The organism is Sphingomonas soli NBRC 100801 (genome assembly GCF_001591025.1).
Taxonomy (GTDB): domain Bacteria; phylum Pseudomonadota; class Alphaproteobacteria; order Sphingomonadales; family Sphingomonadaceae; genus Sphingomonas; species Sphingomonas soli.
In genome coordinates, this window is record NZ_BCTZ01000003.1 from 55054 (window position 1) to 112724 (window position 57671).

At 64.2% G+C, this 57671-nt stretch carries 43 protein-coding genes, 1 tRNA gene and 1 pseudogene (1 of these 45 running past the window's edge); 24 read left to right on the plus strand and 21 right to left on the minus strand.

Annotated elements, in window-relative coordinates:
* The 6 genes from SSO01S_RS02055 to SSO01S_RS02080 all read left to right on the plus strand — a co-directional run.
* On the plus strand, positions 1 to 1233 hold the 3' portion of the coding sequence (locus tag SSO01S_RS02055) for a coniferyl aldehyde dehydrogenase (protein ID WP_083942786.1). It extends 174 nt beyond the left edge of the window; only the last 1233 of its 1407 coding nucleotides appear in the window; its start codon lies beyond the left edge, outside the window; its stop codon occupies positions 1231 to 1233.
* A 1037-nt stretch (positions 1234 to 2270) separates the two neighbouring features.
* Positions 2271 to 2720: a MarR family winged helix-turn-helix transcriptional regulator gene (locus tag SSO01S_RS02060; RefSeq protein WP_066794439.1), complete on the plus strand. Its 450-nt coding sequence runs from the start codon at positions 2271 to 2273 to the stop codon at positions 2718 to 2720.
* A 77-nt stretch (positions 2721 to 2797) separates the two neighbouring features.
* Positions 2798 to 4849: a malate synthase G gene (locus SSO01S_RS02065; RefSeq protein WP_066794442.1), complete on the plus strand. Its 2052-nt coding sequence runs from the start codon at positions 2798 to 2800 to the stop codon at positions 4847 to 4849.
* A 50-nt stretch (positions 4850 to 4899) separates the two neighbouring features.
* On the plus strand, positions 4900 to 7047 hold the full coding sequence (locus SSO01S_RS02070) for an autotransporter assembly complex protein TamA (RefSeq protein WP_157073591.1): 2148 nt from the start codon (positions 4900 to 4902) through the stop codon (positions 7045 to 7047).
* On the plus strand, positions 7047 to 11252 hold the full coding sequence (locus tag SSO01S_RS02075; protein ID WP_066794448.1) for a translocation/assembly module TamB domain-containing protein: 4206 nt from the start codon (positions 7047 to 7049) through the stop codon (positions 11250 to 11252). The genes SSO01S_RS02070 and SSO01S_RS02075 overlap by 1 nt, the downstream gene beginning before the upstream one ends.
* 51 nt (positions 11253 to 11303) lie before the next feature.
* Positions 11304 to 12767, plus strand: a complete 1464-nt coding sequence (locus SSO01S_RS02080) for a flavin-containing monooxygenase (protein ID WP_169798300.1) — start codon at positions 11304 to 11306, stop codon at positions 12765 to 12767.
* A 112-nt stretch (positions 12768 to 12879) separates the two neighbouring features.
* Here SSO01S_RS02080 and SSO01S_RS02085 read toward each other — a convergent pair whose 3' ends face one another.
* The 7 genes from SSO01S_RS02085 to SSO01S_RS02115 form a co-directional block, all read right to left on the minus strand.
* The gene (locus SSO01S_RS02085) at positions 12880 to 13332 is read right to left on the minus strand and encodes a MaoC family dehydratase (RefSeq protein WP_066794452.1); all 453 of its coding nucleotides are present in this window, start codon (positions 13330 to 13332) and stop codon (positions 12880 to 12882) included.
* Between the two features lie 114 nt (positions 13333 to 13446).
* Positions 13447 to 15315, minus strand: coding sequence for an acetyl/propionyl/methylcrotonyl-CoA carboxylase subunit alpha (locus SSO01S_RS02090; protein ID WP_066794454.1), 1869 nt, complete (start codon positions 15313 to 15315; stop codon positions 13447 to 13449).
* Entirely contained in the window at positions 15312 to 15617 is a 306-nt protein-coding gene (locus tag SSO01S_RS02095) for a DUF3088 family protein (protein ID WP_066794459.1), read from the minus strand. The genes SSO01S_RS02090 and SSO01S_RS02095 overlap by 4 nt, the downstream gene beginning before the upstream one ends.
* A 2-nt stretch (positions 15618 to 15619) precedes the next feature.
* Positions 15620 to 16123, minus strand: coding sequence for a nuclear transport factor 2 family protein (locus SSO01S_RS02100; RefSeq protein WP_066794461.1), 504 nt, complete (start codon positions 16121 to 16123; stop codon positions 15620 to 15622).
* 25 nt (positions 16124 to 16148) lie between these two features.
* Positions 16149 to 16634, minus strand: a complete 486-nt coding sequence (locus SSO01S_RS02105; protein WP_066794465.1) for a nuclear transport factor 2 family protein — start codon at positions 16632 to 16634, stop codon at positions 16149 to 16151.
* 10 nt (positions 16635 to 16644) lie between these two features.
* Positions 16645 to 17034, minus strand: coding sequence for an endonuclease domain-containing protein (locus SSO01S_RS02110; RefSeq protein WP_066794468.1), 390 nt, complete (start codon positions 17032 to 17034; stop codon positions 16645 to 16647).
* A gap of 98 nt (positions 17035 to 17132) precedes the next feature.
* Positions 17133 to 18734, minus strand: coding sequence for a carboxyl transferase domain-containing protein (locus SSO01S_RS02115; protein WP_066794471.1), 1602 nt, complete (start codon positions 18732 to 18734; stop codon positions 17133 to 17135).
* Positions 18735 to 18858: 124 nt separating this feature from the next.
* Between SSO01S_RS02115 and SSO01S_RS02120 the strand changes: the two genes are divergently transcribed.
* Entirely contained in the window at positions 18859 to 20931 is a 2073-nt protein-coding gene (locus SSO01S_RS02120) for a M13 family metallopeptidase (protein WP_083942788.1), read from the plus strand.
* A gap of 133 nt (positions 20932 to 21064) precedes the next feature.
* Here SSO01S_RS02120 and SSO01S_RS02125 read toward each other — a convergent pair whose 3' ends face one another.
* The 6 genes from SSO01S_RS02125 to SSO01S_RS02150 all read right to left on the minus strand — a co-directional run bounded on the left by SSO01S_RS02125 (position 21065) and on the right by SSO01S_RS02150 (position 26979).
* A complete protein-coding gene (locus tag SSO01S_RS02125; protein WP_157073620.1) occupies positions 21065 to 22213 on the minus strand; it encodes an isovaleryl-CoA dehydrogenase in 1149 nt (382 codons plus the stop codon).
* Positions 22214 to 22224: 11 nt separating this feature from the next.
* On the minus strand, positions 22225 to 22581 hold the full coding sequence (locus SSO01S_RS02130; RefSeq protein WP_066794476.1) for a Rieske (2Fe-2S) protein: 357 nt from the start codon (positions 22579 to 22581) through the stop codon (positions 22225 to 22227).
* A gap of 142 nt (positions 22582 to 22723) precedes the next feature.
* The gene (gene hmgA, locus SSO01S_RS02135) at positions 22724 to 24001 is read right to left on the minus strand and encodes a homogentisate 1,2-dioxygenase (protein WP_066794478.1); all 1278 of its coding nucleotides are present in this window, start codon (positions 23999 to 24001) and stop codon (positions 22724 to 22726) included.
* 219 nt (positions 24002 to 24220) lie between these two features.
* Positions 24221 to 25258 carry a 4-hydroxyphenylpyruvate dioxygenase gene (gene hppD / locus SSO01S_RS02140; RefSeq protein WP_066794480.1) on the minus strand — a complete coding sequence of 346 codons (1038 nt, stop codon included), beginning with the start codon at positions 25256 to 25258 and terminating at the stop codon, positions 24221 to 24223.
* Between the two features lie 103 nt (positions 25259 to 25361).
* A complete protein-coding gene (locus SSO01S_RS02145) occupies positions 25362 to 26708 on the minus strand; it encodes an FAD/NAD(P)-binding protein (RefSeq protein ID WP_066794482.1) in 1347 nt (448 codons plus the stop codon).
* Positions 26709 to 26712: 4 nt separating this feature from the next.
* On the minus strand, positions 26713 to 26979 hold the full coding sequence (locus tag SSO01S_RS02150; protein ID WP_066794486.1) for a DUF6356 family protein: 267 nt from the start codon (positions 26977 to 26979) through the stop codon (positions 26713 to 26715).
* Between the two features lie 105 nt (positions 26980 to 27084).
* On the opposite strand from SSO01S_RS02150, the gene SSO01S_RS02155 reads away from it, so the two are divergent.
* The 6 genes from SSO01S_RS02155 (at position 27085) to SSO01S_RS17435 (ending at position 34516) form a co-directional block, all read left to right on the plus strand.
* Positions 27085 to 28743 carry an MFS transporter gene (locus SSO01S_RS02155; RefSeq protein ID WP_066794489.1) on the plus strand — a complete coding sequence of 553 codons (1659 nt, stop codon included), beginning with the start codon at positions 27085 to 27087 and terminating at the stop codon, positions 28741 to 28743.
* The gene (locus tag SSO01S_RS02160) at positions 28743 to 29210 is read left to right on the plus strand and encodes a YbaK/EbsC family protein (RefSeq protein ID WP_066794491.1); all 468 of its coding nucleotides are present in this window, start codon (positions 28743 to 28745) and stop codon (positions 29208 to 29210) included. Before SSO01S_RS02155 ends, SSO01S_RS02160 begins: the two co-directional genes overlap by 1 nt.
* A gap of 67 nt (positions 29211 to 29277) precedes the next feature.
* Positions 29278 to 29352 (plus strand) — tRNA-Glu (locus SSO01S_RS02165).
* A gap of 199 nt (positions 29353 to 29551) precedes the next feature.
* On the plus strand, positions 29552 to 30583 hold the full coding sequence (locus tag SSO01S_RS02170) for a pentapeptide repeat-containing protein (protein ID WP_083942789.1): 1032 nt from the start codon (positions 29552 to 29554) through the stop codon (positions 30581 to 30583).
* A 12-nt stretch (positions 30584 to 30595) separates the two neighbouring features.
* Positions 30596 to 33634: an NACHT domain-containing protein gene (locus tag SSO01S_RS02180; RefSeq protein ID WP_083942790.1), complete on the plus strand. Its 3039-nt coding sequence runs from the start codon at positions 30596 to 30598 to the stop codon at positions 33632 to 33634.
* A 705-nt stretch (positions 33635 to 34339) separates the two neighbouring features.
* A complete protein-coding gene (locus tag SSO01S_RS17435) occupies positions 34340 to 34516 on the plus strand; it encodes a hypothetical protein (RefSeq protein ID WP_157073592.1) in 177 nt (58 codons plus the stop codon).
* 54 nt (positions 34517 to 34570) lie between these two features.
* Here the strand turns inward: SSO01S_RS17435 and SSO01S_RS02185 are convergent, their stop codons facing one another.
* Together SSO01S_RS02185 and SSO01S_RS17850 are read right to left on the minus strand one after the other, a co-directional pair.
* Positions 34571 to 35464, minus strand: coding sequence for a HEPN domain-containing protein (locus SSO01S_RS02185; protein WP_066795168.1), 894 nt, complete (start codon positions 35462 to 35464; stop codon positions 34571 to 34573).
* A gap of 63 nt (positions 35465 to 35527) precedes the next feature.
* Complete coding sequence (locus SSO01S_RS17850) at positions 35528 to 35758, minus strand: sigma factor-like helix-turn-helix DNA-binding protein (RefSeq protein WP_245646551.1); 231 nt, start codon at positions 35756 to 35758, stop codon at positions 35528 to 35530.
* Positions 35759 to 36232: 474 nt separating this feature from the next.
* On the opposite strand from SSO01S_RS17850, the gene SSO01S_RS02190 reads away from it, so the two are divergent.
* From SSO01S_RS02190 to SSO01S_RS02215, 6 genes are all read left to right on the plus strand, one after another.
* Positions 36233 to 36442 (plus strand): helix-turn-helix transcriptional regulator, encoded by a 210-nt coding sequence (locus tag SSO01S_RS02190; protein WP_066794501.1) that lies wholly within the window; start codon positions 36233 to 36235, stop codon positions 36440 to 36442.
* Positions 36443 to 36743: 301 nt separating this feature from the next.
* A complete protein-coding gene (locus SSO01S_RS02195; RefSeq protein ID WP_245646552.1) occupies positions 36744 to 39101 on the plus strand; it encodes an ATP-dependent nuclease in 2358 nt (785 codons plus the stop codon).
* An 83-nt stretch (positions 39102 to 39184) separates the two neighbouring features.
* Complete coding sequence (locus tag SSO01S_RS02200; protein ID WP_281178668.1) at positions 39185 to 40975, plus strand: UvrD-helicase domain-containing protein; 1791 nt, start codon at positions 39185 to 39187, stop codon at positions 40973 to 40975.
* A 448-nt stretch (positions 40976 to 41423) separates the two neighbouring features.
* On the plus strand, positions 41424 to 41906 hold the full coding sequence (locus tag SSO01S_RS02205; RefSeq protein WP_157073593.1) for a hypothetical protein: 483 nt from the start codon (positions 41424 to 41426) through the stop codon (positions 41904 to 41906).
* A gap of 27 nt (positions 41907 to 41933) precedes the next feature.
* A complete protein-coding gene (locus SSO01S_RS02210) occupies positions 41934 to 43337 on the plus strand; it encodes a toll/interleukin-1 receptor domain-containing protein (RefSeq protein WP_066794511.1) in 1404 nt (467 codons plus the stop codon).
* The gene (locus tag SSO01S_RS02215) at positions 43312 to 43767 is read left to right on the plus strand and encodes an NUDIX hydrolase (RefSeq protein ID WP_066794514.1); all 456 of its coding nucleotides are present in this window, start codon (positions 43312 to 43314) and stop codon (positions 43765 to 43767) included. Before SSO01S_RS02210 ends, SSO01S_RS02215 begins: the two co-directional genes overlap by 26 nt.
* Before the next feature lie 83 nt (positions 43768 to 43850).
* Here SSO01S_RS02215 and SSO01S_RS02220 read toward each other — a convergent pair whose 3' ends face one another.
* Both SSO01S_RS02220 and SSO01S_RS02225 read right to left on the minus strand, forming a co-directional pair.
* Entirely contained in the window at positions 43851 to 45035 is a 1185-nt protein-coding gene (locus SSO01S_RS02220; protein WP_369404236.1) for a tyrosine-type recombinase/integrase, read from the minus strand.
* Between the two features lie 291 nt (positions 45036 to 45326).
* A complete protein-coding gene (locus SSO01S_RS02225) occupies positions 45327 to 47978 on the minus strand; it encodes a DUF4118 domain-containing protein (protein WP_066795173.1) in 2652 nt (883 codons plus the stop codon).
* A gap of 235 nt (positions 47979 to 48213) precedes the next feature.
* Between SSO01S_RS02225 and kdpF the strand changes: the two genes are divergently transcribed.
* From kdpF to SSO01S_RS02250, 5 genes and pseudogenes are all read left to right on the plus strand, one after another.
* The gene (gene kdpF, locus SSO01S_RS17440) at positions 48214 to 48303 is read left to right on the plus strand and encodes a K(+)-transporting ATPase subunit F (protein ID WP_066794523.1); all 90 of its coding nucleotides are present in this window, start codon (positions 48214 to 48216) and stop codon (positions 48301 to 48303) included.
* 135 nt (positions 48304 to 48438) lie between these two features.
* Positions 48439 to 50021: pseudogene (gene kdpA, locus SSO01S_RS02235) on the plus strand (potassium-transporting ATPase subunit KdpA).
* Between the two features lie 11 nt (positions 50022 to 50032).
* Positions 50033 to 52060: a potassium-transporting ATPase subunit KdpB gene (gene kdpB / locus SSO01S_RS02240; protein WP_066794526.1), complete on the plus strand. Its 2028-nt coding sequence runs from the start codon at positions 50033 to 50035 to the stop codon at positions 52058 to 52060.
* Positions 52061 to 52070: 10 nt separating this feature from the next.
* Positions 52071 to 52640: a potassium-transporting ATPase subunit KdpC gene (gene kdpC, locus SSO01S_RS02245; protein WP_066794529.1), complete on the plus strand. Its 570-nt coding sequence runs from the start codon at positions 52071 to 52073 to the stop codon at positions 52638 to 52640.
* Between the two features lie 8 nt (positions 52641 to 52648).
* On the plus strand, positions 52649 to 53338 hold the full coding sequence (locus tag SSO01S_RS02250) for a response regulator (RefSeq protein ID WP_066794532.1): 690 nt from the start codon (positions 52649 to 52651) through the stop codon (positions 53336 to 53338).
* A 45-nt stretch (positions 53339 to 53383) separates the two neighbouring features.
* On the opposite strand, the gene recJ is transcribed toward SSO01S_RS02250, so the two are convergent.
* The 4 genes from recJ to SSO01S_RS02270 form a co-directional block, all read right to left on the minus strand.
* Positions 53384 to 55147, minus strand: a complete 1764-nt coding sequence (gene recJ, locus SSO01S_RS02255) for a single-stranded-DNA-specific exonuclease RecJ (protein ID WP_066794534.1) — start codon at positions 55145 to 55147, stop codon at positions 53384 to 53386.
* A 40-nt stretch (positions 55148 to 55187) separates the two neighbouring features.
* Positions 55188 to 55904, minus strand: a complete 717-nt coding sequence (locus SSO01S_RS02260; RefSeq protein WP_066794537.1) for a prolyl hydroxylase family protein — start codon at positions 55902 to 55904, stop codon at positions 55188 to 55190.
* 31 nt (positions 55905 to 55935) lie between these two features.
* Entirely contained in the window at positions 55936 to 56610 is a 675-nt protein-coding gene (locus tag SSO01S_RS02265) for a prolyl hydroxylase family protein (RefSeq protein ID WP_066794541.1), read from the minus strand.
* Between the two features lie 91 nt (positions 56611 to 56701).
* The gene (locus SSO01S_RS02270; RefSeq protein ID WP_066794545.1) at positions 56702 to 57619 is read right to left on the minus strand and encodes an RcnB family protein; all 918 of its coding nucleotides are present in this window, start codon (positions 57617 to 57619) and stop codon (positions 56702 to 56704) included.
* Positions 57620 to 57671 lie beyond the last annotated feature (52 nt).

Here is a 57671-nt window from a genome sequence, read left to right on the forward strand (position 1 = left end):
CTCACCGATATCGCCGCCTCGGTTTCCCCGCTCAGGCATGCGCTGAAGCACGTCAAAAGCTGGATGAGGCCCGAGCGCAAGCCGGTGCTCTTCCCGCTTGGGTTGCTCGGCGGGCGCGGCTGGATCGAAACCCAGCCAAAGGGCGTGGTCGGCATCATCGCGCCCTGGAATTTCCCCGTGCAGCTCGTGATGAGCCCGCTTGCCGGCGTGCTCGCCGCGGGCAATCGCGCGATGGTCAAGACGAGCGAATACACCCCTGTCGTCGCAGCTTTGTTCGACGAACTCGGTGCCAAATATTTCGCGCCTGAGGAACTGGCCTTTGTCAGCGGCGGCCCGGAAGTGGGCAAGGCGTTCGCCGCGCTTCCCTTCGATCATCTGCTCTTCACTGGCGCCACCTCGATCGGCCGCCACATCCTCCACGCCGCCGCCGATAATCTCACCCCGGTCACGCTGGAACTGGGCGGCAAATCCCCCGTCATCCTCGGCCGCTCCGCCGATGTGGCGCGCGCCACCGAACGCGTCGCGCTGGGCAAGATGATGAATGCGGGCCAGATCTGCCTCGCCCCCGATTACATGCTGGTGCCCGAGGAGAAGGAAGCCGAAGTCGTCGCCGGGCTCACCGCGGCCGCCTCGGCCATGTATCCCAGCCTGCTGGACAATCCCGATTACACCGCGATCATCAACGATCGCCATTTCCAGCGCCTCACCACATGGCTCGACGACGCCCGCGCGCGCGGCGCCGAAGTCATCCAGGTCAATCCGGCGAACGAGGATTTCACCGCGACCAATTCGCGCAAGCTCCCGCTCCACATCGTCCGCAACCCCACCGACGACATGACCGTGATGCAGGAGGAGATTTTCGGCCCGATCCTCCCCGTGCGCACCTACAAGACACTCGATCGCGCGATCGACGAGGTAAACCGCCGCGAGCGCCCGCTCGGCCTCTATTATTTTGGCAGCGACGAAGCCGAAAAGCGCCGCGTCCTCGATCGCACCATCTCCGGCGGCGTCACGCTCGATGATGTCGTCTTCCACGTCAGCCAGGAAGAACTCCCCTTCGGCGGAGTCGGCCCGTCGGGCATGGGGGCTTATCACGGCGAAACCGGCTACCGCACCTTCAGCCACGCCAAGAGCGTGTACAAGCAACCCAGGATCGACGTGGCCGGCCTCGCGGGCATCAAGCCGCCATACGGCAAGAAGACGCGCGCGAGTGTAGCGCGCCAGATGAAATAACGTCCCGGCGCAAAGCAACAAAACGTCATCCCCGCGAAAGCGGGGACCCAGAGCCAAGCAGGGCATCGCTCCACAACCCTGGCGCCCCGCTTTCGCGGGGATGACGGCAAGAGGGCATGCTCCCAATCCCCCCCCGGAGGGAAAGCGGGACCCCGGGTCAAGCCCGGGGAGACGGCTGTTTCGAAGGCGAGCGCCCACCCAATTCCTCCCCCGGAGGGGGAGGGGGACCGCGCCCGCAGGGCGTGGTGGAGGGGTAGTCGCCCAAAGCGATCCCCCGCGACGCGCCCGCCCGCCACCCGCACTCCCCTCGTCACCCCGGACTTGCTCCGGGGTCCCGCTGCACCTTCCCCGGTACATCGGCCGAGGCCCTAGCCGCGCGAAGGAAGCGGGACCCCGGGTCAAGCCCGGGGTGACGGACATCTCGAAAGCGAGCGCCCACTCAAATCCTCCCCCGGAGGGGGAGGGGGACCGCGCCCGCAGGGCGTGGTGGAGGGGTATTCGCCAAAAGCGAACCGCCGCGATCCACCCGCGCCCCAACCATCCTCCCTCTGTCACCCCGGACTTGCTCCGGGGTCCCGCTACACCTTCCCCGGTACATACACCGAGGCCGTCCGATCCGCAGAAGAAGCGGGATCCCGGGGCAAGCCCGGGATGACGGTTGCTTCGAAAGTGGGCCCCGACCCCACCCGTCATCCCCGCGAAAGCGGGGACCCAGGGTCACGACGGGAATCGCTGCGTGACGCGCACTCCGCACCCTCGCCGCAACCACCCAAGCCCCATCGGCGAATCGATCCCCCCCCCGTGGCGAAGCCACGCCGTCGGTCGGCGCTCGCAGCGCCGCCGGTCGCGCGCAAAAAAAAGACCGCCCCGGAAGGCGGCCTATGAAAGTTTTAGGAGAGGATGCCTGAAAGGCCCGATCTTTGTGCAGCGCAGCGTATTATTGTGCAAGTGCGAAATGATCATTCACTCGTTGCAGAATTTGCAACTATCCGGCGTTCACGCTTGCAAGCGGCGGCATCGCAACGCACGGAGGCGGCATGTCCAGCCTGCGCCTCGATGAATTCCTTGCCTACCGCCTGTCGATCGCGTCCAATGCCGTTTCGGATATCGTGGCTCGCGCGTATCGCTCGCTGTTCGGGCTGCGCATCCCCGAATGGCGGCTGATCGCGGTGCTGGCCGAGGGGGGCAATATGAGCCAGCAGGCTCTGTGCGGGCGCACCCGGATGGACAAGGTGACGGTGAGCCGCGCGGCGATCGCGCTTGCCGATCGTGGGCTGATCGCGCGGGCGAGCAATCCCGATGACCAGCGCTCGCATCTCCTCACGCTGAGCAAGGAGGGCTGGGCGCTTTACGAGCAGATCGCGCCCAAGGCGCTGGAGATGGAGCGGCGGATCTTCGCCGGGTTCAGCGATGCCGAGCGCATCCAGCTCAAGGCGATGCTCGACCGGATCGACTCCGCGGTGGAAGCGTTCGACGCGCGGGGTTGATCCCGGCGGCCGCCTTGGCCTAAGGCCGTCGCGCCCTCCCCAGGCTTTGCTGTACAAGTGCCTGTGAGGAGGATTCCATGTCTGTTAACCGTTCCGGACTGACCGTCGCCGAGCCGCTTGCGCGTTTCGTCGAGGATCGCGTGCTGCCGGGGCTTGGCATTGACGCCGGTGGATTCTGGGCCGGCGCGGCCGCCATTTTCGAGAAGTTTGCGCCGGAGAATCGTGCGCTGCTGGCGCGCCGGGACGAACTCCAGGCGCTGATCGATGCGCGCTATCAGGCGGGTGGCCCGGTGGACGAGGCGTATCTGCGCGAGATCGGCTATCTCGTTCCCGAGCCCGCGCCCTTCACGATCGACACGGCGAATGTCGATGTCGAGGTTGCGACGATGGCGGGGCCGCAGCTCGTCGTGCCGGTGCTCAACGCGCGTTTTGTGCTCAACGCCGCCAATGCGCGCTGGGGCAGCCTCTACGATGCGCTCTACGGCACCGATGTGCTGCCGGGCGTGGCGAAGCCGGGCGGCTATGATGCCGAACGCGGCGCGCAGGTGATCGCCTATGCCAGGGCGTTTCTGGATCGCGCGGTGCCGCTGGCTGAGGGCAGCTGGGCCGATCTGGCGGGCGAGCCGGTGCTTGCCGATCCTTCGCAGCAGGTCGCGCCGTGGCTGTTCCGTCATCATGGGCTGCATATCGAGGTGGTGATCGATCGCGAGCACCCGATCGGGCGGAGCGATCCGGCGGGGATCGCCGATGTGGTGCTCGAAGCGGCGCTGAGCACGATCGTCGATCTCGAGGATTCGGTCGCGGCGGTGGACGCGGAGGACAAGGTTGCGGCCTATGCCAATTGGCTGGGGCTGATGCGCGGCGATCTGGAGGAGAGCTTCGAGAAGGGCGGGAAGACGCTTACGCGGCGGCTCAACCCCGATCGGCGCGGGTTGCGCGGGCGCTCGCTGCTGTTCGTGCGCAATGTCGGGCATCTGATGACCACGCCCGCAGTGCTGCTGGCGGACGGGAGCGAGGCGCCGGAGGGGATATTGGACGCGATCGTGACGAGCACGATCGCGCTCTACGATCTTCGCGGGCTGGGTCGGTATCGCAATTCGGAGGCGGGCAGCGTCTATATCGTCAAGCCGAAGATGCACGGTCCCGACGAATGCGCCTTTACCGACCGGTTGTTTGACGCGGTCGAGGATTTGCTCGCGCTGACCCGTCATACAATCAAGGTGGGCGTGATGGACGAAGAGCGCCGGACCTCCGCAAACCTGGCCGCCTGCATCTTCCAGGTCCGCCACCGCATCGCGTTCATCAACACGGGTTTCCTCGATCGCACCGGCGACGAGATCCACACTGCGATGCAGGCCGGGCCGTTCATTCCGAAGGGCGAGATCAAGGGGGCGGCCTGGATCAAGGCTTATGAAGATCGCAATGTTCGGATCGGACTGGCTGCCGGGCTGGGGGGAAGGGCGCAGATTGGAAAGGGGATGTGGGCGGCCCCGGATCTGATGGTCGGAATGATGGAGCAGAAGATCGCGCATCCAAAGAGCGGGGCTAGCACCGCGTGGGTGCCTTCACCGACCGCGGCGACGTTGCACGCGCTGCATTATCACCAAATCGACGTGTTCGCGCGCCAGCGCGAGATTGCGGGCGATGCGATACCCGGCCTGGCGCAGCTTCTCACCGTACCGGTCGCCGAGGGCCGGAACTGGAGCGCACAGGAGATCGCGCGCGAGCTCGACAACAACGCGCAGGGCATCCTGGGCTATGTCGTGCGCTGGATCGATCAGGGTGTCGGCTGCTCCAAGGTCCCCGACATCGACGATGTGGGGCTGATGGAGGATCGTGCGACGCTCCGCATTACCTCCCAGCATCTCGCGAACTGGCTGCTCCACGGCGTGGCCAGCGCGGCGGACATTGATGCGGCGCTCATGCGGATGGCGGCGAAGGTCGATGCCCAGAATGCCGGCGATCCGCTGTACCGGCCGATGGCGGGCAACCCCGACAGCCTGGCATTCCAGGCGGCTCGCGCCTTGATATTCGAGGGCCTGACGCAACCCAACGGCTATACCGAACCGCTGCTTCATCGTTTTCGCGCGGCGGCGAAGGCGAATATGGGGAGCCAAAGCGCCGCTTGATCGTTACGCTGGCGTGAGGGTCGGGAAGGTGCCGATCCGGAGGGATAGCGTTGCGTAAAGGGGTTAAGGCGGTTTGGCTCGCCGCACTCGCGGGAACGGCGTTCGTGCCGGGGACGGCATGGGCGCAGATCGCGGATCCCAAGCCCGGGCAGGGTGCGCCTGCCGACGCGCCCAGAGCGCCTCCGAACGCGACAGACGGCGAGATAAAGCCGATCGTGCCCGATGCCGAATTCGATGCGGGCATTCCCAAGCTGAGCGATGATATCAATGCGCCGCTCGAGCCGATCGAAGCGTTCAAACCCGCGCCCACACAAGGCCAGCAGGCGGCGGAGGTGCGCGCGGAGGTCGAGGACAGCTTCGCCGACGCTCCGGCCGAGGATCCTGAATTCGCCCAGCCGCTTCCCGCCCTGGCCGATTTCAAGGTCGAGCCACCAGCCGAGATCAAGACGGTCGACAGCAAGGCTGTGACGATCCGCTACAAGACTGTTCTGGAAGGGCTTGAAGAGATCGGTCTTGAAGACCGGTTCAAATCGCTCTCTGCGCTGGAGCAGGGTGGCGGGAAGGCAGCCAATTCGGCGATGGTCGCCGCGCGAGCCCGGGAGGATGAGAAACTCGCCGTGCGGCTGATGCAGTCGCTCGGCTATTATGACGGCACCGCAGTCTCATCCGTCGAGCAGGTCCCGAGAAATTCCGGCAATGTGCAGGCGAGTGTGATCGCCAGCCCCGGCGCGCTTTACCGGCTCGGCACCGTCACGGTGATCGCGGACCCGACCGTGCCGCCGGGGCTGATCGAGCGCGAGCTGAACCTCAATCCGGGCGACCCGATCGAGGCGGACCGGGTGCAGGGAGCCGAGGCGAATGTGAGCCTGAGGCTGCCGCAGCAGGGCTATCCGTTCGCCAAGGTGGGGGAACGCGACATCCTGCTCGATGAGGAACTGCACACCGGGGATTACACGCTACCGGTGAATATCGGGCCACGGGCGGTGTTTGGCGATGTGGTTACGCAAGGGCGACGGCAGGCCCTGAGCGCGGAGCACATCAATATGCTGCGCCGCTACAAATCAGGCGCCATTTATGACGTGCGCGCGACCGATGATCTACGCGACGCGCTGATCGCGACCAGCCTGTTCTCGACCGTTTCTGTCGAGCCGGTAAGGACCGGTGAGCCCGGACCCGACGGCACGGAGGTGGTCAACATTCTGGTCCGCCAGGCGGCCGGGCCTGCGCGCACCCTGGCGGGCGAAGCGGGCTATTCGACGGGGCAGGGCATCCGGCTGGAAGGAAGCTGGACCCACCGCAATCTCTTCCCGCCCGAAGGTGCCGTGATTCTGAGCGGCGTCGTGGGTACGCAGGAACAGCGCGCATCTGCCGCATTCCGCCGATCCAATGCCGGGCAACGCGATCGCACGTTCCAGACGAGCCTGTCACTCAACCACCAGAATTATGATGCATACGAGTCCTATACGGGCACGCTTGCCATCCGCTGGTCGCGCGATTCAACGCCGATCTGGCAGAAGCGCTGGACCTATTTCTATGGCGCAGAGATCGTCGGATCGAACGAGGACCGCTTCAATTATAGCCGCGCCAAGCGGGATCGTGGCACCTGGCTGATCGCAGCGCTGCCCGGATTTGTCGGCTATGACCGATCCGACAATCTGCTCAATCCCACGCGGGGATACCGGATCAAGTTCAACGGCAGCCCGGAAACGTCCGTGCGCGGCGCGGCGCGGCCCTATGCGCGGCTGATGCTGGAGGGAACCTATTACCAGCCGTTGTCGAGCAGCATCGTGCTCGCCGGGCGGGCGCGGGTTGGATCGATCATGGGCATCGCGCGAGACGATCTTCCCCCCTCGCGGCGTTATTACGCCGGGGGCGGCGGATCGGTGCGCGGCTTCGGCTATCAGGAGCTTGGACCGCGAAGTCCCGATGGCCGGCCGGTGGGCGGCAGAAGTTTCAACGAGTTCGCGATCGAGGCGCGCTATCGCTTTGGTGACCTCGGGATCGTGCCGTTTATCGATGCGGGACAGGTCTATGAGGGGATTTATCCGACGGGCCGCAATATGCGCTTCGGTGCGGGCATAGGCGGGCGACTCTATACCAATTTCGGTCCGATCCGCGTGGATGTGGCTACGCCGATCAAGCGGCAGCGGGGCGAATCCAAAATTTCGCTCTACATCTCGATCGGCCAGGCATTCTGATGGTGGAGGATGCACCGGAAACGGCGGTAGTCGTGCGAAAGCCGCTGGGGCGGCGGATCGCATTATGGGCCGCAGCCGGGCTGGGGGCGCTGGTGCTGTTGCTCGTGGCGGCGGTCTTGCTGCTCAACACTCAGCCCGGCCGTGACTTCGTAGTAAAGCAGGTCAATAATTTCACGCTCGCCTCCGGCCTCAATTTCCGGGTGCAGCGCATCGAAGGGTCGCTGTACGGCGCGATGGTGCTGCGCGGGGTAGAAGTGCGCGACACGCAGGGCGTTTTCGCGACGGCGCAGGAATTGCGCGTCGATTGGCGACCGTTCAGCTATCTGCGCAATCACCTGGATGTGCGCAGCCTGGCCAGCCCTGAGATCAAGCTCGCGCGGCTTCCGGCGCTCACCGCTTCGGGCGATCCCAACGCGCCGTTGCTTCCCGATATCGATATCGACATCGGCAAGATCGATGTGGCGCGGATCGACATTGCGCCTGCCGTTGCCGGCCGGCGACATCTCGCGCGGCTTTCCGGCAGCGCGCATATCGCAGGCGGGCTTGCGCAGATCGTGGCGGATGCAGGGACAATCGCGACACCGGGCATGGCGGGCGGAGACACGCTGACGCTGCGGCTGGAAGCGGTGCCGGACAAGAACCGGTTCGATCTGGGTCTGAAACTCGACGGCCCGGCCAACGGACTGATCGCTGGGTTGGCGGGCTTCGACGCTCCGCTGGCCGTGAATGTCGACGGGAAGGGCGATTGGGCGAGCTGGCAGGGCAAAGCGGTGGGAACGCTGGGCGGCCAGTCGCTGGCCGACCTGACGATCACCGCGAAGGAAGGACGCTTCCAGGTGCGTGGGCCGACCAATCCGGGGCTATATATGAAGGGGCCGGTAGAGCGGCTGGCTTCGCCCCGGCTCGACCTGGACCTTGATGCCAAATGGGCGAACCGCGCGGCGGACGGCGTGCTCAAGCTGCGCTCTTCGGCGCTGGCTGTCGAAGCCAAGGGCATCGTCGATCTGGGACAGAACCGGTTCGGCAATCTGAACGTCGACGCACTGCTGCTGACGCCCGGCGCGATCGCGCCCAATCTGCGCGGTCGATCAGTGCGGGTCGGCCTCGCGCTCAATGGCCCCTTCAATGCACCGGTAGTGGACTACAAGATTTCCGCCGCCTCGCTTGCATTTGGCGAGACCGGCGTGGAGCAGCTTTACGCCGAGGGTCGGGCACGTGTGGATGCAAATCGCATCCTGGTGCCGGTAAAGGCCAGGGCAGCCCGGGTGACGGGCCTGAACGCCGCTGCGGGCGGGCTAGTGACCAATTTGACCGTCAATGGCGACCTGGCGATTTCGGGGAGCCAGATCCTTTCCGACAATCTCAAGCTGCGCTCGGACCGGATCGATGCGACCGCGATCCTTGCCGCAGACATGAGCACCGGGCGCTATACCGGCGCGCTGAAAGGCCGGGTCAACGACTATCAGATTGACGGCGTTGGCGTGGTCAATCTGCGTACCGACGCGCAATTGTTCGCCGCGCCGGGCGGCGGCTGGGGAATTCGCGGGCAGATTGCGGGCGAGACGCGGCGGATATTCAACGACGGCGCGCGCGAGTTCCTGGGCGGCAATGCCGTGGCGTCGGCGCGCCTGTCGCTCGATCCCCGCGGCATCGTGACCATCACGGACGTGCGGATGAAGGCACCCGAATTGCGCATCACGCGCGGATCGGGGCGATATGATCCGGCGGGACCGATCCTGCTCGACATGGATGCGGTGTCCAACAGCTATGGCCCGCTGACGGCGCGGGTGACGGGTACGCTGGACGCGCCCGAGATATTGCTGAAGGCATCGCGGCCCGGGCTGGGCATCGGGCTGGCGGACCTGACGGCGAAGGTGCGCGGCGAGGGCGATGCCTATGCCGTGACCGCGACGGGCGGCACCGATTACGGACCGTTCAGCGCCGACGTGCTGGTGCAAACCGGCACGCAGATGGCGATCGACGTCCGGAAGGGGCGATTTGCCGGGATGGATGTGAGCGGTAAGCTGATTCAGACAGCGGCCGGCCCATTCGATGGAACGCTGAGGTTCGAGGGGTCGGGCGTGAACGGTACCGCGATCCTGTCGGCGCAGGGCAAGCTGCAACGCGCCGATCTGGATGCCAGGGCGCTGAACGCGGCGATCCCGGGGGAAGCGGGGCTGACCATCGGCCGGGCGCTCATCACGGCCAGCATCGTGCTGGCCGACACGCCCGAAATCACCGCCGACGCCCAGGTCGCGAACCTGCGCTATGGCACGGCCGTTACGGTCAAGGCCGGGCGGGTAAAAGTCGACTATCGCGGCGGCAGCGGCTCCGCCCAGATGTTTGCCAATGGCTCGTCGGGCGTGCCCTTCCAGATTGGTGCCAATGCGCGGCTTTCTCCGGAGCAATGGCTGGTGGCGCTGCAAGGGCGAGCGAGCGGCGTGAACTTCAAGACGGTCGATCCGGCGCGTATCGCGATCCGGGGGGATACCTACACCCTGCTCCCCGCCAAGCTGGATTTCGACAAGGGCAGCGTGCGGCTGGCGGGCAGCTATGGCGACGGGCTGGTCCTGCGCGCCCGGCTGGACAGCCTGGATCTGGCGCTGCTCAACCTTCTCATGCCGGGAATCGGCATCGATGGCGCGGCGACCGGCAGCCTCGATTTCGCGCAGGCGACGCCGAGCGCCTTCCCAAGCGCGGATGCGCGGCTGGAGCTCAAGAACTTCACCCGCACAGGGCTGGCCAGCGTCTCCACGCCGGTCGATATCAGCGTGGTCGGCAAGCTGCTGCCCGATGGCGGAGACCTGCGTGCGCTGATCAAGCGCGGCGGCGCTACGATCGGGCGCGTTGTCGCGACGCTGAGCCCGCTGGGGCCCGAGGCGGGGCCGTGGACCACGCGGATGCTGGCCGCTCCGCTCGCCGGTGGGATCCGCTACAATGGACCCGCCGCCGTGCCCTTCTCGCTGGCGGGCCTTTCGGACCAGCATCTGGACGGACCCATCGGCATCGCCGCAGACTTTTCCGGGCGGGTGCGCGAGCCGATGCTCAACGGCGTGGTCCGCGCCAATGCGCTCACTTACGAGAATGAGACATATGGCACGCGGTTGACCAACATGAAGATCGACGGCCGCTTCTCGAACGACGAGTTCATTCTCGATACGCTGACCGCAACGGCCGGCGAGGGGAGCGTGAGCGCCAGCGGCAAGGTGGGGCTGTCGCAAGCGGCGGACTATCCGATCTCGCTGAGCGCCGAGCTCAAGAATGCGCGGCTCGCCCGCAGCGATTCGCTGGGGGCGACTGCGACGGGCAACATCACACTGACCAAGGCCCCGGGCGTAGCCAAGATCGAGGGGCGCCTGACCATCCCCGAGGCGAAATATGAGATTATCCGCCAGGGCGCTGCCGAGGTGGCGGAGCTGACCGGCGTTCGCCGCAAGAGTGAGCAGAACCCCGACGGCACCCGTCCGCAGCCCAAGCCGGGCTTTGCCGGGATCTTCGATTTGTCGCTGAGAATCCGGGCCGACAACCAGCTCTTCGTATCCGGGATGGGGCTGGAATCGGAGTGGCGCGCGAACATCGTGATCGGGGGCACTTCTGCCGAGCCAGACGTGCGCGGGACGATGGAAATCGTGCGCGGCACCTATAGCTTTGCCAGCCGCCGCTTTGACATCAGCCGGGGCACGATCCGCTTTGCGGGTGGGAAATACTACAACCCGACGATCGATCTGGTGGCGGACACCACCGCCGAGGGCGTGACCGCGATCCTGAACGTGAGCGGCACCGCGCAGGCTCCGCGCATCATCTTCACCTCTACACCGAGCCTGCCGCAGGAAGAGGTGCTGTCGCGGCTGTTCTTCGGGACCAACGTGACCAACCTTTCCGCCACCGAGGCGATCCAGCTTGCCGCCGCGCTCAACTCGCTGCGCGGGACAGGCGGGGGGCTCAATCCGCTCGGCAAGCTAAAATCGGCGACGGGGATCGACCGGCTGCGGATCCTGGGCGCGGACGATGTGAGCGGGCGCGGCACCGCGCTGGCGGCGGGCAAGTACATCACCAACAACATCTATATCGAGATCATCACCGACGCGCGCGGCTTCACCGCGACCCAGCTGGAGATATCGCTCAGCCGTACGCTCTCGATCCTGTCGCAGACGGGCTCCTTTGGTGGTTCGAGCGCTTCCCTCCGCTATTCGAAGGACTATTGAGGGCTGGCGGCTTTACTTACCGCGATGTAAGTAAAGTGGAGGGAGGCCGTGATGACCGAGCATTTCGACGTGATCGTGGTGGGCGCCGGTATTTCCGGCGTGGGTGCGGCGTGGCACCTCCAGGACCGCTCGCCCGACCGCAGCTATCTCGTGCTTGAGGGACGCGAGCGGATGGGGGGAACCTGGGACCTGTTCCGCTATCCCGGCATCCGATCCGATAGCGACATGTACACGCTTGGCTTCTCGTTCAAGCCATGGACCGAGGCGAAGGCGATCGCGGATGGCCCCTCGATCCTGCGCTATCTGGAAGAGACGGTGCGTGAGTTCGGCATCGACAAGCATATCCGCTATTCGCACCGGCTGACCCGCGCCGAATGGTCGACCGCCGAGGCGCGCTGGACGATCACGGTGGACAAAGGCGGTGAGGAAGTGCGCTTCACCTGCGCGTTCCTGTTCATGTGTACCGGCTATTATAATTACGCGCAGGGGTTCGCGCCGGAATTCGCGGGCGCGGCCGATTTTGGGGGGCGGATCGTCCATCCGCAATTCTGGACGCCCGATATCGACTATGCGGGCAAGCGCGTGGTGGTGATCGGCAGCGGCGCGACGGCGGTGACTTTGGTGCCCGAAATGGCGAAGGCGGCGGCGCACGTGACGATGCTGCAGCGTTCGCCGACCTATATCGTCTCGCGGCCCGCCGAAGACCGCTTCGCAAACTGGCTGCGCAAGGTGCTGCCGGCCAAGGCGGCGTACGGCGTGGTGCGCTGGCGCAACGTGCTGCTCCAGCAATTCTTCTTCCGGATCGCGCGGAAGAAGCCGGAGAAGTTCAAGGAGCGGATCATCAACATGGTCCGCGAGGAGCTGCCCGATCACGATGTGGGCACCCATTTCACGCCGAGCTATAATCCGTGGGACCAAAGGCTGTGCCTGGTGCCCGATTCCGATCTGTTCGCGGCGCTGCGCAGCGGAAAGGCCGATGTGGAGACCGGCACGATCGAGCGTTTCACTCCGGCGGGGATCAAGCTGGCTTCGGGCAAGGAACTGGAAGCCGACATCATCGTCACCGCGACGGGGCTGGAGCTGCAACTGATGAGCGACGTGCCGTTCGCGGTGGATGGCAAGCCGATCATCTGGGCCGAGCACACCATGTACAAGGGCATGATGTTCTCCGACGTGCCGAATATGGCGATCTCGTTCGGATATACGAATGCAAGCTGGACGCTGAAATCGGACCTGACCGCAGCCTATGTGACCCGGCTACTCAACGCGATGGGCAAGCGTAGGCTGCGTCAGGTGACCCCGCGGGTGGCCGCACCGGTGGAGCCGATGCCGTTCCTCGATTTCACCTCTGGCTATGTCCAGCGCGCGATGGCGAAATTCCCGCGACAGGGGACGCGCAAGCCGTGGCGGCTCAACCAGAACTATACGCGCGACATCATGGCGCTGAAGTTTGGCGGGATCGACGAGGAGATGGAGTTCTCCAATCCCGAGCCGGGGGCTGTGCGGGCGGCGTGAGGGGTAGGTACCTCTGATCGCCATCCCCGCGAAAGCGGGGACCCAGAGTTTACTGGCGGTTCGCTGATTGGCTCTGGATCCCCGCTTTCGCGGGGATGACGGAAACGGGGGATCAGGCCGGGCCTGATTTTAGGAGGGCCGAGCGGAGGCATTCGCAGACCAGCTCGCCGCGCTGGTTGTGCATCTGATGGCGCCAGGTGACGATGCCCTGGCCGGGGCGCGACTTGCTGGGGCGCATGTCGAGCACTTCGGTCGAGGCGCGCAGCGTGTCGCCGATGAAGACCGGGTTGGGCATCACCAATTTGTCATAGCCGAGATTGGCGACGAGCGTGCCCGCAGTGGTGTCTCCCACGGTGATCCCGACCATCAGGCTGAAGGTGAAGGTGCCGTTGACGAGGATCTGGCCGAACTCGGACGCGCGGGCAGCTTCCGCGTCGATGTGAAGCGGCTGGGCATTGTGGGTCATGGTGCTGAACAGCAGATTGTCGGTCTCGGTGACCGTGCGGCGCAGGTCATGCTCGATGCGATCGCCGATCTGCCATTCGTCGTAGAATTTCCCGGGCATATTCTTGTCCTCATTACATCACCCTCACCCTTCCGGCGCTTCGCGCCTCCCTCCCTCTCCCGATGGGAGAGGGAAGGGGCCCGCCGCCGCAGGCGGTGGGAAGGGTGAGGGCGCTTAGGGTTCGCGCTTCTCGATCTTTACCAGCAGCGTGCCTTCGGTCACCTGGGTGTCGGCGGTGGCGTTCAGCTCCGCGACCACGCCGTCGAACGGGGCGGTCATGCCGTGTTCCATCTTCATCGCCTCCAGCGTGACGAGGCGCTGGCCCTTGGTCACCGTATCGCCCGCCGCGACATCGACGGCGGTGACGCGGCCGGGCATGGGGGCGAGGATCGCGCCGTCGCCGGCGGACGCGCCGGCCTTGCCATCGAAGCGGGCGAAACCGATCGAGAAGGTCTGGCCGTTTTCGGTGACGCGGACGCGACCGTCATGGACTTCCATGAACCAGCGCTCGCCATCCTCGGTGAAGTCGACGGGCGCACGGGTGCCATCGACATCGAGCACGGCGGTGCGGCGGACGGATGCGTTGAGGCGGAAGCCGGGCAGGTCGGGGCGGCGCTCCGGCGCTTCCTCCATCAGCCGCCATGCGGCACCGCGCAGCGTCTCCTCGGTGGGGATGCGCGGGGGCATCAGCGCGTCGCCGCGCCGATCGATCAGCCCGGTATCCATTTTCCCCGCGATGAAGTCCGGATCGGCGAGCAGCTTGACCAGGAAGGCGCCGTTGGTCTTTACCGGCCAGACCACGCTGCGCAGCAATGCGTCGCTAAGCCGTTCGATCACGGCGTCGCGCTCCGAACCATAGGCGATGAGCTTGGCAATCATCGGATCGTAAAAGGGCGAGACTTCGCCGCCTTCCTCGACGCCGGTATCGCAGCGGATCATCGAATCGTTGAGATCGAAGGCGGTGAGCGGGCCGATCGAGGGGAGGAAGCCGGCGGCGGGATCCTCGGCATAGAGGCGGGCCTCCATCGCCCAACCCTGAATGCTCAGTTCGTCCTGCGTGCAAGGAAGCGGCTCGCCCGACGCTACGCGGAGCTGCCATTCGACGAGATCCTGGCCGGTAATCTCTTCGGTGACCGGATGCTCGACCTGCAGCCGGGTGTTCATTTCCATGAACCAGATGCGATCTGCGCGCAGGCCTTCGCTGGCGTCCGCGATGAACTCGATCGTACCAGCGCCGACATAATCGACTGCCTTTGCTGCGCGAACCGCCGCAGCACAGATCGCCTCCCGGGTCGCTTCGTCCATGCCGGGGGCGGGGGCTTCCTCGATCACCTTCTGGTGGCGGCGCTGGAGTGAGCAGTCCCGCTCGAACAGGTGGACGACATTGCCGTGGGTGTCGCCGAAGACCTGCACTTCGATGTGGCGCGGGGAGAGGATGTATTTCTCCAGCAGCACGCGATCGTCGCCGAACGAGCTGGCGGCTTCGCGCTGGCAGGATTGCAGCATCTCGCCGAATTGCTGCGCAGCATCGACGCGGCGCATGCCCTTGCCGCCGCCGCCGGCCACCGCCTTGATCAGCACGGGATAGCCGATGGCATCGGCTTCGGCCTGGAGCCGTGCGGGCGACTGGTCTTCCCCCAGATAGCCGGGAGTGACGGGCACGCCCGCGGCGATCATCCGGGCTTTTGCTGCATCCTTGAGACCCATCGCGCGGATGCTCTCCGGCTTGGGGCCGACCCAGATCAGCCCGGCGTCCAGCACCGCCTGCGCGAAGTCGGCATTCTCCGAGAGGAAGCCGTAGCCGGGGTGGATTGCTGCCGCGCCGGTGGCTTTTGCTGCGGCGATGATGCGATCGCCGACAAGGTAAGATTCGCGCGCCGGAGAGGGGCCAATATGCACGGCCTCATCGGCCAGCCGGACGTGGAGCGCTTCTGCGTCGGCATCGGAGAAGACGGCGACCGTACGGACGCCCATCTCGCGCGCGGTGCGGATGATGCGACAGGCGATCTCGCCGCGATTGGCGATGAGCAGGGACTGGATCATGGATGGCGTTCCGGAAAGCCGTGGCGGGTGTGGAGCGCGGCAAGCAGCGCTTCGATCTCATTGGCGAACCCGCCTTCTGCGAAGACGAGGCAGGGCAGGTTCTGGTTCTCCTCACCCAGCAGCGCGACAATCTCGGCGCGGGGGCGGGGATAGGGCAGGCGGATCACCTCTAGATTGGCCGCGCGATCCGGGAAGGCCGCGAGCAGCCCCTCCACGGTGATGCAGTCCTTGCAATAGAAGGCGCGGCCCGGAAGCGCGGCGTCCGGGAATTCGGAGGCAAGCAGATAGAGGCGATCGCGCATGCTCACTGACCGGGGCAGCCGGTGTAGCGCATCGTGTAGGTGGTGTTCAGCACCTTCCACGTGCCGTTTTCGCGGACCAGATCGAAGTGATTGATCCCGCAATTGGTGACCTTGCCCGCGACCGAGACGGTATAGGGCGCCCAGACCATGGCGATATCGCCATCAACCTCGATCGCGGGGGTGGTGATCTTCTCGACGAAGACGTCCTCGGGCCGGATCGTCCTGGAATATTCGGCCCAGCTGAGATGGCGGACCTGCGAGGCCTGTCCGGCAGCGAGCGGGCCGACGCCGGTGGTGCGGCCATGTGGATAGACCACGCGCAGCATCGCCTCTGCATCGCCGACCGCGAAGGATGCGAGCAGCGCGTTGATCGGCGCAAGCACGGCGGCCGCATCGTCATCCTCATAGGGGAGGGGATTGGCGGGGGGCAGCTTCTGTGTGGTCGTGGCCTGCGCCACTGCGGGGAGCGGGGCGAAGAGAGCGAGCGGGAGGAGGAGGCGGCGCATCGGGGTTCCTTTCAATCGTGCGCGGTCATTGCGCGGTGCAGCCCGTGGTGCGCGACGAGAAGGTGACGTTCATGATCTTCCAACTGCCGCCTTCGCGGATCAGATCGAAATGATCGATGCCGCAATTGGCGATCTTGCCGGCGACATGCACGTCATAGGGTGCCCAGACCATCGCGATATCGCCGTCCACCTCGATCGCGGGGTTCCAGATGCGCTCCTTGAAGGCGCGTTCGGGGCGGACGCCCTCAGCGAACTGGGTAAAGCTGAACTGGCGTACCTTGCCATCGCCCACCGCCGTGACGCGGCCATCGGGATAGACCTGGGCGAGCAGGGCGGCTTTGTCGCCGGTTTCGAGCGCCGCGAAGATCGCGTTGATCGGGGCGAGCACTGCGGCGGCCTCCGCATCCTCATAGGGGAGCGGATTGGCGGGCGGGAGCCTCTGCGTCGTTGTGGTTTGCGCGAGCGCGGGGAGCGGGGCGAGCAGGGCGAGGGGGAGGAGGAGATGTCGCATGGGTGGCCTTTCATTCCTCCCCGGAACGGGGAGGGGGACCGTCCGGAGGACGGTGGAGGGGCTGGTGAGGCAAAGCGAAAGCCACTATTCCGGCAAGTGCGTTTGCCAGATCGTTCAGGATCGTGCGGGCCGGGATACGCAGTATATGTACATGGCGAGAGGCGAGCCATGCATCCCGGCGGCGATCATGATCCAGCTGGTCGGGCGAGGCATGCACCTCGCCGTCGACTTCGACTGCCAGGCGGACGGAGGCGCAATAGAAGTCGAGGATGTAAGGCCCGGCGGGGTGCTGGCGGCGGAACTTCAATCCCGTCTTGCCGCCTCGAAGTTCGCCCCAGAGCAGAACTTCGGGGAGCGTCATGTCCCGGCGGAGGTGGCGTGCGCGGGTGACGGTCTGCATTGGCCCGGTGAGGGTGCGACCAGCCCCTCCACCACCCGGCTTTGCCGGGCGGTCCCCCTCCCCGTTCCGGGGAGGATTAAGAGGCGCTTCGCCTCCCATCACATCCGGAACACGCCGAACGCCGGGCGTTCGGGGATGGGTGCGTTGAGGGTGGCGGCAAGCGCCAGGCCGAGAACATCTCGGGTCTGGGCGGGGTCGATGATGCCGTCGTCCCAGAGGCGGGCGGTGGCGTGCCAGGGATTGCCTTCGTCCTCGTATTTCTGGCGGATCGGGGCCTTGAAGGCTTCGGCTTCTTGCGCGCTCCATTTGTCGGCATCGCGGTGGACGGTGGCGAGGACGGAGGCGGCCTGTTCGCCGCCCATCACCGAGATGCGCGAGTTGGGCCAGCTGAACAGGAAGCGCGGGCTGTAGGCGCGGCCGCACATGCCATAATTGCCGGCGCCGAAGCTGCCGCCCACTAGCACGGTGATCTTGGGCACGGTGGCGGTGGCGACGGCGGTGACGAGCTTGGCGCCGTGCTTGGCGATGCCCTCTGCCTCATATTTGCCGCCGACCATGAAGCCCGAGATGTTCTGGAGGAACAGCAGGGGCACACGGCGCTGGCAGGCGAGCTCGATGAAATGCGCGCCTTTCTGGGCGCTTTCGCTGAACAGGATGCCGTTATTGGCGATGATGCCGACGGGCATGCCCCAGATGTGTGCGAAGCCGCACACGAGGCTGGTGCCGTAAAGCGCCTTGAACTCGTGAAACTCGCTGCCGTCCACCAGGCGCGCGATGACTTCGTGGACGTCATAGGGGGCGCGGACGTCCTGGGGGATGATGCCGTACAACTCCTCGGCGGCATATTTGGGGGCGCGGGGATCGAGCAGCTTTACGTCGGGCGTGGCGTCGGCGGGGAGGTGGCTGACGATGTCGCGGACGATCTGGAGCGCGTGCTCGTCATTCTCGGCGAGGTGATCGACGACGCCCGAGCGGCGGGCGTGGAGATCGCCGCCGCCCAGATCCTCGGCGCTGATCTCCTCACCGGTCGCGGCTTTGACGAGCGGCGGGCCGGCGAGGAAAATCGTGCCCTGTTCGCGGACGATCACGGTCTCGTCGGACATGGCGGGGACATAGGCGCCGCCCGCGGTGCAGCTACCCATGACGCAGGCGATCTGGGGGATGCCCTTGGCGGACATGTTCGCCTGATTGAAGAAGATGCGGCCGAAATGATCGCGATCGGGGAAGACTTCGGCCTGATGGGGCAAGTTCGCGCCCCCGCTGTCGACCAAATAGATGCAGGGCAGGCGATTGGCCTCGGCGATCTCCTGCGCGCGGAGATGCTTCTTGACCGTCATCGGGTAGTAAGTGCCGCCCTTCACCGTCGCATCGTTGCAGACGATCATCACCATGCGGCCCGAGACGCGGCCGATGCCGGCGATCAGCCCCGCGCCGGGGACTTCGCCGTCATACATATCGCAGGCGGCGAGCTGGCCGATTTCGAGGAAGGGGCTGCCGGGATCGAGCAGGCGCTCGACGCGATCGCGCGGGAGGAGCTTGCCGCGCGCTTCGTGGCGCTCGCGCGAGGCCTGCGAACCGCCCAGCGCTGCCTGTGCCACATCGGCGCGGAGGCGATCGGCCAGCGCGCGATTGTGCGCAGCATTGGCGCGGAAGACCTCGCTATCGGCGGAGACCTTGGTGTCGAGCACCGGGGCGCTCATAATAGGGCATCCTTCCTGACCTAGTTTTGCCTTGCCTACACGTGCAGATACACAATTGGAAGGTGCTGGCGCAGGCCAATTTCTGGGTGTAGCAGGGTGCTATCACAGCAAATCGGAGTTCCCGGTGAAGACGCATTCCATTCTGCTCGCGGCCCTGCTCGCGACCACTGCCTGCACACCCTCCGCGCCGGGTGGCGCAGGGACCACTGCCGCCGCCGGAACGGGGATCGGCGTCGATCTCGACGGGCTGAACAAGAGCGTGAAGCCGGGCGACGATTTCGATGAATATGCCAATGGCGGGTGGCGCTCGAAGACCGAGATTCCGGCGGACCGGTCGAGCGTCGGCGCGTTCCTGGAGATCTTCAACAAGGCAGAGGCGAACAATGCCGCGATCATCGACGCGGCGGTGAAGGCCAATGCGGCGGCCGGCACCGACACGCGCCGCATCGCCGACTGGTACACCGCCTTTGCCGACACGGCGGGGATCGAAGCGCGAGGGCTGACGCCGCTGGCCGAAGAGATGAGCCGCTACGCCGCGATTGCCGATGCGAAGGCGCTTTCGACCGTGCTTGGCGGGAATATCCGGGTGGATGTCGACCCGCTCAACGCCACCAACTACAATACCGAAAACCTGTTCGGCCTGTTCGTCAGCCAGTCGTTCGACAAGCCGGACACAAACGTTCCCTATGTGCTACAGGGCGGGCTGGGCCTGCCGGACCGAGATTATTACCTCTCGGGCGACGCGCAGATGGCCGGGCTGCGTACCAAGTATCAGGCCTATATCACCCAGATCTTCACGCTCGCGAAGCAGAGCGATCCGGGGGCGCGGGCGAAGCGCGTGTTCGACCTGGAGACCAAGATCGCGCAGGCGCACACCGACAATGTCACCACCCAGGACTCGCACAAGGCGAACAATCCCTGGACCAAGGCCGATTTCGCCAAAAAGGCGCCGGGCATCGATTGGGATGCGTTCTGGAGCGCGGCGGGGCTGGGCAACCAGCGGGACTTCATTGTCTGGCATCCCGCGACCACGGTGAAGCTGGCGCAGCTCGTGGCCAAGGAACCGATCGAGGCGTGGAAGGACTGGCTGGCGTTTCACAGCATCAACCAGGTGACCGCGGTGTTGCCCGCGGCATTCGATCAGGCACGGTTCGATTTCTTCTCGAAGGAACTGAGCGGTCAGCAAAAGGCACGTCCGCGCGACAAGCGGGCGATCGCCAACGTCAATGCCTGGCTGGGCGACGCAGTGGGCAAGCTTTACGTGAAGGACTATTTCCCGGCGACGTCCAAGACCGATGTGCAGAACATGGTGGCAGGCATCAGGGCGGCGTTCGACAAGCGCGTAGCGGCGCTCAGCTGGATGTCTGACGGGACGAAGGCCGAAGCGCGCAAGAAGATCGAGACGATGCAGGTTGGCGTCGGCTATCCCGAGAAATGGCGCGATTATTCGTCACTGGAAGTGAAGGCCGACGATCCCGTGGGCAATCTGCGCCGCGCCGAACAGGCCGAGACCCGCCACCAGCTCGCCAAACTGGGCAAGGTGCCGGACAAGGGCGAATGGTGGATGACGCCGCAGACGGTGAACGCAGTGAACCTGCCCCTGCAGAACGCGCTCAACTTCCCGGCGGCGATCCTGCAGGCGCCCTTCTATGACCCGTCTGCGGACGCTGCGTCCAATTACGGCTCGATCGGCGCGGTGATCGGGCATGAGATCAGCCACAGCTTCGACGATCTCGGTTCGACCTTCGACAGCGCGGGGCGGCTGCGCAACTGGTGGACCGCCGAGGATCTGGCGCACTTCAAGAAGCAGGGCGCGGCGCTGATCGCGCAATATGACGCCTATGAAGCGTTGCCGGGGCTGCATCTGAACGGCAAGCTGGAGCTGAGCGAGAATATCGCCGACGTGGCGGGGCTCGCCGCCGCCTATGACGCGTATCACGCTTCGTTGAATGGCAAGGAAGCGCCGGTGATCGGCGGGCTGACCGGCGACCAGCGCTTCTTCCTCGCCTTTGCCCAGGCATGGCGAGAGAAGGCGCGCGAACAGCAGCTCCGCGCGCGCGTGGCGACGGACGGCCATGCCCCGGCGCGCTGGCGGGCAATGACGGTACGCAACCTGGATGCCTGGTATCCGGCGTTCGGGGTGCAAGCGGGTGAGAAACTGTACCTTGCGCCCGAGAAGCGCGTGAAGATCTGGTGATCCTGTTTCCCCTCTCCCGATGGGAGAGGGGAGGAGCCGCAACGCGGCGTAGGGGTGAGGGCGATCGGGCTGTTCACCCTCACCCTTCCGCGCCTTCGGCGCTCCCTCCCTCTCCCGACGGGGGAGGGAATTCCTAGCCGCCGATCAGTTCGCGACCGATGAGCATGCGGCGGATTTCGTTGGTTCCCGCGCCGATATCGAGCAGCTTGGCGTCGCGGGCGAAGCGCTCGACGGGCCAATCCTTGGTATAGCCGGCGCCGCCCAGCGCCTGGATTGCTTCGAGCGAGACGCGGACGGCGTTTTCGGAGGCGAGCAGGATCGCGCCAGCGGCGTCGAACCGGGTGGTGTTGCCCGCGTCGCAATTCTTGGCGACGGTATAGACATAGGCACGGGCAGAATTGAGCGCGACGTACATGTCCGCCACCTTGGCCTGCATCAACTGGAAGGTGCCGATCGGCTTTCCGAACTGCTTGCGCTCGCGGATATAGGGCAGGACCACGTCGAGACAGGCCTGCATGATGCCGAGCTGGATGCCGGCCAGCACGGTGCGCTCATAATCCAGCCCCGACATCAGCACGCCGACGCCGCCATTGAGCGGGCCCATGACATTCTCTTCGGGCACTTCGCAATCATTGAAGACCAGCTCCGCCGTGGGCGAGCCGCGCATGCCCATCTTGTCGATCTTCTGGCCGATCGAGAAGCCGGGCATGTCCTTCTCGATCAGGAAGGTGGTGATCCCGCGCGAGCCTTCGCCGGTCTTGGCATAGACGACGAGCGTGTCGGCATAGGCCGCGTTGGTGATCCAGAATTTCGTGCCGTTCAGGATGAAGCGGTCGCCCTTATGCTCGGCGCGCAGCTTCATGCTGACAACATCGGAGCCGGCACCGGCTTCGGACATGGCCAGGCTGCCGACATGCTCGCCCGAGACGAGCTTGGGCAAATACTTCGCCTTTTGCTCCGGCGACGCCCAGCGGCGGATCTGATTGACGCACAGGTTGGAGTGCGCGCCGTAGCTGAGACCGATCGATGCCGAGGCACGGCTGACTTCCTCGCAGGCGATGACATGCTCGAGATAGCCGAGGCCGAGGCCGCCAAACTCCTCTTCCACGGTGATCCCGTGCAGGCCCAGCTCGCCCATGGCGGGCCAGAGATCGCGCGGGAACCAGTCCTCGGCGTCGATCTTCGCGGCGAGCGGCTCGATCCGCTCCTTGGCGAAGCGGGCAGTGGTGTCGCGGATCATCTCCGCGGTTTCGCCGATGCCGAAATCCAGAGTGCCGTCCATCATAGTTCCTCTCAAGCGGTGACGATCATGCCGTCGATCACCGCGACTGGCCAAGGGGTTAGTTTCGCGCCGACGCACGGGCCGCCGACACAGGCACCGTCGTCGATCCGATAGAGCGCACCGTGCCAGCTGCACTGGATGAGGGCGCCATCGGGGGTGAGATAGTCGTCGAGCGTCTGGGTGAGCGGCAGCGCCATATGCGCGCAGCGATCGACATAGCCGTGGACGGTTTCGCCCTTGCGCACGACGAAGCCGTGGAAGCGACCGGCGCGCATTTCGAGGACGAAGTTGCGGGCGGCGTTGTCCGGGATGAGCATGAAGGGGCCGAGGGTGACGCCGGGGGGCGTGGCGGTGAGGCGTTCCGACATCAAATTCCTCCCCCGGAGGGGGAGGGGGACCGCGAAGCGGTGGAGGGGTAGTTGCCACGAATACGGGACCATCGTTCGTGGAGAATACCTCTCCACCAGCTGCGCTGGTCCCCCTCTCCCTCCGGGAGAGGATTGCTGGGTTTCATGGGAGCTTTGCCTTCGGGAATCCGCTCCATGCCGCGTCGTAATCGGGCTGGGCGTGGTCGAGCGCGTAGGCGGTGGGGCGGTAGGGCCAGCAGGTCTCCACCATGAAGGCCATGGTGCCGTCGAGCTTGTGGGGCTTCAGATCCGCGTTGGACGCGGCTTCCCAGCTTGCGACGTCAGGGCCGTGGCCGGCCATCAAATTGTGCAAGCTGAGCCCGCCAGGGGCGAAGCCTTCTGCCTTGGCATCATAGGCACCGGTGATGAGTCCCATCGCTTCCGACATGATGTTGCGGTGGAACCAGGGCGGGCGGAACGTGTCTTCGGCGACCATCCAGCGCGGGGGGAAGATCACGAAATCGGCATTGGCGCGGCCCGGCACGTCGCTGGGCGAGGTCAGGACGGTGAAGATCGAGGGATCGGGATGATCGAAGCTGACCGTGTTGATCGCGTTGAAGCGGGCAAGATCATAGCGCCAGGGGCCAAGATTGCCGTGCCAGGCGACGACATCGAGCGGGCTGTGATCGAGCATGGTGGTCCACAGCGAGCCGAGATATTTCTGGACGAGCTCGAAGGGTTCGTCGCGATCTTCGAACCATGCGGCGGGGGTCTCGAAATCGCGGGGATTGGCGAGGCCGTTGGCGCCGATCGGGCCGAGATCGGGGAGGCGGAACAGACTGCCATGGTTTTCGGCGAGATAGCCGCGCGCTTCGCCATCGGGGAGGATCGCGCGGAATTTGACGCCGCGCGGGACCAGCGCGATCTGGCCCGGGGCGATCTCGATCCGGCCCATTTCGGTGAGCAGGGTCAGGCGGCCCTGCTGCGGGATGAAGAGCAGTTCGCCATCGGCGTTGACGAAGGCGCGGGCCTCCATGTTCGCATTGGCGGCATAGAGATGAACGGCGACGCCCTCCAGATCGGCGGGGTCGCGATTGGCGAGCATCGTCGTGATGCCGTCGATCAGATCGGTGCCGGGGGCGGGGGCCGCGATCGGATCCCAGCGCAGGCGATTGGGGGGCAGGGGTGCCTGCACCGTGCCGGGGGCGAACCGCCCTGCGCCTTCGTAGCGGGTGAACGGAGGATGCTCTGCGCTGGGCCGCAGGCGATAGAGCCAGGAACGGCGATTCTCGTGCCGCGGCGCGGTGAAGGCGGTGCCGGAGAGTTGCTCGGCATAGAGGCCGAAGGCGGGGCGCTGGGGGGAATTGCGGCCGATCGGGAGTGCGCCCGCAACTGCCTCGGTCGAGACGTGATTGCCGAAGCCGGGGAAATAATCGGTCATCTGGCGCTTCCTGCTCCCCATGTCTGTGCGGGGAAAGTTGGATGAGGAGGCGCGCTGTGAAGCTGCATCCCCCTCATCCCCCTACGGTTTGGGCCGGGTTTATTCCCGGCTCCCCTCTCCAACTCGTATTCCCAATCGTCATCCCGGCGGAAGCCGGGATCTCCCGTTGCGGAGCGCGCGGCTAGCCTCACGAGATCCCGGCTTTCGCCGGGATGACGGCTAGGCGTCGACCTTGATGACACCCCTACGGATTTGATCGAGCTCGATCGACTCAAAAAGTGCCTGGAAATTGCCGTTGCCGAAACCTTCATTGCCCTTGCGCTGAATGATCTCGAAAAAGATCGGGCCGAACATGTTTTCGGTGAAGATCTGGAGCAGGATGCCTTCGTCGCCGACATTGCCGTCGATCAGGATGCGGTTCTTGCGCAGGCGCTCAAGATCCTCGCCATGGCCGGGGACGCGCTTGTCCACCAGTTCATAATAGGTCTCGATCGTATCCTGCAGCTTCACGCCGCGCGCGCGCAGCCGCTCGACCGTGTCGTAGATATCGGCGGTGGTCAGCGCGAGGTGCTGGATGCCCTCGCCATGATATTCGCGGATGAATTCCTCGATCTGGCTCTTGTCGTCCTGGCTCTCGTTCAGCGGGATGCGGATCGCCTTGTCGGGGGCGATCATCGCCTGGCTGAACAGCCCGGTCGCCTGGCCCTTGATGTCGAAATACTTCTGCTCCTCGAAGCCGAACAGCTCCTTGTAGAAGGCGCTCCACACCCGCATCTGGCCGCGGCGGACATTGTGGGTGAGGTGGTCGAGCAGGTCGAGCCCGACATTGTTGGCGGCTTCGGCTTCGCGCCAGCCGGGGAATTGGGCCCAATCCTTGTAGAGATCGTCGCCGTCCTGGATGAAATACAGGTACGAGCCGCCAATGCCCATGATGACGGTGTCGTCTTCCTCGGTGCGCTCGGCACCGTGGGCGAGGGCCCATTCCATCGCCTTGGCAGGATCGGCGACGCGGAACGCCATCGCGCTGGCCGAGGGGCCATGCTCGCCGCGGAACTTGGCCACGCGGCCCGCATCGTCGCGGTTGAGCATCAGGTTGATGCGCCCCTGCTTGTAGCGGGTGATGTTCTTTTTCGGATGCCGGTGCGTGGGGACGAAGCCCATCTGCTCGAACTGCGCGGCCATCGCCTGCGGATCGGGCGATGTGAATTCGACGAACTCGAAGCCGTTTAGGCCGAGGGGATTTGCCGGATCGGTCATGGGTGCACGCTCCAAGATTGTGGAGGCCGGCTAGAGCTTTGGAGATGTAGTGTCAAATGATACCATATTCCGTCATCCCGGCTTTCGTCGGGATGACGGACTGTCAAAGCCCTTCGCCGCCCACCCAATGCGCGTTGGAGAGCCGGCGGGCGACGCTCCAGGTCTGGTTGCGGATGTCGGGCACCGCGACGATTTCCCAGAATGCGCCGCGGGTCATCGGGCCGAGTGCGTAGAGGTTGCCGTTGGGCGATCCGTCCGCGGCGATGGTCTGGCCCTGATTGTCGACATCGATGCCCAGATGCGCCGCGTCGGGGCGGATCACGCCGCGCGCGGCGAGCTTCTGGAGCAGGGGTTCCTCGGTGCGGGCGAGGTCGCCGAGCGGGCCGGTGCAGTTGACGATGCGCTGGGCGACCATGGTTTCGCTCGCGTCCGAACCGCGGCGGCGAAAGGCGACGTGGATGCCGTCTGCCTGCTCGTCGAAGCCCATGGTCTTGCCGGCGATCACCTCAAGCTGGCCGCGCTCGACAACTGCCATCAGGCGGGCATGGACTTCGGGCGCGAGCCGGTGGCGGTGGACGTCCCACCAGGGGCGCAGATGGCGCAGGAAGCGGCCGCGTTCTGCTTCGGTCGCGTTGCCCCACATCGCCTGGGTAAAGGGACGCAGCTCATCGACCGCGTTGCGCCAGCCGATTGCGGCGCTCCGGGCGCGGACGCTGCCTAATAGACGGGAGGCCGTGCTTCCCGGGCGCTCGCCAATCCTTTCCCACGCGCTGGCAGGCGCATGGCTGCGGGGCAGGAGGCCTCGGCGGGAGAGGGCGATGATCTTCCCCTTGAACCCGCGCGCATCGAGCAGAAGAACGACATCGACCATCGTGAGCCCGGTGCCGATGATGAGAACGGTATCCTTATCGCCGAGGCCTTCGGGCACGCTCCTATCCCAGGGATCGCCCTTGTAGCGCGTGGCGGAGAGCGTTTCCGGATCGAGGCCGGGGGGATCGTGCGGAGGGAGATTGCCCACCGCGAGCACGGCGGCGTCGGCATGGATCGACCTGTCGGTGAGTCTCACATGCACGCCGTCTGCGAATTCGAGATCCTCTACCTCACCGCGCACCAGATTGAGCCGTCCTGAAGGATCGCGGAGGGCCGCATCCAGCAATTCGCGCAGATATTCGCCATAGGTAACGCGCGGGATGAAAGCGGTGGCTGCGTCCGCCACGCCGCGGCTCTCGAGCCAGCGCACGAAATGCGACGGATCGTCCGGGAACGCGCTCATGTTTGCCGCGCGGACATTGAGCACATGGCTGGGATGCGCCGCGCCGTAAGCAAGCCCCAGCCCCGCGACCGGCGCGCGCTCGATCAGCGTGGCGCGGGGGCCATCGTGGCGGAGCAGGTTGATCGCCTGCAGCGTCCCCGAAAAGCCCGCGCCGATAATGGCGACGTGCTCGATCACCCTATCAGATCTCGTACTCGATCTGCCATTCCGGCTGCTGAAACGCCGGACGTTCCTGCGAGAAATTGGGCTGGCGCGCCTTCATCTGCCCGTAGAGCTTTTTGACCGTGTCGCTCGCGGTGCGGACGAACAAGGCCGGGAAAACCGCATGGACTACGCATGCTGCGCCGCCCAGGATCATCGAAAATCCGAATCGGGACGCGGTGGTGGCATGCTCGGCATAGCTTTCGCCGACGCTGCGCGGGTGGGAGAGGAAGAAGCGATCGATCATAGCCCGGCTTTAGGCCCCTAAAGCTCAGATTGAAAGCATTGGGGCTTTCTCGATCGGGGTGCCTGTGCTTGGTTAGCGCTAACAATGATAAGGGGGACCGAGAGGATGGCCGAAGAGGCGGAACTGCCGAAGCACCACCGTGCGACGCGCAACGAGAAGCTGGTGATAGCGGCGTCTTCGCTCGGCACCGTGTTCGAATGGTATGATTTTTACCTGTACGGCCTGCTCGTCGCGTACATCACGTCGCATTTCCTCTCGGGCGTGAACGAGACCACCGGCTTCATCTTCGCGCTGGCCGTGTTCGCGGCAGGCTTTGCGGTACGGCCGTTCGGCGCGCTCGTCTTCGGGCGGATCGGGGATCTGGTCGGTCGGAAGAACACTTTCCTCGTCACCATGGCGATCATGGGCCTTTCCACCTTCTGCGTCGGGCTGCTGCCGAGCTATGCCCAGATCGGCATCGCCGCGCCGATGATCCTGATCGGGCTGCGGCTGCTCCAGGGCCTCGCGCTGGGCGGCGAATATGGCGGCGCGGCGACCTATGTCGCGGAACATGCGCCGCAGGGGAAGCGCGGCCTTTATACAAGCTGGATCCAGACGACCGCGACGCTGGGCCTGTTCGCGGCGCTGCTGGTGGTGATCGCCACGCGCACGCTGATGGGCGAGGCGGCCTTTGCCGATTGGGGCTGGCGCGTGCCGTTCCTCATCTCGATCGTGCTGCTGGGGGTGTCGCTGTGGATCCGCATGCAGCTCAACGAAAGCCCGGTATTCCTCAAGATGAAGGAAGAGGGTTCGACGTCCAAGGCGCCGCTGACCGAAGCGTTCCTGCGCTGGGGCAATCTCAAGCTGGTGCTTATCGTGCTGTTCGGCGCCGTGGTCGGCCAGGCGGTGGTCTGGTACACGGGGCAATTCTATGCGCTTTTCTTCCTGGAGAAGACGCTCAAGGTCGATGGCGCGACGACCAACATCCTGATCGCGATCGCGCTGGCGCTGGGCACGCCTTTCTTCCTCGTATTCGGCTGGCTCTCTGACAAGATCGGGCGCAAGCCGATCATCATGAGTGGCTGCGCGCTCGCGGCGCTCAGCTATTTCTCGCTGTTCGGCATGCTGACCGAGGCCGCGAATCCCCGGCTCGCGCACGCGCTGCGCGACGCGCCGGTGGCGGTGATGGCCGATCCGGGCGAATGCTCGTTCCAGTTCGATCCGGTGGGCAAGAACAAGTTCGATTCGACGAGTTGCGACATCGCCAAGGCGCTGCTGGCCAAGCAGGGTATCGGCTATAAGAGCGTGGAAGCGGTGCCCGGCGGGACGGCGACGATCCATGTCGGCAACATGCTGCTGCCCGCGCCCAACCCGCGCGAGGGGCCGATCGATGCCAAGGCGATCGGCGATTATCAGGCGCGGGTGAAAGATGCCCTGTTGGCGGCTGGCTATCCGGCAAAGGCGGACCCGGCGGAGATCAACAAGCCGGCGGTGATCGCCATCCTGTTCGTGCTCGTGCTGCTGGTGACGATGGTCTACGGGCCGATCGCCGCGCTGCTGGTCGAGTTCTTCCCCAGCCGGATCCGCTACACGTCGATGTCGCTGCCCTATCATATCGGCAATGGCTGGTTCGGCGGCTTCCTGCCCGCCACGGCCTTTGCAATGGTCGCTGCCACCGGCGACATTTACTACGGGCTCTGGTATCCCGTCGTAGCGGCGGGTGTGACCCTAGTCATCGGCTTGTTCCTGCTGCCCGAGACAAGAAAACGACGAATCGAGGATTGATGAGCGCAGAATCCGCGCGCACCTGGCTTGCGGCGCACGCGCCCGAATTGCGGCTGATCGAAGGTACGGCGAGCACGGCGACTGTGGCGGATGCAGCCGCCGCGCTGGGCGTGGAACCCGCGCGGATCGCGAAGACGCTGGCGCTGCGGGTGGGCGACACGGTGCTGCTCGTCGTCGCGCGCGGCGATGCGCGACTCGATAACCAGAAGTGCAAGGCCGAGTTTGGCGGGCGGCCCAAGATGCTGGATGCCGAAACGGCGGAGGCGCTGACCGGGCATCCGGTGGGCGGCGTGTGCCCCTTTGGGCTCAAGACCGATCTGCCGGTCTATTGCGACGTATCGATCCGCGCGTTCGAGACGGTGTTTCCAGCTGGAGGATCGCGCACTGCATCTGTGGAAGTTGCGCCCGAGCGGCTGGCGGCGCTGGTTTCGCTGCGCTGGGTGGACGTGTGCAAATTGCCCGAATGAAGCGATTTTGCGTTTGGAGCGCTTGACCCGAAGCCGATCCTTCCCTAACCGGCGCTTCCACCCGGACGGCCCCTTCGTCTAGCGGTTAGGACGCGGCCCTTTCACGGCTGAAACACGGGTTCGATTCCCGTAGGGGTCACCATCGTCAAGCGGGAAATGGCGGAGCAGCGCCGTTTTGGACGATGTGCGCAGATTGCATCCCACATTTCGTCCCACAGAATTTTGAAGCTCTTCTGGCTCGCGATGAGATGTCTTGAGCGGCCATAATGATGCCCAGGCGAAACTTACTCTGAACTGCTTGCCTGACGGCGGCTCGTAGGTTGCGTTAGAGCCCGAACTGTATGGACAGTGAATCAAGAATCCCGCCCTTCATCCGCACACTGAAGCTTCGCTTCAGTGCCGAAGATCTTGCTTACGCCCATGATGATTCGCGATTGCGCATGTCGTTGCGCGCTGCAATAAATCTTTCAGGGGGGATCATGAAGGTCGAGGAAAGCGGAGATGCGCTCCTGCGGGCTGGCGCCGGTGCGATTGCGCAATGGCGCAACGAAAATATGGGAATGGTCATTGAGGCGCGATCGGCCATTATTTCCGATTTGCTCCTATCCGGTGCTGACCTGTCGGGGGCCGATCTCCGAAAATCCCATTTTCTCCGATGCAACATGAGTCATGTGCAGTTTGCAAACTGCAATCTTGATGATGCCACTTTCGAAGACTGCCAACTCGATAATGCTGATTTTCGGACGGCCTCGACACGGCGAACACGGATCATGGCTCGCAGCATCGACGGGGCCCGGTTCGGAGCGAGCCCAACGCTTGCTCGCCTCGCTCACCTGGCCGTTTCTGATCCGGGGCGGCAATCGGTCACAGTCGATCGGAACGCGGTGCGCTGGGTGGATCGTTGGCTAAGCTGGGACCGGCTACGGGTCTTGGCTGCCATCAGGATCTTCGTACCAGCCTATGTGTCTCTGACGCTAACCGTTCTCTATCTGAACGTGATCGCGTGGTACAATTCAGCGATTGATGTCATCGGCGCAGCGCTCGTGCATATCGGGGGGATCAGCGCGACGACAACTCTTCCTCATGCGAATCCCAGCTGGACGCAAATGCTCGTCCTTCTGAATTTCGTTTTCCTGGCGATCGCCGCTACCAGCTTTCTAGGTTGTCCAGCACGGATCGTTGAATTCAGCCGCGAGAGGTGGTGCCATGAACTTAACAAGACTGAACTCTTTTACGATATTGCAAGCTGGCATAGCCCTGTCCTTCGCGTAGTGTGTTCGTTTTCGCTCCTGATCGGCGGCGCGCTTAGCAGCTTCCTTCTCATACGCGCTGTAATCCAACAAACAGCATTCATTGTTCAGCACCTTGGCTGACGGAAGGTTCCCATGCCATTACGGATCAACGCGACGTCGATCGCCGGCATTGTCGACGACAAACTGCCGAGAAACGACTTTTCGGTCGATATCCATCGTCTTGTCGATGTTCTTCGGAACATCATAAAGATTGATCCAAGTACAAGCGCGCTTGAATTCCAGCGACGGATGTCGGGGGAGATTGCAGTAGGAATATCCGCCGCCGAACGACTTCTCGACGATTCTTCCGGCTCGGCAATCCACGTCTCCGCGATCAACTCGTTAGAGCGATTTGCAATTCTCCATTATGTGTCTGTCCAGCGCGCATTCCTGAAAGGACTCGAGGAAGCGGTAGTCGCGATCAAGTTCGACCCTGAGGTTCGAGACGCACCTATTCGTCCCGAGAAGGCGCGATTGCCACATCAAGATCTTAACCGAGTCGCCGAGCATTGTCTTAGCCTTGACGTTCCATATACTTTGACCATCAACCCGGTCTCGCAACTCGGCGACTATTACTTGGAACAGTATCGAAGCGTGGCGACCATGCTCGGGCACATTCTCACTGGCTGGAAAGGCCCAAGGGAATTCAGTCCGTCGACCGAGGTCGCTATCACTGAATACAAAAACTGGCTCACTAGCGGTTTGCTCGCGGTCCGGTCCGTGACATCCTATCTCAATTACGAACAACAAAGTGCGCCCCGCACCGTCGTCAACGACGATGTCCACGGCATCTCGGTGGCGCTCAGAGACTGGCTTCGCGCAAACACCGAAATGAGCCAGCGCAAGAAGGACATGTGGCAAACATATCGGCGAACACTGTCGGAACTGCCCGACGGCAAGGACACCATGTTCGCGGAGAATTTTGGCGTCCGCAAGGTGTTCGTTCAGCCGCTCGCGTCGTATCAGGTCGCCGGCGTTAAGCAGAAATCTGAGCCGCCGATCATCACCGACGTCGCGGGCTTGGTCGGAACGCTCATAAGCGATCGCACTGAGGGGGACGATCTGATCCTGTTGGCGGGCGGTCCAGGGTCCGGCAAGTCAACATTGTGTCGGATTCTCGCCAGCGAACTTGCCGCAAATGACAATGTCCACCCTGTCTTCCTGAGGCTTCGTCGGCTCCAGGAGAGCGGTGACATACGGGGCTTCATCGAGTCTCAGCTACAAGCGCTTGGACTAATCGACAAGGTTGCCGATCTCGCCTCAGTACCAAATCTTGTACTAATTCTTGATGGTTTCGACGAGCTCGTCATGGCGAGCCGGGCGAAGCTCCGCGAATTCTTCAATGCTCTGAAGGAGGATCTGTCAACGGGGCCTTTGCGGCATGCCAAAGCCATAGTTTCGGGTCGTGACACGCTGTTTCCTAACGGCAACGGCCTTCCGATGGGCGCCCATCTGATTTCGCTGCAGCCATTTGATCGCGCTCGGATTGCAGCGTGGAGTAAAAAGTGGCGCGACCAACATGAGCTAGACACGGTTCAGAATTTCTTCCCTGAGACGCTGGTCGCCGAACAGGGCGGTCGTGGACACAATAGTTCGCCTCTTGAGCATCTCGTGTCGTGGCCTCTCACCCTTCACCTCGTCGCTCGCGCCCACACGTCTGGATCGATCGACCTAGACCCCAAAAAAGCCAACCAAGTCGAGAAGGCTGTTCTCTACAGGTCGATCGTTGCCGACACCGCACTTCGCCAGGACGACCAGACGGGCGGGCGCAATCGCCTTTCTCCTGATCAGATGCGCCGTTTTGTCCGCGCCATAGCATGGGAGATGTACAGCACGGGCCGTGAGGCGCTTGACGTCACTGAAGGTCTGCCGATCCTCCGCTCAATTCTCCCCGAGGCGACAGAATCCGACCTGTCAGAGCTGGCGGACGTCACCATCGTCAACCAGCCTGAACTCACGAAGGGAGAGGAGACGGGCTTCGAATTCGTGCACAAAAGCTTTTCAGAGTATTTCGCGGCAGAGACTATCGCGACACGAATCGAAGAGGCTTGCTTTAAGGTTACTGAATGGGGCGGCACTGAGAAGTCGTGGCGGATGAGCGTCAAGGAAGCGACTTCCGCTCTCTCTGCCCTGTTCTCGATGCGGCTTCTGACCGCTGAGGTTCAAGAGATGCTCGAGCCGATGCTCGACAGTTTTCAAGCCTTCCTTAGCAACATTAATAAAGCAGGCGACTTTGACCCGGATGAGATGCCCGGAAGTTTGCTCGCCAAGCTCGAGCGAATGGAGGAGTTGCTTCACGCGTTTTCCGCAGGCGGCTTACTGGGGGAGGTTTCCGGCAGCCCACAGCAGCGCCGCTCTACTACAAGCGACTTAGAAAGCTTCGCGAATTACGCGTCGGGCCTCCTCTTCGTAGCGGTAGCGCTAACGCGCCGGCTGGAGGTTCATGCCGCGCCAATCGCCCGCCCAGTGAGATTAGCGTCCGCGACCTTGCTGCGTACGCTCCACATCGTCCTTGCCGGAGACGTCGTTATCGACTGGGCATATGCTCGTCGCGGGCTCTCAAGGCTCGACGTTCGGCGGGACGACAAGGAAGGAACAGAGATAGGGTACCCGCCCATCGCGCCCATTCTTTTAAGTGACGTTCGCGGCCTAAGCACGCATTTGGAAGAGGCGCTACTGGCTCTCGATAGCCAGGTTACGGCGCTAGAACTCGAGAATATCATCCTTACGGCCATGATAGGCCTGAATGGCGCCCATGCTAATCCATCAATCGGCTTTAGACATATGCGCTATGATCACCGGGTTCGGTATGGAAACGGGCCCATGGATTATCTCGAACGTGTAGTCACGCTTCGTGACCGTGATCGCTACGACATGGCGCATAGGATGGAGCGCAATCTCTACGAGATGGTAGACCGCTTCCGCGGCAACTACGGTGGAAGTATGCCTCCTTCCTCGGCAGTCGGCGACGCTATTGGTTATCTTCGAGAGGCTAGCTTGGACGCTCGCCACCGGGGCATGCATCGGGGTGAATTATACGACCTCGCGGAAAGGATCCTGAGATCGCTTATTGGGGTTGAACCGCCGCGCCCGCGCCGACCGAAGAAATCGAAGCCCGCCGCCAGTCAGTGATTATCAAGCGCATTGGCGTGATGGGCGACAGGCATCGGAGGCTTTCGCTCGCAATGCTCTCGCCATCCGGTGGCGAATAGTGAACCGCCACCTCGTCTGCTTTTGCTTCCCAAGGAAATTACGGCGCGGCCGACGGCCGGTAGTTTAGAGCGCGTTGCAAATCTGCGTTGAAAGCCAAGCATATTCAAACCAGTCGATGGCGCTGCATTATCTCGCCGTCCTCCAATCAGCCGTTTCAGCAACAAAGGCAGCGTACAATCGGCGGTACTGCCAGCGCTAAGGTTGTTGATTTTACTTGCGAATTCACCGGAGGCGACGGCGCGCCCCGCGCGGAGACGGCCTAAATTCGCCAATCTCCACCACCATTTGCACACCAGCAGACGGCGGTGCTTTTATCTCGCCGTCCTCTAACCGGCCTCTCACCAAGAAACGGCAGCGTACAATCGGCGGTCCTGCCAGCGCGAAAAGTGTTGGAAATTCTCGCAAATTTGCGCGTAGCGACGGCGCCCTGCACCCGGAGGCGGCGGATATTCTGCAAGTTATACAACCATATGCGCCCAGACCGACGGCGGCGCTTTTATCTTGCCGTCCACCCAGACCGCCCTCTCCAGGGACGACCCGAGGCCAAATTCCCGCGATCCTGGATCACTACCGCGAGACGCTGGTTTCTGATTTGATCGCCCGAGGTCAGCTGCAGGATGGTCGATGGAAGAACAAGCTTTCATGGTTTGGGCGCAGGACAACAACGGGGATCACCACCTGTTCGCGGCCAATGATCTTGAGCGCGCAGTCATCGACTTCCACAGCATGAAAGAGCGCTATGGTAACGCACTGCCGAATGAAGAGCTCGGGGATGCGATCGGATTGGTCGCGACCGCGTGACGCAAAACCGCTACGAGGACGATCAGACTCTTCGTGAAATCGAGTGCGCGAGGCTTACGCTGACAAGCGGCGTTCGCACACCTGACCGACCAGTCCTTGCAAAGCCGTGACGCGTTCGGCCAGCCAGCGCAATTCCTCCTCGGTGATCTCGTAATGTGGCGAGTAGCGCGCATTCACGTAGGCCTGCCGCAACAACTCGAAACAGCGGCGGCTGAATTTGTCCGCGCGAGGCCACGCCGCGATCAACTCGGGGGCGATTTCCTCGGCATGCGAGCGGAGGAAATTCAGCTTGTGGGATTTGGGGCTGTAGAGCGTCAAAACGAGTAACGCGCAATGATAGAAGCGCTCCGCTGATTGGTGGAGATTGAAAGCTGCCTCATTCCTATCGCCACGCTCCGTCAGGAAGCGAGCCGATGCAAGGAAGGCATCTGCGCTGGGAAACCACTTGTCGAAGTGCTGCTGAGCCTCGATGCGCGCTTGCTCGGGCGGCAGGTCGCGGGGCTGCGCGAAGGGGAACCCCTCGGCCTCGCAGAGCGCGATACCCTGGCTCACGATATCGGCGAAGAACGGTCGCCCTTTCTCAAGCTGCGCGTTCACATCGGTGAGCGAATGCACGATAAAATTGACAGGGGCGCTGAGTGCCTTGGTGATGGTCGTATCACGCATCAGCCGGTCCTCGGCGGCGGACCAAAATTCGAACTCGGTCAGGCGCTCGTCATTGACGACAATGAGTATGTCGTAATCGGACTGGTAGCCGCCGATAGGGTCGTCAACCCAGTCGCCGCGCGCGAATGAGCCGTACAGGACGATCTTGAAGATGCGACGGGCCTTCTTCCAGTCCTTGGTGCCGATCGCGTGCGCGGCTTCGAACTCCTCGACCAGTACGCGCGCGACATGGGCAAGTTCGCGCTGCCGCGAGGCTGGAAGATGGTCGAGAGAGGTCCGCAACATTGTACCTGAACCTGTGGCATGCGCGGACGCGAAGGCAAGGCCTATCGCGTCCGCGTGGGTTTAGCCTTCGGCGCTGGCCTGCATCAGACAGCACATGGCATCGGCGATCCGCCGCTCTACCTCGGGCAGGTCGATTGCCAGCCGTTCACCGATCTCGCGATAGCCGAGGCTATTGAGCCGATGCAGCAAGAATACCTCGCGCGTGACGGGGTCCATTTGCAGCACGGTGCGCTCCATCCGGGCCAGCTCGGGGCTGATGCGCGGAGCCCGACGCCAGAACCTCCACCTCATCTTCCTTCCTCCTTCCTTCAAACCGACACGGCCCCGGAAAAGGGGGTGGGCAAGGAGCGAACCGGCAGTCCCGCCGGCAGAGGCGGGCCGCACCCGCAGGGCCGCAGCGAAGCGGAGGACCCGGCGCAGCCGGGTTGCGGCACGCCGCGGCGGGACTAGAGGGTAGCGGCGCCCACCCCCTTGGCCGCGGCCGCAACGGGCGCCATCGCGCAGCGATGTCCGCATGCCGGATCGAAGATCCGGCGCCGCGTCAGTGATCGTTACCCGAACGGGCCGAGACGCGCAGCGACTCGGCGGCGCGCAGCGCCGTAGAGCGCGGCCGTGCGCCAGCGCGGGACGCCATGACCCTGAGTGCGCGCCCAAGGAAGCTACGCCACGGCTTGTTCCTCTAACCCACAGTTCGACGGTCAACTGTTTTGCTTGTGTGACTACGGCGACGTGAGATGCAGGAGCCGTCAAACCAAGAGGCGTTTTATGACCGACAGTATCGACCGCATCTTGCGACTTGACGCGGTTCTCGAACGCACGGGTCTCAGCCGATCGACGCTCTACCGGCGGATTGCAGACGGTCGCTTCCCGAAACAGATCGCCATCAGCACCCGGTGCGCGGGATGGCGTGAGTCAGCGATTGCCGCCTGGTTGCGAAATCCGATGTCCTACGAGGCCTTTCGCGACGACAGGTAAGCGCCCCAATTTTAGCCGATCAGGTCGGCCAAGCGCGATCCTCAAACCCGCCATTCGTTCATCGCTTCGGGCAGGAGTTGGAGAGGCCGACGATGGGGACATTGCGACTGTCCTCTTTCGGAGTGTCATTGTGTCGATAGCGGACGTCAGGAACCAAGCCTAAACCTGTCATCAACGCGATGACCATCCAATCTGACCGCAATATCCACAATCACCCTTCTCGCCCGATATCGAGAATGGAGCTAACATACGGGCCTGTTGTCGGCTTGCGTGAAGCGTCGGCAAGACGCGAACGCGGGGGATGAGGATGCATTTGAAGAAGCTGGCTGTCCGCAACTTTCGTAGGTTGCAGGATGTCGTCATCGATCTCGCTTCCGATATTTCGATTTTCGTCGGCGCCAACAACAGTGGAAAGACCTCGGTGGGGCACGCGCTTCAGCTTTTCACCGGGCATGGTCGCTTCAACATCCACGATTTTAGCGCGGAGTTGTGGCCGAGTATCGTCGCGTTCGGCGCCGGTGAGGAAGGCGCTGCGCTGCCGACCGTGGAAGTCGATGTCTGGCTGGAGATCGGCGCTGAGGACGTCCATCGCGCGATCGATTTGCTGCCGAGCCTCGCGTGGGAAAGCACGCTTGTCGGGATGCGAGTCGCCTATGCTCCGATCGATCCCGAGGCCACCCGCGCGAGATATACCGAAGCCCGCGAACGCGCCCTCGCCGCAGTTGATAAGGACGAGCACGATGTGCCGGTGTTCGACCCGGCGCCACGCCACCTACGCGATTACCTGCGCAATCATCTGAACGACGAATATGAGCTACGCTACTTCGTGCTCGATCCGGCGAAGTTCGACGCCAATATGGTCGCCGAAGCGGAATATGTTCCGGCATCGCTCGCTGGACGAGATCAAAGCGGACGCGAGATTTTGAACAGCATTCTCCGGATCGATTTCCTCAATGCCCAGCGTCACTTGTCGGATAGTCCCGGAGGCGCCCGGGCGGAGGACCTGTCGCGCGTGCTCAGTCGCTTCTACGGCCGCAATCTTGAGCAAAGGGGTGAGGATCTCGACGCCCTCCGGGCGCTCGCCGCGTCCGAGGTTTCGCTCAATGAGCATCTCGAGCGCGTGTTCGAGCCTACTCTCAGGAGCCTCGCCAAGCTCGGCTATCCAGGACTGTCGAACCCGCGGATGATGATACGATCGGCGCTCGATCCCGCGCAAATTATGAGCAGCCGCGACGGCGCGCTGGTCCACTACGCGCTGGGTCCAGATGATGGCGCGCCCGATCCACCGACGCTGCCCGACCGCTACAATGGGCTGGGATTTAAGAACCTCATTTTCATGGTGGTCGAGCTTCTCGACTTGCACGCCCAGTGGCTGGCAATCGAGGAGGACCGCCCGCCGGTCCATCTGATCTTCATCGAGGAGCCCGAGGCGCATCTCCACGCCCAGTTACAGCAGGCCTTCATCCGCAAGGTCATGGACATCCTTGCGCTCAAGGGCGCTGAACGCACCGCCTATACGAGCCAGGTCGTCGTCACCACGCATTCGACTCATATTCTCTATGAGCGCGGCTTTCGTCCAATCCGCTATTTCCGGCGCGGCCGGACAGAAGCGACCTCGACTTCGGACGTGCTCAATCTCTCCGTCTTCTATGACAGCACCGATCCCGACGTTCGCACCTTCCTCGAACGCTACCTCAAGCTCGCGCATTGCGATCTCTTCTTCGCCGATGCCGCCGTCCTCGTTGAAGGCAATGTCGAGCGATTGCTATTGCCACAGATGATCGAAACCGCCGCGCCGCGGCTCCAGTCGACCTATCTGACGATCCTCGAGATCGGGGGCGCGTTCGGCTATCGCTTCAAGGCGCTGATCGAATTCCTCGGTCTCACCACTCTCATCATCACAGATCTCGACAGTGTCTTCGGCCCGCCGGCTGAGCCGGAGGCAGGTGTCGAGGCGCCTGCACCCGCAGGAGGCGGCGCTGTGCAGGGCGCTGAGGACGCCGCCGTGGCGGACGCAGATGAAGACGAGGACGAAGACGGGGAAGCGGCCGGTCAGCTACCGGCTGAAAAGCCGGGCAAGGCGTGCATCGCCGGTCATCCGGGAGCGGCGACCTCCAATCAGACGCTTCTGCAATGGCTCCCGAAATGCGGCACCATCGCAGCGCTGTGGGAGGCGACTGCCGACGACAAGACGCAGGCGCGTGCCAACGACAACGATGCCCTTGTGCGCGTTGCCTATCAATGCCGCACCGATGTGACTTGGGGTGGCGACACACTCTCGTTGGCAGGCCGCACGCTCGAGGAAGCGTTCGCGCTCGAGAATCTCGACTGGTGCCAGCACAAGGATCGAAAGCCGCTCCAGCTCCGCATCGCCAAGAATGATGAGAAGGATCTCGGCGAGCTGGCTCGCCGCATTCACAAGCGCGTTCAGGCGAAAAGCTTCAGCAAGACCGACTTCGCCCTCGCGTTGCTCGCCGAAGACCCAACAACTTGGGTTGTGCCGGAATACATCGCTGACGGCCTTCGCTGGCTCGAAGCGGAAATCGCACCCCCGGACCCCGAGCCCGAGCCCGACGACGAGGCGGACGCGGAAGAGGTGGCTGGCGCCGGGGCCGACGCCCTTGCCGCGCCTGAGCCGGATGGCGAGGTTGCCGCGTGACCAGCCGCATCGGCAGCCCCGACACGCCGGCGGACATCGAGGTCCGCGCCTGCCTCGACCGCAAAATCCCGCGCTCGTTCGTGATGGTTGCGGGCGCCGGCTCGGGCAAGACAACTTCGTTGATCAAGGCGCTCGATCACCTTGCCCGGACCCGAGGTCCGGCGCTGCGCCGCGCGGGGCAGCAAATTGCCTGCATCACGTATACCGAGGTCGCAGTCGGCGAGATCTCCGATGATGTCGGCGTCTCGCCGCTGTTCCACATCTCCACGATCCACAGCTTCCTGTGGTCGGTGATCCGGCCATTCCAGAGCGATATCGCAACCTGGGTCGGCATCCGCATTGAGGAGAAGATCGCTGAGCGCCGCGAACATTACGATAGGCCGCGCACGCAGGCGCGAACCAAGGCACGGCTGGAGGTCGAGATCGCCGAGCTCGAAGGCCAGCTCGCCGCGATCGGCGCCGTCGAAAAGTTCATCTACGGCACCGGCAGCAGCTATGCCGAAGGTATTCTTGGCCATGACGATGTGTTGAAGCTGACGCCCTATTGCGTTGGCGCCCATCCGCTGCTGCGACGTGTCTTCGCCAGCCGCTTTCCGTTCATTTTTGTCGACGAAAGCCAGGACACCAATCCCGAAGTCGTCGAAGCGCTGCGCGCGATCGAGGCCGAGCAGCCGCGCCTGTGTGTCGGCTTCTTCGGCGACCCCATGCAGAAGATCTACATGAGCGGCACCGGTGCCGTCGCGCTCGGCGCTGGCTGGGCTGAGATCAGCAAGCCTGAGAACTTTCGCTGCCCAACCTCTGTCCTCGGTGTGGTCAATGCGATCCGGGCCGCGGGCGACGGCCTAGTTCAGACCCGCGGCCGCCGGATCAAGGTCGGCGATGTCGAGCAGCCCATCGTCGGCACCGCAAATCTCTTCGTTCTCCCGGCCGACGATCAGCGCAGTGCCCGCCTCGCTGCGGTCCGAACATGGCTCGCCGGAGAGACCGACGACGCGCTCTGGCTGAGCGACGCACCCGAGGGCGATGTTCGGCTGCTGGTGCTGGTGCATCGCATGGCGGCAACGCGGCTTGGATTTCCAAACCTCTATTCCGCGCTCAACGACCGTGCGCCGATGAGCCTCAGCGAAGGGATCGCCGATGGCTCCGCTTGGCCGCTACGACCGGTCGCGCAGCATATTCTGCCTTTGGTCATGGCCGCTCGCGGGGGTGACCGCTTCACCGTCATGTCGATCCTGCGCAGCGAAAGCCCAAGGCTCGAACCGGAGCGTCTGCGCGGATTGCCGGCGGCTCCGATCCTGACCGGTCTTCAAAAGGCGCTCGACGCTTTGGTCGAGATGCTCGCGGATGGGTCACAAGCCACGGTGCGACAGCTGATGCGGCATGTCCGCGACACCCAATTGCTGCGCCTCGACGACCGGTTTGGGCCGCATCTGGTGGACGAGCCGGTTGATGACGGCAGCAGCGGCTTCTCCAACATACAGGCTTTCCTCGCCTGCCAGATCGATGAGCTCTGGGCCTATCGGCGCTATTTCACCGAAGAATCGCCGTTCGCGACCCATCACGGCGTGAAGGGTGCGCAGTTTGAGCGCGTTCTGGTCGTCGTTGACGACGAAGAAGCGGCTTTTCACCAATACTCCTACGGCAAGTACTTCGGTTATGCGCCGCTGTCGGACAGTGACCAGGCGAAGATCGATGCGGGCGAGGAGACGGTGCTCGATCGCACGCGGCGTCTCTTCTACGTCTGCTGTTCGCGCGCGATGAAGGATTTGGCGGTCGTGCTTTTCGTGCCCGACGTGGCCGCGGCGAGCGCTGCGATCGCCGCGAAGAACCTGTTCCCGCAGGCGTCAATACATGGCCTCGACGTGCTGGCCTAATCGTAGCAAAAAATGGCCGCTTTCAGTAAGATGAAAATCACCCCGAGCGGCCGAGATTGGGTCGGAAGCTGTCGGTCTGCTTCGCGACCCAATTCGGGCCATTCGCGGCAACCGTCGGCGATCCCGAAGGCAGCCATTCTTTCATCTTGCCACCCGAACCCCAGCCGGGTCGGCAGCGAGGCACTGGACTTGAGGATCGAGTCAATCGTGACGTTAGGTGCGCCCGCATCTTGGAAGCAGAGCGCGGTGGGGACTGCGAGAACGCTGATTTAGCGGCAGATCCGGGCGAGCCCAGATGATGGCCAGGATCGATTGAGAAACGGGCGCGGGGGCAGTGGTTAACTGTTCACGCCGAGTACAGGATTTGGCGCGCCTATATTGCATCTCCGCTCGCAATCACCATGTTGAATGATGCGAGCGCATGTGCTCGCGCAAGACGAGGGCCGAAATGGCGCTTCGCGGACCGAAGTTTAAGATCATCACCAAGCAGGGGAAGGTCTTTCTCTATCGGCTTAGTATTCCCCTTTGGCGCGGCTCGCTCAAGATACACTTGATCGTGAATGACGATGTGGGCGATCCGCACATCCATCCTTGGGAATTTTCCACCTTCCTGCTGCTCGGCGCCTACAAAGAATGGGTCGATAGCGCGATCGTGAGGCATTGGCCGTTCGCGCTGGTCCGCTATGGCCGCGCCAAACGTCACAAGGTGATACTGTATCGGCTGTTCGGGGTAAAGCTGCCGTGCCTTACCGTCGGCCGCTACTCGGAAAAGGTGCAGCCCTGGTGCCAGCAGACCCAGCTCTGCGATCTCTGTGCGCCGCATGGGGAGTGTCTCGATAAGATATATTGGCGCGAGCGCGGCCTGGCTAATGCGTTGGACAAGGGGACAGAAGTTGAGCCGGCAGAGCCGGTGACGGTCGAGAAGGTTTAGCGCGACGATGGGCGTGGGGGCAACTTGATGCGGACCGATGCGGCGGGGATTCTCGGCGAGCTCGGTGTCGATTTCAAGCGCGCGGTCCAGTTCCTCAAGGTCGATTGCCGGCTCCCTCAGGGCTTTGAGTCCCAGACCGTCGGGCTTGGCGTGCGCAGCGCCACCACTTCGGGCATCGTTTCCTATGTCCTAGCTTCGCTTGGCGTGCTGTCGGAGAGCGAAAAGGCGCAGCTAATCGATGAATTGCTCGCCTTTCGCATTGAGGACGGCCGACCGCATTCCTACGGCCACCTGCGTCCCAATTCTTGGGCGACCTGGCAGCTGGTCGCCGGCCTGCTCGCGCTCGGTGCCGACATTCGCTCGGTGACGCCGATCGTCGACGCCGCGATCGAGCGCTACCAGACTGGCGTCGGCGGCTGGTGCTTCAGCAGCTCGCTCGACGAGCGGCTGCCTTATGCGATCTATCCGGTCGTCTGCATGAGCAGGCTGATCCGGATGGGCAGGGTCGAATATGTCGCGCCTCTGGAGCTAACGGCTTCGTATCTGCGCAACTATGTATCCCCGACTGCCACCGAGCGGCTGATCTGCGCGGGCCTACTCGGTTTGGCGAGCGAGGCACCGGGCGGGCGCTATGCTGCGGATTTGGGGGAGATCGATTTGTCGCGGATCATCTCGAGCGAGTTCGGGCACTATGGCACGATCGAGTTCACCACCGCGCCGTTCAGCATGCGGGTCTACACGCCTGCGCTCTATTTGATCACCCGGCGTCTGCTCGGGGTCGAGCATCCGCTTTCGCGCTACTTCCTCGCCTATCTGTCGCGCAGCGTCCTCGACGGCAGGGCGTGGACGCATGTCGTGACCGGCAGCCCAACCGAGCCGAGTTCCTTTTGCAGCGCGCTGGCGCTGCTCAGCATCTGCCGTGGCGCGTCAGACCTCGCCGCGAGAGGCCGCTCCGCCGATTTTGTCAACCCGCCTCTGGAGGATTTGCGCATGATGGTGGCCAATGCCAGTCCGCCGGCCAAGATCTTCGTCTCCTATTCCTCGCGCGACGAGGCGACCGCCAGCCGGATCGTCGAGCGCTTGAAGGCGCTGGGCTTTGCGGTGATCTACGCCGAGACCGATCTCCTGGTCGGGGATTCGATCCCAGGCTATATCAACGACGCCCTGACCAACATGGACTATCTCGTCCTGCTGATGTCGCCGGCCTCGGTCGCCTCAGTGTTCGTCCGCGATGAGTTCGAAGGCGCCAAGTCGCTCGAATGGGCAAGGCGCCGGGTGACGATCTTGCCAGCGCTGATCGAGGAATGCCAGATCCCGGCGATCCTGGCGCCCAAGAAATATGCAGATTTCCGTGGGTCATTCGATCTCGGCATGCAACAGTTACTCAAGTCCCTGGGAGCGCGACATGACCAGAGAAGACGGGATCCATAGAATCGAGGCCCATGTATCCGGAGTGTGCATCTCGTCTGAGGGGCACGACCGGGTGTTGCTAGGCAAGCGTGCCGACTGGCGCCAGCTCTTCCCCAGCCATTGGGAATGCGGCGGCGGTCAAGTGCTGCTCAACCAGAGTTTCGATGAAGCGGTTCGTGCGCATCTGCATGACGAGTTTGGACTGACTATCGGCACAGTGCAGCCATTCTGCACCTACGCGATCCAACTAAGCGATGGTGGGGTCATTCCGGGCTTGCGTTTCGTTTGCCCGATCTCGCCGGAGGCGCAGGTGACCATCGATAATCGGCAGATCGTCGAATTCGCGTGGGTGCCGCTTGAGAAGCTCCCAGACTATAGGACAATCCCCGGGCTCGCCGAGGAGATTCTAGAAGGCGCGCGTGTGCTCCGGGCGAGCGGCAGTCGGGTGTAGGATCTGCGTCTTGCACGGGCGATGCCGTGTGTACACGGGGTTGCCGACTATGCACTGGATGCCATGCAGAGCTTTGGCCAACGTCAAGCGAGCAAGAAGTTTGCCCAATCGCTCATCAATGCTCGCCGCCGCTCGAAAAAGTCGGTTCGTCTGTAAGCCGCTTCGACCGCATTGGTGATCCGGTGCGCAAGCGCTTTGTCGGCAACCTCTTTCGGGACGTTCGTGCACTCGGCAACCCAGTCGGTGAACGTGCTGCGAAAGCCATGCACGGTGGCATTCTCGACCTTCATGTCTCGCAGTACCTTGAGCATGGTCATATCGCTGATCGGTTTGTCGCCTCCGAAACTGAACAACAGGCTTTCCGGCGTCACTTTCCCATGGAGTTCCTGGTGACGCTGCCGGAGCGACCGCAGCAGCTTCACGGCGGCCGGTGCGAGCGGAATGACGTGCGCTTCCTTCATCTTCATCCTAGCCGCCGGGATCGACCAGACCGCCCTTTCGAGATCAAACTCTCCCCAAGTTGCCTTGCGCGTCTCGTTCGAGCGGACGGCAGTGAGAATCGTCAGCCGAAGTGCGTCGCGCCCCAGCGTCGATGGGAGAGCCGAAAGCGTCCGTATGAAGGCTGGTGCATCCTCATGCGGCATCGCCGCCCTGTGCGTTACTTGGTGGGTCTGGCGGGGCAGCCCGCGCGTCACCGAGCGCAGCGACACCTCTTCCGGCACCAATCCTTTGATGTGAGCATAGTCCAGCACGGTGCCGATCCGTTGCAGCACGCGCTTGGCGGTATCTGGAATTGTCAGCCAGATCGGCTCCAGCACGGTCAGGACGGCGGCGCTATCGATCGCGGTTACGGCCTTGCTGCCGATAAGCGGGAAGACGTGGCGTTCAAAGCTCGACATCCACGAAGCATGCCGCTGGTCCTTCCAGCCACCCTTCATCGCGTCATAGCAATCGCGCGCGACCTTCTCGAAAGTCGGCGCGGATTTGCGGGTCGCTCGGCGCTTCGATGCGGGATCGAGGCCCGCACGGATCGTCTTCCGCATGTTCGCGGCGAGAATGCGCGCATCGGAAAGAGATACGTCGTGTGCAGGCCCCAATCCGAAGTCTCGGCGCCGCCCCGCATGCTGCATCCGCAGCACCCAGGATCGTGTTCCGCTTTCGCGAACGAGCAGGTATAATCCGTGTGCGTCTGCATGCCTTCCGGGTCCGGCATGCTTGACCCTCAAGCTGGTCAACGCCATCTGAAACTCCGTTCTGAAGTCCCACATCGCGTCCCACGTTTTGACCCGGATTTAGCGAGAAACTGTGGGACGAGCTGGCCCGACAGTTTTCAACTAATTCATTTCAGATCAATAGGTTGAGCCGTCCTGAGGGTTCCTGGAATTTCAGAACGCTATCCGTAGGGGTCACCATCTCACTAAAACCAACGACGTAAGCTCGAAATCGAGGCGTTTGCATCGCAACGTCGGCTTACAGTTTTTGGCAGAGCGCCCGCGGTGAAGCGAAGGCATGGACCTTCCGCAGCTCATCGTTTTAGCACGCGCGAAGGATGGCGGCTGTCATCCGCCTTCACCTTCCGGCATCTTTAGAAGCGTTTCATCGAACCTTAAAGTGAATGAGGCGCCGCCCGCGTCGTTATTCGACGCGGAAACGCCAATTCCCATCGCATCGGCAAAGCCCTTCACGATCGCCAGCCCCAAGCCGCTCCCGCCCCGGCGGTCGTCGCCGCGACCCTGGGCGAAGGTTTCGAAGACCCGCTTTTCGCTGCCATGCGGAAGGCCCGCGCCTTGGTCGCGGATCGAGAGGAGGACGGCGTTGGGCTCGCGGCTCCCGATGATGGTGATGGTGCCGGCCTCGCTGCCATGCTGGGCTGCGTTGGCAAGCAGGTTGATCAGGATATGGTGGAGGAGCGTCGGATCAGCGGTGACGAGCGGCAAAGTTGGCTGCACGTCGAACGCGATGGCGTGCGCGCGCAGCAGATCTTTCAGGTCATGCACCGCGCTGGCAATCGCGTCCGTGAGGTCGATGGGCTCAGGAGACAATTTCAGCGCCCCGGAATCGATGCGGACCATATCGACTAGATTGTCGAGGAAGCGCCGGAGCCGTGCGACTTCGGTCTTGGCGAGAGATGCTTCCGGCGATGTCGGACTCTCGGCGGCGATGGCGTCGATCGCGGTGGCGACCGAGGTGAGGGGCGTGCGCAGGTCGTGGCCGATCGAAGACAGCAGCGCCGCGCGCAGCCGGTCGCGCTCCTTGAGCATGGTGACTTCGCGCAACTGGTCTTCCAGCCGCAGCCGCTCATGCGCGAGCGCAGCCTGGCCGAGCAGCGTCGAGAGCAGCACCGCGCGATCCGCGGTGACCGGCTCGCGACCGTCCTCGCGCGACAGGCCGATCACCGCGAGTACGCCGATCGAGGTCTTTAGCGGATGGAACTGCCAATCGGCGGCGTTGAGCGTGGTTGTCCCCGCGCCGGCAGGCTCGCCGCGGCCCCAAGTCCATTCGGCGGCGGCTTCGTTGACCGGACCGAGCGTCGCTGCATCGGGGCAGGATGCAACCGGCACCAACTTCCCGTCGCGGCGATTGAGCAGGATCGCCTGCACACCCAGAAGTCCCGAGAACTCCTCGCATACGATCCGGCTGGTCTCGTCCCAGTCGGAGACCCGGGCCAGCGTCTGGCCGAAGGAGGCGACGGCCGCATTCTCCTGCGCGCTGCGTGCGCCAAGCGTCGCGCGCGTCTTGAGGCGATCGGCAAGGTTCGCGGTGAACGCGGCGATCGCGATCAGCACGAACATCGTCAGCACGCTCTGTGGATCGGCTATGGTGAAGGTGTAGAGCGGGAGCAGGAAGAAGAAATTATAGGCCAATGCGGAAGCGATTCCGGCCAAAAGCCCCGGTCGCAGCCCATAGCGGCCCGATACGAAGATCACCGGCAAGAGATAGATCAGATCGACGCCGCCTGCGCCTATCCACGGCTCGAGGAGCTTGCCGAGCAAGGTCGTCATGCCAACGCTGGCCGCGATGACCGCATAGCCGGCGGGATTGCCCCAGACAGCGGCGCGTCGTGGCGCGGTTGCGGCGGGGGCGGCCTCGCCGCTGGCCGGGATGACATGTACTGCCAGCCCGTCGCTTGCGCGCAGCATCGCGCTGACGACCGAACCGTGGCGCAGCTCAAACCACCAGCTGCGCACCGATTTTCCGATGACCAGCTGGGTCGCGCGCATACCATTGATATGGGTGGCCAGACCTTCGATCACGCTTTCGGCGGGCAGGGTGGCGATGGTCGCGCCGAGGCTGGCGGCGAGGCGCAGCGTGTCTGCGATCCGGCGCTTCTGGTTCTCGTCGAAACCCTGCGAACGCGGCGTTTCTATGTAGACGGCCTGCCAAGGCGCGCGCAGCGCATCGGCCAGCCGCTTGGCGGCGCGGACGATGGCATCGGAGCCGGGCAGTTCGCTGACCGCGACCAGCACACGCTCGCCGCCGGCATAGGTGCCGGGCAGGGCTCCGGCGGCGAGATCGTCAAGTAGCGCCTGATCAACGCTGAGCGCAGCGCGGCGAAGCGCCATTTCGCGCAGCGCGGAGAGATTGGGCTTGGAAAAGAAATGGCCGAGCGCGCGGCTGGCTTCGGCGGGGATATAGACCTTGCCCTGCTTCAGCCGCTCGATCAGCTCGTCGGGCGGCAGATCGACGACTTCGATCTCGGCCCCGTCGAACACGCTGTCGGGCACGGTCTCGCGCACGCGGACCTTGGTGAAGCTTCCCACCACATCGTTGAGGCTTTCGACATGCTGGACGTTGAGCGTGGTATAGACGTCCACGCCCGCGTCGAGCAGTTCCATCACGTCCTGCCAGCGCTTCGGATGGCGGCTGCCCGGAACATTGGTGTGGGCGAACTCGTCGACCAGCGCGAGGGCCGGGCGCCGCGCCAGAACGGCGTCCAGGTCCATCTCGTCCAGCGTGTGACCCAGATATTCGATCGCGCGTCGCGGGACGATTTCGAACGGCTCGGTCAGCGCCTGGGTCTCGGCGCGACCGTGCGTCTCGACCACCGCGACGACGACATCCAGGCCTGCCCGCATCCGTTCGGTGCCCTCACGCAGCATCTCGAAAGTCTTGCCGACACCGGGCGCTGCCCCGAGGAAGATTTTGAGCTTGCCGCGTGCCTCGCGCTGCGCCGCACGCAACAGGGCTTCGGGTGAGGGCCGACTTTCCATTGCCAACGCAGATACGCGCGTGCGCGCCCGGACGCCATTCGAAGTGCGCGATCTATATGGAATCTTAATGCCCGCGGGCAGCATTCGCCGTCGAACCTTAATGGCCATCGCGCCTAATTGCCCTCCCGATCATCCTCGGGAGTCCTCCCCATGCAAGACCTTATCTGGCTCGCGACCCTCGCGGGCCTGTTCGTGGCGACGCTCGCCTATGTCCGTTTGTGCGACGAGGCATGAGATGGGCATTCACCTGATCCTCGCCGGGCTCACCGCGCTCGCCCTTCTTCTTTACCTCGTCGCCGTGCTGATCCGGCCCGAGAAATTCTAAGCCGGAGCACAGACCATGACCATTCAGGGCTGGGCTTTGATCCTGGCATTCGTCGCCATCCTCGTCGCGCTGGCCAAGCCGGTGGGGGGATGGCTGTTCGCACTCTAGGAGGGCCGCCGCACGCCGCTCCACGCGGTGCTGGGCCCGGTCGAGCGCGGCTTCTACCGGCTCGCCGGGATCGACCCCGAGGCCGAGATGGGCTGGCGGCGCTATGCGCTCCACATGCTCGCCTTCCAGCTGGCGACCTTGCTGTTCACCTATGCGATCCTGCGCCTGCAGGGCGTGCTGCCTATGAACCCGCGCGGGCTTGCGGGGCTCGGTGCGGACGGCGCGATGAACACCGCGATCAGCTTCACCACCAACACCAACTGGCAATGGTATTCGGGGGAGGCCGCGATCTCCAACCTCAGCCAGATGCTGGGGCTGACGATCCATAATTTCCTGAGCGGCGCGACCGGCATCGCCATCGCGTTCGCGCTGTTCCGCGGCTTCGCCCGGCGCCAGGCGAGCGGGATCGGCAACTTCTGGGCGGATATGACGCGGGTGACGCTCTATCTGCTGCTGCCGATCTGCGTGGTCTATGCGCTCTACCTGATCGCCAGCGGGGTGCCGCAGACCTTTGTGTCGAGCATCGACGCCACCACGCTGGAGGGCGCGAAGCAGACGCTGGTGATGGGGCCGATCGCCTCGCAGGAAGCGATCAAGATGCTCGGCACCAATGGCGGCGGCTTCGTCAACGCCAATTCGGCGCACCCGTTCGAGAATCCGGGCGCGCTGACCAACTTCGTCCAGATGCTCTCGATCTTTCTGATCGGCGTGGGCCTCACCAACACATTCGGCCGCGCGGTGGGCAAACAGCGCCAGGGCTGGGCGATCCTGTCGGCGATGCTGGTGCTGTTCGTCGCGGGCACCGCGGTGATCTATTGGCAGGAAGCCGCGGGCACTCCGGTGCTCCACAATCTCGGCGTGGCCGGGGGCAATATGGAGGGCAAGGAGGTCCGCTTCGGCATCGCCGCCTCCTCGCTGTTCGCCGCGGTCACCACCGCCGCCTCGTGCGGCGCTGTCAACGCGATGCATGACAGCTTCACCGCGCTGGGCGGAATGATCCCGCTGTTCAACATGCAGCTGGGCGAGGTCGTGATCGGCGGCGTTGGTGCGGGAATCTATGGCTTCCTGCTCTTCGCGATCCTCGCGGTGTTCGTTGCCGGGCTGATGGTGGGGCGCACGCCCGAATATGTCGGCAAGAAGATCGAGAGCCGCGAAGTGAAGTTCGCGGTGCTGGCGATCGCGGTGCTGCCGCTGTGCATCCTCGGCTTCACTGCGCTCGCCTCTGTATTGCCGCAGGGGCTGGCCGGGCCGCTCAACAAGGGGCCGCACCGCTTCAGCGAGATCCTCTACGCCTTCACCTCCGCGACCGCGAACAACGGATCGGCGTTTGGCGGCATCACATCGGGCACGCCCTTCTACAATGGCCTGCTGGGTGCCGCGATGTGGCTGGGGCGGTTCTTTGTGATCGTGCCGACGCTGGCCATCGCCGGAAGCCTGGCGGCCAAGAAATACACGCCTGAATCGGCGGGCTCGTTCCCGACCACCGGCCTGCTGTGGTCGGGCTGCTGATCGGCATCGTCCTGATCGTCGGCGGGATCACTTTCCTCCCGAGCCTCGCGCTCGGTCCGATCGCCGATCATCTCGCCATGATCTCCGGCCAGCTCTTCTAAAGGCGCACAAGATGACCACCAATTCCATTTTCTCGGCCGAGTTGATCCTCCCTGCGACCGGCGACGCGTTCAAGAAGCTCGACCCGCGCCAGCTGGTCCGCAATCCGATACTGTTCACCACTGCCGTGGTCGCGCTGCTGCTCACCGTGCTGCTCGCCATCGGTGGCGAGAGCCTGTCGACCCCGTTCCAGGCCCAGCTGATCGTCTGGCTATGGCTGACGGTGCTGTTCGGCACCTTTGCCGAAGCGCTGGCCGAGGGGCGCGGGCGGGCGCAGGCGGCGTCGCTGCGCGCCACCAAGTCCGAGTTGCAGGCCAAGCGCCTGATCGGCGTCGGCGATGCCTATGAAATGCTGGGCGCGGCACGGCTGGCGAGGGGAGATGTGGTGCTGGTCGAGACCGGCGATCTGATCCCCGGCGATGGCGCGGTGATCGAAGGTGTCGCATCGGTCAACGAAGCCACGATCACCGGCGAAAGCGCCCCCGTAATCCGCGAGGCGGGCGGCGACCGCTCGGCGGTGACGGCAGGTACGCGCGTCATTTCCGATCGCATCAAGGTCCGCGTAACCCAGGAGCCGGGGCAGGGCTTTCTCGACCGGATGATCGCGCTGGTTGAAGGCGCCGAGCGGCAGAAGACGCCCAACGAGATCGCGCTGACCATCCTGCTCGTCGGGCTGACGGTCATCTTCCTGATCGCCGTCGCCACCATTCCAGGCTTCGCCTCCTATGCCGGCGGCGCGGTTCCCGTCGCGATCCTCGCGGCGCTGCTCATCACGCTGATCCCGACGACGATCGCTGCCCTGCTATCCGCCATCGGCATCGCGGGCATGGACCGGCTGGTGCGCTTCAACGTGCTGGCCAAATCGGGCCGCGCGGTGGAGGCCGCGGGCGATATCGACGTGCTGCTGCTCGACAAGACCGGCACGATCACCATCGGCGACCGGCAGGCAGGCGCGTTCCACCGGCTTACCGGGGTGGGCGCGGATACGCTGGCGACCGCTGTCCTGCTCGCCAGCCTGGCGGACGAGACGCCCGAGGGCCGATCGATCGTAGCGCTGGCGCAGGGCAAATATGCGATCCGCACCAGCGTGCTTCCCGCGGATGCCGAAGTCATTCCCTTCACCGCGCAGACCCGCATCTCCGGGGTTCGCACGCTGGGCAGCCTGATCCAGAAGGGCGCTGTCGATGCCGTGCTGCGCGCGCATCGCGGCGTGGGCCAGACCCCGGCCGCCGCCGAGTTGCGCCGGATAACCGACGAGATCGCCCGTGCCGGCCAGACCCCGCTGGCCGTGGCGCGAGACGGGCGGCTGCTCGGCGTGATCGCATTGAAGGACGTCATCAAGGCCGGCGTGCGCGAACGCTTCGCCGAACTGCGCCGCTTGGGCATCCGCACCGTGATGATCACCGGCGACAACCCGCTCACCGCCGCCGCCATCGCCGCCGAGGCGGGAGTCGACGATTTCCTCGCCGAAGCGACGCCGGAGGACAAGCTGGCGCTGATCCGCAAGGAGCAGCAGGGCGGGCGGCTGGTGGCGATGTGCGGCGACGGCACCAACGATGCGCCCGCGCTCGCCCAGTCCGATGTCGGCGTGGCGATGAACACCGGCACCCAGGCGGCGCGCGAGGCCGGCAACATGGTCGATCTCGACAGCGATCCGACCAAGCTCATCGAGATCGTCGGGCTGGGCAAGCAATTGCTGATGACGCGCGGCGCGCTCACCACCTTCTCGGTCGCCAATGACGTCGCCAAATATTTCGCGATCATCCCGGCGATGTTCGTCGCGCTCTATCCGGGGCTTGGCGTGCTCAACGTGATGCAGCTCGCCTCGCCCGAGAGTGCGATCCTGTCGGCGATCATCTTCAACGCGCTGATCATCCCCTGCCTCGTGCCGCTGGCGCTCCGGGGCGTGACCTACAAGCCGATGGGCGCCGGGCCGCTGCTGGCGCGCAACCTCGCCATCTACGGGCTGGGCGGGCTGGTCGCGCCGTTCCTCGGCATCAAGCTGATCGACCTCGCCGTCACCGGCCTCCACCTCGCCTGAGGACAGACAGATGCTCAACGATTTCAAGACCGCGCTGCGCCCCGCGCTGGTGTTCACCCTGATCTTCGCCGCGCTGCTCGGGCTCGCCTATCCGGCGCTGCTCACCGGGATCGGCCAGGCGCTGTTCCCGCACCAGGCGAATGGCAGCCTGATCCGCGAGGATGGCAAGGTGATCGGCTCCGAGCTGATCGGCCAGAAATTCGCCGGCGCGCGCTATTTCCACGGCCGCCCCTCCGCCGCCGGCAGCGACGGGTACGACGCCGCCTCGGCCGGATCGAACCTCGGCCCCGCGAGCCGGGCGCTCGCCGACCGGGTCAAGGCCGATGCCGAGGCGCTTCGCCAAACACCAGGAAGTTCGGTTCCCGCCGATCTGGTGACCACCTCCGCCTCGGGGCTTGACCCCCATATCAGCCCCGAGGCGGCCCTTTCGCAGGTGGATCGCGTCGCCAAGACGCGGGGGCAAAGCCCGCAGGCGCTGCGCGATCTGGTCGCCCGGCATGTCGAGGGGGCGCTGCTCGGCTTCCTTGGCGAGCCGCGCGTCAATGTCCTCGCCTTGAACCGGGCGCTCGACCGGCTCTAGACAGGCGCATGGCCCAGCCGACCAAGGCCCTGATCGTCGAGGACGATACCCATATCCGCCGCCTGCTCCGCGCCGCGCTAACCCGCGCCGGGCATGCGGTGGTCGAGGCCTCGACGGCGCGGGAGGGGCTGTCGCTGCTCGACATCGACAAGCCCGATGCGGTGCTGCTCGATCTCGGCCTGCCCGATCGCGACGGGCTCGAACCGATCCAGCCGATCAAGGCGCGCTCGGACGCGACGCTGCTGGTGGTATCGGCGCGCGAGGATGTGAGCGAAAAGGTCGCGGCGCTCGATCTGGGGGCGGACGATTACCTGACCAAGCCGTTCGACACCGAAGAGCTGCTCGCCCGGCTCAGAACTACCCTGCGTCACCGGCTGCGTGACAGCACCGACCAAGCGCAGGTCGTGATCGGAGACGTCGAGATTGATCTTGCGCATCGGCGAGTTCGTCGCGCCGGGAAAGAAGTGCACCTATCTCCCAAGGAGTATGAGGTGCTCGCCGAACTGACGAAGCGTCCCGATCGCGTTATCAGCCACGCCCACCTCCTTAGCGCGGTCTGGGGGCGCGCGTATGAGGTTCGCGTCGATTACCTGAGAATCGTGGTGCGCAATCTGCGCCAGAAGCTGGAGGTTGACCCGGCGCGACCAAGCCTGATCAGGAACGAGCCAGGCGTAGGCTATCGAATAACGATCGGTTGATTCCGTTCGCCGACGATCGAGCTGACGCCGGGACGGAAGGGCCGGTCAATCCGCCCAGGCGGCGTCGTCGATGTGCAGTTCGGCGGCGGGGCGGGCACCCCAATCGTCGATCTTTGCGCGGCCGACGAGCCATAGCTTGCGGTGGCGGGGGGCGGAGAGGAGGGCCTGACCCAGTTCGGTATCGGCCTGGCGGAACGCGACCACCTTCAGGCTGCGGCCATCCTCGCCAGCGACGATCGCTCGGACGTGGCCGCCGCTTCCGACAATATCGGCCTTGATCACCGAGACCGGCCCGGCGACGACACGAGGGCCGGGCCAGCCCATGCCATAGGGGCCGCCTTCGTCCATCGCATTGACCAGTTCGGGGCAGACGCCGCCCGGGGCAAGCACGGCATCGACGAGCAGCGCGCGTTCGCCCATTGCCTGAGTCACGCGCTCGGACAGGCGCTCTTCGAGGAAATCGGCAAAGGCTTCGAGATTATCTTCGGCGATGGTGACGCCGCATGCCATCGCATGGCCGCCGCCCGCGTGGAGCAGGCCCGCGTCACGGGCGGCCATCACCGCCGCGCCCAGATCGACGCCGGGGATAGAGCGGCCCGATCCCTTGCCGATTCCGTTTTCATCGAGCGCGATGATGATCGCCGGGCGATTGAGCTTTTCCTTGATCCGGCCCGCGACGATGCCGATGACACCGGCATGCCAGCCGCGCGCGGCGATCACAGCTACGGCGCGGTTCCCCTTGGTGAGACTCAGTTCCTCAGCCTCGCGCTGGACCTCGCTTTCGATCGCGCGGCGCTCTTCGTTGAGGAGGTTGAGCTCCTCGGCGATGATGCGTGCCTCTTCCGGATCGCGCGTGGTTAGCAGGCGCACGCCGAGATCGGAGCGGCCGACGCGACCGCCGGCGTTGATGCGTGGCCCCAGCGCGAAGCCCAGATCGGTGCAAGTGGGTGCGCGGGTCAGGCGCGATGCCTGGATCAGCGCGTTGAGCCCGATGTTGCGGCGCCGGCCCATCACCTTGAGCCCCTGCGCCACGAAGGCGCGGTTGAGCCCCTTGAGCGAAGCGACGTCGGCGACGGTGCCCAAGGCGACGATATCGAGCAGATCGAGCAGCTTTGGCTCGGATCGATCCTTGAAATAGCCGCGCCCGCGCAGCGTGCGCACCAGCGCCGCGCCGAGCAGCCATGCCATGCCGACCGCCGCCAGATGGCCGTGCGCCGCGCCCTCTGTCTCGTCGAGCCGGTTCGGGTTCACCAGCGAATGCGCGACGGGCAACTCGGGCGAGCATTTGTGATGATCGACGACAATCACTTCGGCTTGCGCCGCGCGGGCCATTTCCAGCGCCTCGAACGCCTGTGCGCCGCAATCCACCGTCACGATCAGGCTCGCGCCTTCCTGCTTGAGACGGACCAGAGCCTCGCCCGAGGGGCCGTAACCCTCCATCAGGCGATCGGGGATATAGGGCCGTGCCTCCAGCCCGAGATCGCGCAGGAGCAGGATCAGCAGCGCGGCGGAGGTGGCCCCGTCCACATCGTAATCGCCGAAGATCGCGACCTGTTCGCGCGCCATCACGGCATCGGCGAGGCGATCGGCGGCGCGATCCATATCGTTGAAGATCGAGGGATCGGGCATGAAGCCGCGGATGCTGGGATTGCGGTGCCGCTCAATATCCTCGCGCTCGACGCCGCGGGTGAGCAGCAATTGCGTCACCAGATCATCCGGCACCAGCCCCCCACGCGAATCACTGGCAAGCCCGCGCCAGCGCCATGGCTGGCCGAGGATCGAGCGATGAATGTTGAGCACCGATGACATTGGAACAGGCAATGAACGCAGCGCGCGTTCGTGTCGAGCCTCAGCGCTGCGTGCCGTCACTCGTATAGGTGGGGATATGGCCGCGAACCCAGGCATTCTCTCGGAACCATTTGGTGATGACGTACTTCTGCCCCTCGATCACGCGCATGCCTTCGTGGATCGTATCGTAGTTCGGGCTGCCGTCGGGCAGCATGTTGTTCCAGATCACCATCATCCGCTTCTTCGGCTTGAAGCGGACCCCGGCGCGCGGGAACCAGGTCGCGCCGCCTTCCTCGACATCGTTGAGGTAGATCATCGCGGTCCAGGTGCGCTGGCCGCCATATTCGAGCATCTTTTGCCAGTAAGGCGCGCTCTCATGGAAATAATCGCAGTGCGCCCGGAATTGCTGGCCGGGAGCGTAGCGCTGGCCCTGCATCGTCTCGGCATTTTCCGGCGGGATGCCGAGCAAATTGGCGATGCGATCGTCGATCGGCCAGACGGTATCAGACCAGCGATCAAGATCGGTCGAGCTGCTGGTGCGGAACTCGGGATCGTCATGCGTGGCGAGCAGGGTCGACGGGCGGGCGGCGGCGTCGATCAGGTCGATCAGCGTCGCGCATTCCTCGTCCGTCAGGAAATCGGGATAGGTGTACATCTGCGCCGCTTCGGTCTTGGCGCGCGCGATATGGGGATCGGCTTCGAGCCGGGCGGAAACCTCACGGCCGATACGGGCCCGGGCGGGCGACGGGGAGCCCTGGATCTTTGCGGCAATCTTCACGCGCGCCAGATCGCCTTTGATGGGTGCCGGGTCAAGTGGGCGACCCCGCCCACGCGCGTTCGCGGAACCATTTCGTGACGATATACTTGCTGCCGGCCTGCACAGGCAGCGCTTCGTGGAGCGTCGCGGGATTGGGTGCGCCGTCCGCCAGCATGTTGTTCCACGCGAGAAGGAGGCCGGGCGCTGCGGTGAAGCGTATCCCGGCGGCGGGGAAAGCTGTCTCGCCGCCCTGGGCGACGGCGTTCAGGTAGATCATTACCGTCCAGGTACGCTGGCCACCCTCCGCATCCACTTCCGGCCAGTAACGCTGATCGTCCCGGAAGAAATCGCAGTGCATCCGGTAATGCTGCCCGGACAAATAGCGCTGGCCGTGCAGCGGTTCGCCATAGCCACCGTCGATGCCGAGCAGATCCGCGATCCGCGCGTTCAATTGCCGAACCAGGCCCTCACCGGGATCGAGATGGCAGGTTTCGCTGGTCCGGACGCCGGTTGCGTCGCCGTCGGCCAGCACTTCCGAAGGTCTTGCGCCGGCGTCGATCATGGCGATCAGGGCGTCGCACTCGCTGCGTTCGATGAAGTCGAATGCGTAATAAAGCGCAGTGGTTTCGATGGGGCAGGGGTGTACATGCGGGCTGGCGGCGAGCCGGGTGGCGACGCGATGGCCGATCGCGGCGCGATTGGGATCAGGTTCGAGAGCGCTGCCCATGGGCCGAGGATGAAGCTGTGATCGCCAAATGCCAAGAGGCCCGGACGTTGCCGTCCGGACCTCAGGATTTCTGGTGAGATTGCGGGCTCTCTTACCAGAAGATGTCGTAAACCACGTCGACCACTTCGCCGGTGTAGATATCGACCAGGAGCGCATCGTTATAATAGCGCACCCAGCGATACGGCCCGTAGGCTTCCGGCAGGCGATATGACCACGGATCGTTGATCCAGTATTGCGAGGCGAACAGGATCGAGCTGAGCGTATAGCCGATCGAGAAGCGGCTATAGCCATAGCCCCAGCCCGACGGCGCATAGTAACGCGGCAGGCGGTAATGGCTGCGATTGGTGTTGCGATAGCCGCGCCAGTCGTAGCGATTATTGTTGCGCCAGCCATTGTTCCAGCGACCGCCACGATTGTCGTTGCGATTCCAGCCGCCGCGATTGTCGTTGCGGTTGGAGTTCCAGCCGCCACGGTTGTCGTTGCGGTTCCAGCCGCCGCGATCCTGCTGGGGGCGCTGGCCGTTCCATTGGCCGCGATCCTGTTGCGGGCGCTGGCCACCATTCCACTGGCCGCGATCCTGCTGCGGGCGCTGGCCGCCATTCCACTGGCCACGATTGCCGCGCCATTCACCCGGCTGGGTCTGGGCGGGACGTGCAGGCTGCGCCTGAACCTGAGCCGGCTGCTGCTGACGCCAATTGCCGCGCTGGCCGCCATTGTTGCCATCGTTGTTCCACGTACGCGCCGGACGCGTCTGCTGGGGCTGCGGTTGCGACTGTGCCTGGGGGCGGGCCTGTGGCTGCGACCAATTCTGCCGGGGCTGCGCCTGCGGGCGCTGGCCGCCTTCGCTCCGCCAGCCGCCGCGGCTTTCGCTGCGCTGGCCACCGCCGCTGTCGGCACCCTGGCTCTGATCGCCACCACGATTGCCCCAGCGACCGCGATCCTGCGCGAGCGCAGCCGGCGGGACCAGAGCAGTTGCGGCGATGATCGCCGCTAGCAAGGTCTTCTTCATTCTCTCATCCTCCGCTCGGCCGGCACGGTGCCTTTCCGAGATGAACGCATAT

Bases quoted from the DNA above. Each gene is read 5' to 3' on its own strand.
- SSO01S_RS02060 (WP_066794439.1), top strand. From the start codon at position 2,271: ATGTCCAGCCTGCGCCTCGATGAATTCCTTGCCTACCGCCTGTCGATC.
- SSO01S_RS02065 (WP_066794442.1), top strand. From the start codon at position 2,798: ATGTCTGTTAACCGTTCCGGACTGACCGTCGCCGAGCCGCTTGCGCGT.
- SSO01S_RS02075 (WP_066794448.1), top strand. From the start codon at position 7,047: ATGGTGGAGGATGCACCGGAAACGGCGGTAGTCGTGCGAAAGCCGCTG.
- SSO01S_RS02080 (WP_169798300.1), top strand. From the start codon at position 11,304: ATGACCGAGCATTTCGACGTGATCGTGGTGGGCGCCGGTATTTCCGGC.
- SSO01S_RS02085 (WP_066794452.1), bottom strand. From the start codon at position 13,332: ATGCCCGGGAAATTCTACGACGAATGGCAGATCGGCGATCGCATCGAG.
- SSO01S_RS02090 (WP_066794454.1), bottom strand. From the start codon at position 15,315: ATGATCCAGTCCCTGCTCATCGCCAATCGCGGCGAGATCGCCTGTCGC.
- SSO01S_RS02095 (WP_066794459.1), bottom strand. From the start codon at position 15,617: ATGCGCGATCGCCTCTATCTGCTTGCCTCCGAATTCCCGGACGCCGCG.
- SSO01S_RS02100 (WP_066794461.1), bottom strand. From the start codon at position 16,123: ATGCGCCGCCTCCTCCTCCCGCTCGCTCTCTTCGCCCCGCTCCCCGCA.
- SSO01S_RS02105 (WP_066794465.1), bottom strand. From the start codon at position 16,634: ATGCGACATCTCCTCCTCCCCCTCGCCCTGCTCGCCCCGCTCCCCGCG.
- SSO01S_RS02110 (WP_066794468.1), bottom strand. From the start codon at position 17,034: ATGCAGACCGTCACCCGCGCACGCCACCTCCGCCGGGACATGACGCTC.
- SSO01S_RS02115 (WP_066794471.1), bottom strand. From the start codon at position 18,734: ATGAGCGCCCCGGTGCTCGACACCAAGGTCTCCGCCGATAGCGAGGTC.
- SSO01S_RS02125 (WP_157073620.1), bottom strand. From the start codon at position 22,213: ATGGACGGCACTCTGGATTTCGGCATCGGCGAAACCGCGGAGATGATC.
- SSO01S_RS02130 (WP_066794476.1), bottom strand. From the start codon at position 22,581: ATGTCGGAACGCCTCACCGCCACGCCCCCCGGCGTCACCCTCGGCCCC.
- hmgA (WP_066794478.1), bottom strand. From the start codon at position 24,001: ATGACCGATTATTTCCCCGGCTTCGGCAATCACGTCTCGACCGAGGCA.
- hppD (WP_066794480.1), bottom strand. From the start codon at position 25,258: ATGACCGATCCGGCAAATCCCCTCGGCCTAAACGGCTTCGAGTTCGTC.
- SSO01S_RS02150 (WP_066794486.1), bottom strand. From the start codon at position 26,979: ATGATCGATCGCTTCTTCCTCTCCCACCCGCGCAGCGTCGGCGAAAGC.
- SSO01S_RS02155 (WP_066794489.1), top strand. From the start codon at position 27,085: ATGGCCGAAGAGGCGGAACTGCCGAAGCACCACCGTGCGACGCGCAAC.
- SSO01S_RS02160 (WP_066794491.1), top strand. From the start codon at position 28,743: ATGAGCGCAGAATCCGCGCGCACCTGGCTTGCGGCGCACGCGCCCGAA.
- SSO01S_RS02170 (WP_083942789.1), top strand. From the start codon at position 29,552: ATGGACAGTGAATCAAGAATCCCGCCCTTCATCCGCACACTGAAGCTT.
- SSO01S_RS02180 (WP_083942790.1), top strand. From the start codon at position 30,596: ATGCCATTACGGATCAACGCGACGTCGATCGCCGGCATTGTCGACGAC.
- SSO01S_RS17435 (WP_157073592.1), top strand. From the start codon at position 34,340: ATGGAAGAACAAGCTTTCATGGTTTGGGCGCAGGACAACAACGGGGAT.
- SSO01S_RS17850 (WP_245646551.1), bottom strand. From the start codon at position 35,758: ATGAGGTGGAGGTTCTGGCGTCGGGCTCCGCGCATCAGCCCCGAGCTG.
- SSO01S_RS02190 (WP_066794501.1), top strand. From the start codon at position 36,233: ATGACCGACAGTATCGACCGCATCTTGCGACTTGACGCGGTTCTCGAA.
- SSO01S_RS02195 (WP_245646552.1), top strand. From the start codon at position 36,744: ATGAGGATGCATTTGAAGAAGCTGGCTGTCCGCAACTTTCGTAGGTTG.
- SSO01S_RS02200 (WP_281178668.1), top strand. From the start codon at position 39,185: ATGGTTGCGGGCGCCGGCTCGGGCAAGACAACTTCGTTGATCAAGGCG.
- SSO01S_RS02205 (WP_157073593.1), top strand. From the start codon at position 41,424: ATGGCGCTTCGCGGACCGAAGTTTAAGATCATCACCAAGCAGGGGAAG.
- SSO01S_RS02210 (WP_066794511.1), top strand. From the start codon at position 41,934: ATGCGGACCGATGCGGCGGGGATTCTCGGCGAGCTCGGTGTCGATTTC.
- SSO01S_RS02215 (WP_066794514.1), top strand. From the start codon at position 43,312: ATGACCAGAGAAGACGGGATCCATAGAATCGAGGCCCATGTATCCGGA.
- SSO01S_RS02220 (WP_369404236.1), bottom strand. From the start codon at position 45,035: ATGTGGGACTTCAGAACGGAGTTTCAGATGGCGTTGACCAGCTTGAGG.
- SSO01S_RS02225 (WP_066795173.1), bottom strand. From the start codon at position 47,978: ATGGAAAGTCGGCCCTCACCCGAAGCCCTGTTGCGTGCGGCGCAGCGC.
- kdpF (WP_066794523.1), top strand. From the start codon at position 48,214: ATGGGCATTCACCTGATCCTCGCCGGGCTCACCGCGCTCGCCCTTCTT.
- kdpB (WP_066794526.1), top strand. From the start codon at position 50,033: ATGACCACCAATTCCATTTTCTCGGCCGAGTTGATCCTCCCTGCGACC.
- kdpC (WP_066794529.1), top strand. From the start codon at position 52,071: ATGCTCAACGATTTCAAGACCGCGCTGCGCCCCGCGCTGGTGTTCACC.
- SSO01S_RS02250 (WP_066794532.1), top strand. From the start codon at position 52,649: ATGGCCCAGCCGACCAAGGCCCTGATCGTCGAGGACGATACCCATATC.
- recJ (WP_066794534.1), bottom strand. From the start codon at position 55,147: ATGTCATCGGTGCTCAACATTCATCGCTCGATCCTCGGCCAGCCATGG.
- SSO01S_RS02265 (WP_066794541.1), bottom strand. From the start codon at position 56,610: ATGGGCAGCGCTCTCGAACCTGATCCCAATCGCGCCGCGATCGGCCAT.
- SSO01S_RS02270 (WP_066794545.1), bottom strand. From the start codon at position 57,619: ATGAAGAAGACCTTGCTAGCGGCGATCATCGCCGCAACTGCTCTGGTC.